Consider the following 57,671-nt stretch of genomic DNA (forward strand, 5'->3'; position numbering starts at 1 on the left):
CGCAGCGGCCTTCTTGGCCGGAGCGGCCTTCTTCGCCGGAGCTGCAGCCTTCTTGGCGGCGGCCTTCTTCACCGGGGTTGCAGCGGCCTTCTTGGCCGGAGCTTTCTTTGCAGTTGCCATGGTTTTCTCCTTGATCAAGTGGAAAAGTCACCGCTCTGTACGGACCGGTCCGCCCAGATACGGCTATTCACCGCTCGAGAGTCGCCCAGGAGGAGCGCCTCGATACGGTGAATGGGATCGCCATGCAGCCCCGCCACGTCTGGCGTGTTGATGCGGGTTTCGCTCGGTGACTGCATTGGCCAGGTCTTGATCTCGTTGCGGCCGGGACTTCAGTCCCAGCTCAATGCCCCGCCCGACTGGTACTCGATGACGCGGGTCTCGAAGAAGTTGCGTTCCTTCTTCAAGTCGATCATCTCGCTCATCCACGGGAAGGGGTTTTCTTCGTTCGGGAACAGGGCTTCGAGGCCGATCTGCACTGCACGGCGGTTGGCGATGAAGCGCAGATAGCCCTTGAACATCGAGGCGTTGAGGCCCAACACGCCGCGCGGCATGGTGTCCTCCGCATAGCGGTACTCCAGCTCGACCGCCTTCAGGAACAGCGCCTTGATCTCGGCCTTGAACTCGGCCGTCCAGAGGTGCGGGTTCTCGAGCTTGATCTGGTTGATCAGGTCGATGCCGAAGTTGCAGTGCATGGACTCGTCGCGCAGGATGTACTGGTACTGCTCGGCCGCGCCGGTCATCTTGTTCTGGCGGCCCATCGCCAGGATCTGCGTGAAGCCGACGTAGAAGAACAGGCCTTCCATCAGGCAGGCGAAGACGATGAGCGACTTCAGCAGCGTCTGGTCGGCCTCGGGCGTGCCCGTGACGAACTCGGGCTTCATGATCGCCTCGATGAAGGGGATCAGGAACTCGTCCTTGTCGCGGATCGACTTCACCTCGTTGTAGGCGTTGAAGATCTCGCTCTCGTCCAGGCCCAGGCTCTCGACGATGTACTGGTAGGCGTGCGTGTGGATGGCTTCTTCAAAAGCCTGGCGCAGCAGGAACTGGCGGGCCTCGGGCGCCGTGATGTGGCGGTAGGTGCCCAGCACGATGTTGTTGGCGGCCAGCGAGTCCGCGGTGACGAAGAAGCCGAGGTTGCGCTTGATGATGCGGCGCTCGTCTTCGGTCAGGCCGTTGGGATCCTTCCAGAGCGCGATGTCGCGGCTCATGTTCACTTCCTGCGGCATCCAGTGGTTGGCGCAGGTGGCGAGGTACTTCTCCCAGGCCCACTTGTACTTGAACGGCACCAACTGATTGACGTCGGTCTGGCCGTTGATGATGCGCTTGTCGGCGGCCTTCACGCGACGTGCCGTCGCCGGTTCGCCGGACAGTTGGGGAGCAGGAATCGAGACGCTGGCGGCTCCGTGCGCAGACGCCGATACAGGCGTCGCCGAAGGCATGACCGCGAGAGGCTTCGCGGCGTGGGTATCAGTGGACTTCAGGTCTTCGTCCCAATCCAGCATGGTGTCTTTCCTATCACTTCGAATTATCGGCAGTGCTTGTGCAAATCAACAAGAACTAGCTACAGCTATTTGCAGCGTTCGCGCAAAGTTTGTTGCGCGTGGGCATCGAAAACAGAAGGCGCCAACTTGTCTATACAAGTTGGCGCCACTGCTTCATTACTGGCACGCCTCGCAATCGGGATTGTCGATCGAGCAGAACTTCATGTCCGTCGCCGGCAGTTCGGGCTCGACCACGGCAACCGGTGCGGTGGGCGCAGCGGCCATCGCCGTGGTGCTGTTGGACACCGCATTGAGCTGGCCCGAGCGCGTGACCGTGCTCTTCTCGGCCTGCGTCGCGCTGATGGTGCGCAGGTAGTAGGTCGTCTTCAGGCCGCGCTGCCACGCGAGCTTGTAGGTCTCGTCGAGCTTCTTGCCCGAGGCACCGGCCATGTAGATGTTCAGGCTTTGCGCCTGGTCTATCCACTTCTGGCGGCGCGCGCCGGCTTCGATCAGCCACACGGTGTCGACCTCGAAGGCCGTCGCATACAGCGCCTTGATGTCCTCGGGCACACGGTCGATGCGGCGCAGCGAACCGTCGAAGTGCTTGAGGTCCATCACCATCACGTCATCCCACAGGCCCAGCGCCTTCAGGTCACGCACCAGCGATTCGTTGATGACGGTGAACTCGCCGGACAGGTTGGACTTGACCGACAGGTTGCCGAAGCACGGCTCGATGGACGCGTCCACGCCGATGATGTTGGAGATGGTGGCGGTCGGCGCGATGGCGACGCAGTTGCTGTTGCGCATGCCGTAAGTCGCGATGCGGCCACGCAGCGCGTCCCAGTCCATCGTCGTCGAGCGGTCCACGTCGACGTAGCCGCCGCGGGCCTCGGCCAGCAGGTCCAGCGAGTCGATGGGCAGGATGCCGCGGTCCCACAACGAGCCCTTGTACGACGAATAGCGGCCGCGCTCCTCGGCCAGCTCGGTCGAGGCCCAGTAGGCGTGATAGCAGACGGCCTCCATCGAGCGGTCGGCGAAGTCGACGGCGGCCTGCGACGCGTAGGGGGTGCGCAGCTGGTAGAGCGCATCCTGGAAGCCCATGATGCCGAGGCCCACCGGGCGATGGCGCAGGTTGGAGTCGCGCGCCTTCTTGACGGCGTAGTAGTTGATGTCGATGACGTTGTCGAGCATGCGCATGGCCGTGCGCACGGTCTTCTTCAGTTTGGCCTGGTCGATCTGGCCGTCCTTGATGTGCTGGGCCAGGTTGACGGAGCCGAGGTTGCAGACGGCGATCTCGCTGTCGTTGGTGTTCAGCGTGATCTCGGTGCACAGGTTGCTGGAGTGCACGACGCCGACATGCTGCTGCGGGCTGCGCACATTGCAGGCGTCCTTGAACGTGATCCAGGGATGGCCCGTCTCGAACAGCATCGACAGCATCTTGCGCCACAGGTCCTTGGCCGGCATGCGCTTGAAGAGCTTGAGCTCGCCGCGGTCGACCTTGGCCTCGTACTCGACATAGGCCTTTTCGAAGGCGGCGCCAAAGAGGTCGTGCAGGTCTGGGCAGGTCGAGGGGCTGAACAGCGTCCAGTCGCCGCCTTCGATGACGCGGCGCATGAACAGGTCGGGAATCCAGTTCGCCGTGTTCATGTCGTGGGTGCGGCGGCGGTCGTCGCCGGTGTTCTTGCGCAGGTCCAGGAACTCTTCGATGTCCAGGTGCCAGGTTTCCAGGTAGGCGCAGACGGCGCCCTTGCGCTTGCCGCCCTGGTTCACGGCCACGGCCGTGTCGTTGACGACCTTCAGGAAGGGCACGACGCCTTGCGATTTGCCGTTGGTGCCCTTGATGTGCGAGCCCAGCGCACGCACCGGCGTCCAGTCGTTGCCCAGGCCGCCGGCGAACTTGCTCAGCAGCGCGTTTTCCTTGAGCGCCTCGTAGATGCCGTCGAGGTCGTCGCTGACGGTCGTCAGGTAGCAGCTCGACAGCTGCGAGCGGCGCGTGCCGGCATTGAACAGCGTCGGCGTGCTGGACATGAAGTCGAAGCTCGACAGCACTTCATAGAACTCGATGGCGCGGGCTTCGCGGTCGATCTCGCCCAGCGCCAGGCCCATGGCCACACGCATGAAGAAGGCCTGCGGCATCTCGATGCGCTCGTCCTCGATGTGCAGGAAGTAGCGGTCGTACAGCGTCTGCAGGCCCAGGTAGTCGAATTGCAGGTCGCGCTCGGCCTTCAGCGCGGCACCCAGGCGGGCCAGGTCGTACTGGCCCAGCTTCTCGTCCAGCAGTTCGGCCTTGATGCCCTTCTTGATATAGCCGGGGAAGTACTCGGCATAGCGCTGCGTCATCTCGCCCTGCAGCACTTCGCCGCCGAGGATCTCGCGGCGGATCGTGTGCAGCAGCAGGCGCGCGGTGGCACGGCTGTAGCCGGGGTCTTTCTCGATCAGCGTGCGGGCGGCCAGGATCGCGGCCTTGTAGACCTCGTCGATGGCGACGCCGTCGTACAGGTTGCGCTGCGTTTCTGCCAGCACCGGGTCCGGCTTCACGTCGGCGCCGAGGTTCTCGCAGGCCGAGGCGATCAGCGACTTCAGCTGGCCCAGGTCCAGCGGGCGGCGCTCGCCACGGTCCACCACCATCAGCGTCGGCTCGGCGGCGCGCGTGGCCTCGCCTTGCGCGGCGCGCTCCTGTGCACGGCGCTCGCGGTACAGCACGTAGGCGCGGGCGACCTCATGGTGGCCGCTGCGCATCAGGCCCAGCTCGACCTGGTCCTGGACGTCCTCGATATGGAAGGTGCCGCCGCTCGGGCGCGAGCGCAGCAGCGCGCGCACGACGTTCTGGGTCAGCTGCTCGACCGTCTCGCGCACGCTGGCCGAGGCGGCACCGCTGGTGCCATGCACGGCCAGGAAAGCCTTCATCAACGCGACGGCGATCTTGCTCGGCTCGAACGAGACCACGGCACCGTTGCGGCGAATGATCTGGTAGGCCTGGTAGCTGGACAGCGCTGGGGCGCTGGGGGCGGCGGCGTCGGATCCGAACGCGACCGGAGAACCCGTGGACGGCGAGGCGGGAACGCCCGGGTTCGAGGCAGCTTCATGCAGCATGAGGAATCCTTTTATCGAGAAATGACGGGCCCATGCGCGGCGGCAACCCGGGGGTCGGGCCGGCGCATCGAGCGTTGCTTCAGTGGGGTATTTCGTCCCTGCCGGTCCCTTGCCAGGCCGGCATTCCGGCTGGCGCCTCGGGCGCATCGCTGCGGGCTCCAAGCCACAGCAGACAGCGAATCCAAGGGGATGGTCATGGGCATCGACTGGGTCAGCAGGATATCACGAAGGACACTATATCTATGGCTCCCAGCCCTTCCAAGCACTACCCCTAGTGTCAAACCCGAGTTCAGATTCAGCTGGAAAAAGTGCCCGCGCGCGCCTTCACCCGATCACATCGGGCTTCGTCCCGCGCAACCCGCATCAGCACTGGGCTGGCGGGCCGAAGCGTGGCGCCAGGCCGCGCCGTTGCTGGGTTTGGCATGCGGGGCCTGCATGCCGCGAGCGGCTTGCGGTGGATTCAAGCAGGGCAAATCCCGAGGTGCAACGAAACGCACACGCGCGCGGGTCGCGCCTCAAGCCGTTCGGCAAGGCGCGCCGGCCAAGCGCCTCAGCTCTCGCCCGCGGAGATCGCCAGTCGGGCCATGCGATAGCGGATCTGGCGCAGCGAGAGGCCGAGGCTGGCCGCCGCGGCCGTGCGGTTGAAGCGGTGCAGCTCGAGCGCGCGCAGCAGGATGGCACGCTCGACCTCGTCGAGGTAGCTGGCCAGGTCGCTCGGCAACTGCTCGGGCAGCGACAGGCCTTCTGCGGTCGGCACCGCGGCGACTGGCGTCTCCAGCGCGGCGAACTGCGATTCGCCGCGCCCCTCATCCAACAGCGCGTCGGGCAGACCGAGGTCGTCGGCGTCTATCCATTCACCGCCCGCCAGCGCCAGCGCGCGGTGCAACAGGTTCTCCAGCTCGCGCACGTTGCCGGGGAAGGCATAGCGTGACAGCGTCTGCAGCGCGCCGGCCGTCAGTCGCGGCGTGGGCGACACGCCCGCATCCTGTGCGATGCGGGCCAGCACGCGGTTGCTGATCAGCCCCAGGTCCTCCAGCCGCTCGCGCAGCGGCGGCACACGGATCTGGATGACGTTGAGCCGGTAGAACAAGTCCTGCCGGAAGCGCCCGCCCGCCACCTCTGCACCCAGGTCCTTGTGCGTGGCGCTCAGGATGCGCACGTTGATCGGCGTCTCCGCCGTCGCGCCGACCGGGCGCACCGAGCGCTCCTGGATGACGCGCAGCAGCTTGCTCTGCATGGCCAGCGGCAGATCGCCGATCTCGTCGAGGAACAGCGTGCCACCGTCGGCCGCCTGGAAGAAGCCCTCGCGGTCCTCGTTCGCGCCGGTGAAGGCGCCCTTGCGGTAGCCGAAGAACTCGGCCTCCAGCAGGTTCTCCGGGATGGCGCCGCAGTTGACGGCGACGAAGCGCCCCGTGGCGCGGGCGCCGTGGTCGTGGATGGCACGCGCCACCAGCTCCTTGCCCGTGCCGGATTCACCCTGCACCAGCACTGGTGCCATGCTGCGCCCGACCTTCTCGATCAGCGCGCGCACCGCGCGGATGGCCGGCGACTCGCCGACCAGCCGCAGCGCGGTGGCCGTGCCGATCGACGAGGACACCGGCGGCGCCGCCGGTTCGGGCGCCTTCGCGGGCGGCTGGCGGCCCAGCGCCGAGCCGACCACCAGGCGGAACTGGCGCAGGTCCACCGGCTTGGTCAGGTAGTCGAAGGCGCCGGCCTTCAGCGCCTCCACCGCGTTCTCGGCCGAGCCGAAGGCCGTGATGACGATGGCCTTCTCCGGCCGCGCGGCCTGCTCCAGCCAGCGCAGCACGGACAGCCCCGAGCCGTCGGGCAGCTTCATGTCGGTGATGACGGCGCTGTAGGTCGTGGCCTGCAGATGGGCCAGCGCCTCGGCGACCGAGCCGGCGCTGTCGATCTCGTAGCCCTCGCGCAGCAGTGTCAGCTCGTAGAGCGTGCGCAGGTCGGGCTCGTCGTCGACGACCAGCAGTCGGATGGCAGGGCTCATGCGGATGGCGCGGCACGCAGGCGCACGCAGAACTCGTTGGCGGCCGCCTCGGGAGCGCGGCGGTACTCGATGCGGGCGCCGTGGCGCTCGCACAGCTCACGGCAAATATAGAGGCCCAGCCCCGAGCCGCGGCTGCGCGTCGAGAAGAAGGGCTCGAAAAGATGCCGCTCCACGTCCGGGGGCACCGGTGGCCCGGCGCTGCGCACCACCAGCGCCAGCGCATCGCCGTCCCGCGCCAGCCGCACCCGCACCGAACCGGCGCCGTCGTCGGCATGGCGCAACGCGTTGTCCAGCAGGTTGACCAGCACGCGGCGCAGGTGCTCGGCATCGAACAGCCCCAGCAGCTCGGGCGCCTCGATCTGCAGCTGGAAGCGGCTGTCGGCACCGGCCGCCAGGCCATTGACGACGATCCAGTCGACGCAGATCTCGTGCACCAGCGCGCTGACGTCCAGCGTCTGCGTGTCCGGCTGCACGCCGGGCGCGACCTCGGTCACGTCGTCCACCAGGCGCTTCAGGCGCTGCACGTTGGACGCGACCATGCGCGTCAGCTCCTCGGCGCGCATGCCGGCCACGTCCTCGGCGATCAACGCGTTCGCCTGTGCAATCGCCGCCAGCGGGTTGCGGATCTCGTGCGCGATGCCGGCCGACACGCGGCCCATGGCCGCGAGCTTCTCCTGACGGGTGCGCGCCAGCAGCGCACGGTTGTCCTCGACGAACAACACGCACAGCTCCTCGCTGCCCTCGCGCTGGCGCGTGAAGCGCAGCCTCAGGCGCAGGCTGCGCGTCACGCCGCTGTCCAATGGCAAGGCCACGTCGATCTCTGCGCCCGAGCCGCTGGCATGCGCCTGCTCCAGCGCCTGCACCAGCGGTTGCCAGTCGCCGCGGCCGCGCAGCTGCCAGCTCAGCTCGCCGCCGGCCGCGCCCAGCAGCGTGCGCGCGGCCGGGTTCATCGCCCGCACGCGGCCGCGGCGATCGACGACCAGCACGCCCTCCTGCATCTCGTCGATGACCAGCCGGTTCAGCTGCTCCTGCTGGCGGGCCAGCGCCAGGCTGCCGCGCGCCGCCCTCTCCTCACGCGCCAGCCGCGCGCTCAGCTCGCCGGCCAGCAGGCTCACCGCGAACAGCCCGCCACCGACGAGGCCGGCCTGCGTCGTCTTCAAGCCCACGTCCACACCCAGCAACAGCGACCAGGCTGCGGCGAGCAGCAGCCCCAGTGTGGCCATCGCCGCCGTCGCCAGCGCCAGCCGGCGCGGGCTCAGCACGGCCGCCATCAGCACCGGCATGACGAACAGCGCGCCGTAGTTCACCCCGCTCGGGTCCAGCGCATGCAGCACGCCGAACAGCAGCAGGTCGATGCCGATCGCGCTCCACCAATGCGGGCTGCTGATGCGCGCCAGGCTGCGCGCCGTCGCGCCGCGGCGCAGCTGCGGCAGCAGCCACAGCGCGGCGGCGGCCACGGCGTAAAACGCGCTGAGCGCCATCGTCGAGGGCGCCGGGCGGGTCGACAGCAAGGCGGCGATCAGCTGCGCGCCGATCAGCGCCAGGCCCAGCGCCGCGCGGGCGGCGAGGAAGGCGCGGTACAACCGCTCGAAGGCGGCGCTGCTCTCGGCCGGCTCGGCCGGCGGGGCTTCGACGAACCAGCTGCCTTGGGACACCCTCTCAGCCCTGGCCTTCACGGGCCTCGAAGCTGTTGCGGTGGCCCGTGCTGCAAAACACCCCGCCCTTGCCGGGCAGGGCCTCGTCGGCTGGCAGGTGCATGCCGCACTCGGCGCAGCGCAGCATGGCCTGGGGTTGCGCGGGCGACGCCGGCTTGCTGCGTGCCCCCGGCTCCCGCGGCCGCGAGCGTTTCACGCCGAGGAAGAAGAAGAACGCTGCCAGCAGCAACAGCAGCAACAGGTACTTCATGCGCCGCCCCCGTTCATGCCGCGCTGCAGGATGACCTCGAGGACGAAGCGCGAGCCGGCGTACGACAGCAGCAGCAGCGCCGCGCCGGCATACAGCCAGCGGGTCGCGCGCCGGCCGCGCCAGCCGTAGATGCGCCGGCCGACGAGCAGGCCGGCCAGCACCAGCCAGCCCAGCACGGCGAGCAGGTTCTTGTGGTCCCAGCGCCAGGTCGGCGTGAACCACCAGCCCAGCAGGATGGCCAGCGACAGGACGCCCACGCCGGCGGCGACGAACTGGAAGGTCAGCCGCTCCAGCTGCAGCAGCGGCATCTGCCCTGAAATGGCGCCCGGCGCGGCCTGCTTGTGGCGCAGCCGTGATTCGGCGCGGTTCATCAGAGCCGCATGCAGCACCGCGACGCCGAACAAGCCGTAGGACGCCAGGCCCAGCACCCAGTGCAGCGGCGCCCAGGGCGATGCGGCCAACGGGCGGCTCTCGCCGGGGAAGCTCCAGGCCAGCAGCACCGCCGCCGCCGCCAGCCAGGCCAGCACGCGGCGCACGCTGTGCAGCGGCAGGAAGCGGCTTTCGATCAGATAGACCGTCAGCACCAGCCAGGTCGTCATCGACAGCGCCGGCGCGAAACCGAAGCGCGCGCCGGGCGTGACCAGGCCGAAGCCGCTGATGTCGATGAAGAGGGCGACGAACTGCGCCGTCCAGGCCAGTGCCATGGGCGGCACCGAGCGCAGCGGCGGGCGCGTGGGCGCTTGCCCCTCGTCGGGCCGGGCGCGCAGCAGCCCGACCCAGACATAGCCCAGCAGCGCCAGGCCGCTGGCGATGGCCAGCGCGACGCCAGGGCCGACGGTTCCGGCCGCGGCGGCGTCTCCCAATGGGGCGGGCGATAAACTCATGGCTGCAGTGTACTTTTGGGTGCCGCGCGTTCTGCCGGTCCAACCCTCCCCAACGATGGCTTCCAACCTCACCGACCGCCTGAGTCGCCTCGTCAAGACGATGCGCGGCCAGGCCCGCATCACCGAGAGCAACGTGCAGGACATGCTGCGCGAGGTGCGCATGGCCTTGCTAGAGGCCGACGTGGCCCTGCCCGTGGTGCGCGACTTCATCGCCCGCGTGAAGGAGAAGGCGCTCGGCCAGGAGGTGGTCGGCTCGCTGAACCCCGGCCAGGTGCTGGTCTCGGTCGTGCACAAGGAGCTCGCCGCGACGATGGGCGAAGGCGTGGCCGACATCAACCTCGCCGCCCAGCCGCCCGCCGTCATCCTGATGGCCGGCCTGCAGGGCGCCGGCAAGACGACGACGACCGCCAAGCTCACCAAGCACCTGATCGAGAAGCGCAAGAAGAAGGTGCTGACGGTCTCCGCCGACGTCTACCGCCCGGCCGCCATCGAGCAGCTGAAGACAGTGACCAAGCAGGCCGGCGGCGAGTGGTTCCCGTCCGAACCGAACCAGAAGCCGCGTGACATCGTGCTCGCCGCGCTGGACCATGCCCGGCGCCACTACTTCGACGTGCTGCTGGTCGACACCGCCGGCCGCCTGGCCATCGACGAAGCGCTGATGGCCGAGATCAAGGACCTGCACGCGGCGGTCGATCCGGTCGAGACGCTGTTCGTCGTCGACGCGATGCAGGGCCAGGATGCCGTCAACACCGCCAAGGCCTTCAAGGAGGCGCTGCCGCTGACCGGCGTCATCCTGACCAAGCTGGACGGCGACTCGCGCGGCGGCGCGGCGCTGTCGGTGCGCCAGATCACCGGTGCGCCGATCAAGTTCGCCGGGGTCTCGGAAAAGATCGACGGTCTGGAAGTCTTCGACGCCGACCGCCACGCGGGCCGCGTGCTCGGCATGGGCGACATCGTGGCCCTCGTCGAGCAGGTCACCGCCAACGTCGACATGGCCTCGGCGCAGGCCATGGCGGAGAAGCTCAAGAGCGGCAGCGGCTTCGACCTGAACGACTTCCTGCAGCAGATCGCGCAGATGAAGAAGATGGGCGGCCTCGGTGGCCTGATGGACAAGCTGCCGCAGAACATGATGGGCAACAAGCAGCCCGGCCAGGCCGATATGGACCGCGCCGAGCGCGACATGAAGCGCATGGAAGGCATCCTGCGCGCGATGAGCGCCAAGGAGCGATCGCACCCGGCCCTGCTGATGGACGGCAAGAGCAAGGCCAGCCGCAAGCGCCGCATCGCCGCGGGCGCCGGCGTGCAGATCCAGGACGTCAACCGCCTGCTGAACCAGTTCGACCAGATGCAGCAGATGATGAAGAAGATGAAGGGCGGCGGCCTGATGAAGATGATGAAGCGCATGGGCGGCATGAAGGGCTTGCCCGGCATGTGATTGGCCGGGGCAGCCCAGCAGCACAAGCAGCGCGCAGCCGATCAGGCCCAGGCCACCCCACTCCGGCCCAGCACGCCGCGGTGCGCCGGCGGCGGCTGCTTTCGAGGTCCGGGCGCGCCCGGCGTTCGAGCAACTCGGCTCGAGCGGCCTGGCGCAGGAAACACAAGCGCACACAACTGCCCCCAAGGTCGAAGGAGGGCGGCGCATGGCCAAACGGCGCGCCGGCCGCTAGGGTGTGGCGCATGCTGAACCTGCAAATCCCCCGCACCGTGGGCGCCTGGCTGAGCCGGCTCACCGGCCAGGACGCTCCCGCCCGCGCCGAGCTGACCGACACCGTGATGCGCTGGCCGCCCACTCCCGCGCGCGTGCTGGCGAGCGCGGAGCGCCATGCCCACAAATGCCTCGCCCACGCGCTGGCGCTGGAGCACCCCAGGGGCTACCTGCTCGCACACGTGCCGCTGCACAAGCTGGTGCGCGTGCCGCGCCACAACTCGTACCGGGAGTGGCTGTCGCGCACCGGGCTGCTGACCGTCGACTTCGCGCTGTGCGACGAGCACGGCGTGGTGCGGTCGGTGGTGCTGATGCCGCTCAACGACGACCCACTGCGCCAGGCGCGCAAGCGCGACCGCCTGCTGCGCGTGCTGGGCGCCACCGACCTGGCCGTCACGTCGTGGGACCGCGCCTGGCAGACCGACGACGGCGAACGGCTGCGCAGCGCCCTTTTTCCGAAGCCACGGGGTGCCGGCTATTTCGCCGACACGCCGCACGCAGCTCATTGAGCGACCCGGCGGCGCGGGCGCGCCAGGTCACTCCAGCAGTGCCCGTGCGAACTCGCGCGCGCTGAAGGTCTCGAGGTCTTCCAGCTTTTCGCCCACGCCGATGAAGTAGACCGGCACCGGCCGCTCGCGCGCGATGGCCGCGAGCACGCCGCCCTTGGCGGTGCCGTCGAGCTTGGTGACGATCAGGCCGGTCAAGCCCAGCGCTTCGTCGAAGGCCTTGACCTGGTTCAGCGCGTTCTGGCCGGTGTTGCCGTCCACCACCAGCAGCACCTCGTGCGGCGCATCGGCTTGCGCCTTGGTGATGACGCGCTTGATCTTCTTCAGTTCCTCCATCAGGTGGACCTGTGTCGGCAGGCGGCCGGCGGTGTCGGCGATGACGACATCGGCGCCGCGCGCGCGGCCGGCGTTGACCGCATCGAACGACACAGCCGCGGGGTCGCCGCCCTCCTGGCTGATGATCTCGACCTTAGCGCGATCGGCCCAGACGCCCAGTTGCTCGCGCGCCGCGGCGCGGAAGGTGTCGGCCGCGGCCAGCAGCACCTTCTGGTCAGCCTCGGCGAGATGGCGGGTCAGCTTGCCGATGCTGGTCGTCTTGCCGGCGCCGTTGACGCCCACGACCATCATGACGGTGGGCGTGTAACGGCCCACTTCCAGGCCCTTCTCCAGCGGCTTGAGCAGTTCGCTGAGCGCGTCGATCAACAGCCCGCGCACGGCCTGCGGGTCGCTGGCCTTGGCGTCCTTGACGCGGCGCTTCAGGTCATCGAGCAGGAACTGCGTGGCCTTGACGCCGGCATCGGCCATCAGCAGCGCCTCTTCCAGTTCCTCGTAGAGGTGGTCGTCGATCTGCGTGCCGGTGAAGACGCCGGCGATGCTGCTGCCGGTCTTGCGCAAGCCGGCGTGCAGGCGCTCCAGCCAGCTCTGGCGCGGGGCGGCGGCCGGCTCCGGGGCGGGCGCCGGTGGCGGCGGGGCGATGACGGCCGGCGTCGGCGCAGGCGGCCTGGGCGCCGCGGGCTGCTGTGCGACCGGCGTGGCCACCGGGGCGGCGACCGGTGCGGGCCTCACCACGGGTTGTGGTTCGGGCGCAGGGGGCGGAGGGGGCGGCGAACTGGCCGGCTTGGTGACCCAGCCCTCGGGCAGCAGGATGGGTGCGTCGTCGGACGCCGGGGCCGGCGCCGTCTTCTTGAAGAAACTGAACATGGCCGCCATTCTCGCCGGCCCTCGCGGCGGGCGCTTTCTCGCACGCGCTTGATTTTTTGGGGCGGCGAACGGGGGGACACTGATTCAGGCTCCCCGCACTCCCGGTCGCTCCATGCACGCTGCTCTGCCGTTCGTCCCGCCGTCCCGGTCCGCCCTCTGGCTCGCGTCGCTGCTGGCGTGCACCGCCGTCCAGGCCCAGGACCTCCCCGGCCAGCAGGCGCCCACCGCCGTCAGCGCGCCCGCCAAGGCGCTGGCGCCGGCGGCGAAGAGCGAGCGCACCTTCCTGATGTCGGCCTTCATGGCCACGTCGCAGAACACGCTGAGCCTGTTCAGCTCGCCGGACGGCATCAATTTCACGTCGCTGGGCTCGGAGGTCTACACACCGGCCCAGACGCTGCTGCGCGACCCGTCCATCATCCGCGCCGCCGATGGGCTGTACTACGTCGCCTACACCACCGACTGGAACGGCTCGACCTTCGGCATCGCGAAGTCGGCCGACCTGAAGAAGTGGACGCACGTGGCCGACGTGCCGCTGACGCTGCCCGGCGCCGGCCCAAAGGTCACCAACGTCTGGGCGCCGGAATGGTTCCGCGACCGCGACGGCAGCCTGAAGCTAGTCGTGAGCCTGTCCAGGGGCGGCACCCAGGGCCCGTTCGCGGCCTACTCGGTGAAGGCGCTCGACGGCAGCTTCACGAAGTTCGCCGACCCGGTGCCCATGCAGGGGCTGGAGAACAACTACATCGACACCTTCGTCATCCAGCATGACGGCCGGTTTGTGGCGTTCACGAAGAACGAGACGACCAAGTTCATCGAGCTGGCCACCGCGCCGTCGCTGGACGGCCCCTGGACGCTGCAGAAGACCGGCGACTGGGCCGGCTGGGGCGGCCCGTCGGAGGGCCAGGCCCTCGTCCCCATCAAGTCGAGCGACGGCCGCCCTGGCTGGCGCATCTACTTCGATGACTACATGACGAAGCGCTACTGGTACTCCGACAGCTTCGACGGGCTGCAGACCTGGACGCCGAAGAAGGAGCTGGGCGGCGTGTCGGGCACGGTGCGTCACTTCACCGTCATTGCCGAGGAGACCGCGCAGCTGGAGCGCGTGACGGCCCCCAAGGCCAAGCCCAAATCGATAGCCTGGGACCGCCACTCGCTCATCATCGACGGCCGTCGCGAGATGATCTTCGCGGGCGAGTTCCACCCCTTCCGCCTGCCCTCGCCCAGCCTCTGGCGCGACGTGCTGCAGAAGATGAAGGCGTCGGGACTGAACACCGTGTCGTTCTACTTCAGCTGGGGCTACCACTCGGCCAAGCCGGGCCACTACGACTTCACCGGCGTGCGCAACATCGAGCGCGCCATCCAGATGGCCGAAGAGGAAGGCCTGTACGTCATCGCGCGCATGGGCCCGTACGTGAACGCCGAGCTGACGGCCGGCGGCTTCCCCGGCTGGCTGCTGCGCCAGCGCGCCGAGGCGCGCACCGACGCGGCCGAGTACCAGGCAGCGGCGGACGAGTGGATGACGCAGGTCAACGCCATCCTGGCCCGCCACCAGGCCACCAACGGCGGTGGCAACGTCATCGCCTACCAGCTGGAAAACGAGCTGTTCGCGGTGAATCCCAAGAACATCCGCCACATGCAGCGCCTCGCGGACAAGGCGCGTGCCGACGGCATCACCGTGCCGCTGTTCCACAACGCCGCTTCGCGCCTGCCGGACTGGACGCCGAAGAACTCGACCGCGCCCTTTGCCAACCCGGGACCGACCGATCTCTACGCGTTCGACGGCTATCCCGGCGGTGTTTGCGGCGTCGATGCCCAGCCCGGCACGCCGGCCGTCGCGCCGGACTGGGGCATCTACGGGAAGAACTTTCCCAAGGTCGGCTCGCTGGCGTCGCCCAACACGCCCGGCTTCGTCGCCGAGATCGGCGCCGGCTGGTTCGACTACTGGGGCAGCAACGGCACCTACGAGTGCACGGCCCAGCGCCAGGGCCCGGGCTACCAGCGCGTGTTCTACGGCAGCAGCCTCATCAACTCGCTGACCATCCACTCCATCTACATGGCGTTTGGCGGCACCAGCTGGGGCTGGCAGCCGGGGCCCATCGTCTACACCAGCTACGACTACGGCGCGCCGATCAGCGAAGCCCGCGTCATGCGCGACAAGGCGCTGGTGCTCAAGCAGATGGGCGGCTTCGTGCAGGCGGCCACGCCCGTGCTGGCGCAGATGGACAAGGGCGAGGTGCTCGAGAGCGGCAATGCCAAGGTCAGGCTCTATCACAACGTCAACAAGGCGCTGGGCAGCCACGTGCTGCTCGCCCAGCACAACCATCTGTCGGGCAGCGAGGCATTCGGCTTCAAGCTGCAGACGCGCGACGGCACGTACCAGATTCCGCAGGCCGGCAAGCTGACGTTGACGGGCCAGGACGCGAAGATGCTGCTGGCCAGCTACGCGCTGGAGCGCCAGCACCTGGTCTACAGCACCAGCGAACTGCAGGCGCAGTTGCAGCAGGGTGCGCGCGACGTGGTCCTGCTCTACGGCCGCAACGGCGACGACGGCGAGACCGTGCTGCGCTATGCGACCAAGCCGACGGTGAAGTTCCTGCGCGGCCAGGCCCAGGTGAACTGGGACGCGAAGCACGGCGACCTGCGGCTGAACTATGCCCACCAAGGCCTGATCGAAGTGCTGATCAGCGGCGGCGGCCGCGCGCCGCTGTTGCTGCTGCTGGCCGACGAGAAGACCGGCTGGGAGTTCTGGCGCCTGCAGGCCGGCGACCAGCCGGCGTTGGTGCGCAGCCCGGCGCTCGTCCGCACGGCGGTCGTCAACGGCAAGACGCTGCAACTGACCGGCGACACCACCGCGCCCAGCACGCTGCGAGCCTGGGCACCGGACGGGATCACGTCGCTGAGCTTCAACGGCCGGCCCGTCGCCAGCAGCGCCCAGGACTTCAGCCTCGTGGCACGCGCCACGCTGGCCGGCCCCGATGCCGTCAAGCTGCCCGACCTGATGCAGGGCACGTGGACGCGCCGCTTCGACTCGCTGGAAGCCGACCCCCGGTTCGACGACAGCGCCTGGCGCAAGGCCGACGCGGGCGCCTCGGCCGCCAACGTCTACACCGCGCCCGACAAGGGCCAGCCGGTGCTGGCGATGAGCGACTATGGCTTTCACCACGGCGACGTCTGGTACCGCGGCCGCTTCACGACGACGGCAGCCACCAAGCCGCTGCAGCTCGAACTCTTCTTCGGCGGCGGCGGCGCTGGTCAGATCCAGGTCTGGCTGGACGGCAAGTTCCTCGGCCAGCAGGAGCACGACACCGGCCGCCCCTTCCCCGAGACGACCGACACCTTCAAGCAGTTGCTGCAAGGCTTGCCCGCAGGCGAGCATGTGCTGGCCGTCGTCGTGCGCAACAACTCGCACAACTGGGACCTGTTCGCCGACGACGCGCACAAGGAGGCGCGCGGCCTGATCGCCGCGTCCATCACGCCCAAGGGCGGCCCGCGCTTCGGCACGCCCATCGCCTGGAAGATCCAGGGCAACAAGGGCGGCGAGGACATCGCCGACCTCGTGCGTGGCCCGATGAACAGCGGCGGCCTGCACGGTGAGCGCATGGGCTGGCACCTGCCCGCCGATCCCGCCAAGCCCCAGGCCGGCTGGGACGCGACGACCGTGGGCGCCGCCCCACCCGCGCCCGGCACGTACTGGCTGCGCACGAACTTCAAGCTGGACCTGCCGCGAGGCCATGACGTGCAGCTGGGCCTGGCTTTCGGCGACACGACCAAGCCGCGCTCCGAGGTGGAGAACCGCGCGCTGATCTTCGTCAACGGCTGGAACATGGGCCAGTTCATCGCCCACATCGGCCCGCAGCGCGTCTTTGTGCTGCCACCGGGCATCCTGAACCCGAACGGCGAGAACACGCTGACACTGGCCGTCACCACCGACGGCGCCGCCGCCAACGCGCTGGAAGCCGTGCGCCTGGTGCCGCTGGCCGTCGCCCGCGGCGGCGTGCCGCTGGAGCCGGTGCCGCAACCTCGCAACCTGCAGCGCTGAATGCCAAAGAGAGACACCCATGTCCAACCAGATCCTCAAGCCCGTCGACTCTTCCAAGATCCATCCGCTGCTGGCCCACCACACGGCCCACCTCGGCGCGGACCGCGACGACATCCGTGGCGCCATAGCCCGTCTCATCGATAACCTGATCAACATCGAGGACAAGGCCGGCAAGTTCCTGCTGCGCCTGGACGACGGCCGCGTGCTGGACACCAAGGGCTGGAACGGCTTCGAGTGGACGCACGGCGTGGGCCTGTACGGCGTCTACAAGGTCTGGGAGCTGACCGGCGACCCCAAGGCCTGGGACATCATGGCCCACTGGTTCGAGGCGCGCTTTGCGGAAGGCATGCCCAGCCGCAACATCAACACGGTGGCGCCCTTCCTGACGCTGGCCTATTTGTTCGACCGCACCGGCGACCGCCGCTACCTGCCCTACATCGACCGCTGGGCCGAGTGGGTCTACCACGACCTGCCGCGCACCGAGGAGGGCGGCTTCCAGCACATCGTCTACAACAGCGTGAACCACCAGCAGCTGTGGGACGACACGTTGATGATGTCGGTGCTGCCGCTGGCCAAGTTCGGGCTGTTGCTGGGACGCCCGCATTACGTGGAAGAGGCCAAGCGGCAGTTCCTGGTTCACATCAAGTACCTGGCCGATCGCAAGACGGGCCTGTGGTTCCACGGCTGGACGTTCGAAGGGCGGCACAACTTCGCCAACGCGCTGTGGGCGCGAGGGAACTCGTGGGTCACCATCGTCATCCCCGAGTTCATCGAGCTGTTGAACCTGCCCGAGGGTGATGCGTTCCGCCAGTTCCTGGTGTCGACGCTGGAGGCGCAGGTGAAGGCGCTGGCCCAGTTCCAGTCGCCGTCGGGGCTGTGGCCGACGCTGCTGGACGACCCGACTTCGTATGACGAGGCGGCGGCTTCGGCGGGCTTTGCGTACGGCATCCTGAAGGCGGTGCGCAAGGGCTATATCTCTCGGGATTACGAAGCGTTTGGCGTGAAGGCGGCACTGGCGGTGCGCAAGCACATCAACGACGCCGGGGAGTTGACGCAGGTGAGCTTCGGCACGCCGGTGTTCAACACGCTGCAGGAATACAAGGACATTCCGCTGACGTCGATGCCGTTTGGGCAGGCGATGGCGTTGTTGGCGATGGGCGAGTTGTTGGTTCGCTTCATCTGATCGCCATGCGGTACGGCGGGTTAATGGCCAGGCCCGGCCGGGATTTAGCGAAACCTTCGGTTTTCGTCCCGGCGGCCGACTCACTTTCTTGGGCGCCCAAGAAAGTAAGCAAAGAAACCGCCCCCGTTCCGTCGCCCCTTCGCTTCGCTGCGGGGTCCCCTGCGATGCTCGGAACCCGGAGCCCCGCGGGCTTGAAGTCCGAGCACCGCAGGGCAGCCCGCTGCGCAGCGAAGGGCCGGGCGGTTCGGGGGCGACTTTTTGCCTTCTTTTTGGTCGCTCAAAAAGAAGGTCGCCCGCCTGGGCGACGTCCCGGCATGGGCCTCCCCACAAAGCAAGTGTTTCCAAGACACGCGCGCTTCGAGCAAGAGACATGAATCCCCCTCGCAACCTCCACCCCGCCGCCAAAGAACCCACCTGGATCAACTACTGGGGCTGGGGCAGCGGCGACATGCTCGGTGCCGGTGCGCAAGCCGTCATCACCGGCTGGCTGTTCTATTTCTTCACCACCTTCTGCGGCCTCTCCGCCGTCGATGCAGGCCTGATCCTCGGCCTCCCCAGATTGCTGGAAGCCATCACCTGCCCCCTCATCGGCTACGTTTCCGACAACCTGCGCCACACCTGGGTCGGCCGCAAGATCGGCCGGCGCAAGCTGTTCCTGCTGATCACCATCCCGCTGCTGCCCAGCTTCGCGCTGATCTTCCGCACTGGCCACACCTTCACCTACTACCTGCTCGCCTTCATCTTCTTCGAGCTGCTGTACACGATGTTTCTCATCCCCTGGGAAACGCTGGCGGCGGAGATGACCAAGGACTACAAGGCCAAGGCCAAGTTCGCAGGCGCGCGCATGATCGTCGCGCAAAGCTCGGCCATCCTCGCCTCCTACCTGCCCACGCTGCTCATCAGCCAGTTCGGCGGCAAGGACTCGCCGGACACCTTCTTCTGGATGGCCGCCATCTTCGGCTGCATCTTCTCGGTGGTCGTCACCATCGTCGTGCTGACCACCTGGGAGCGCCCCTATGGCACGCGCGAACAGGCCGTCATGTCGCAGACCTACGGCGGCTTCAACCTGAAGGCAGCGCTGCTCATCCCCGTCAAGATGTTCCGCGACCTGTTCTCCACGCTGAAGATCCGCGCCTTCCGCCAGCACCTGTCCATCTACCTGGGCGGCTACCTGTCGCAGGACATCTTCAACAGCGCCTTCGCCTTCTTCGTCGCGACCGTGCTGATGGGCGCCACGCTCGTCATCTCGCAGCTGATGACGGTCATGTATGTGGCCCAGCTGATCTCGGTGATGGTGGCCATCCAGATCGTCATCCGCACCGGGCCCGTGCTGGCGTACCGGCTGGCCGGCTCGCTGTTCGCTGCCGCGTTGCTGCTGTACCTGGGCTTCTACCTGGCGCGGCCCGAGGGCTTCGCCGAGAGCTTCAACGCGCTGGGCACCAACCTCTTCGGCGCGCTGAACCCGGCCAGTCCCGGCTTCTCGCTCAGCCTGGTGTTCTGGATCTTCGTGCCCATCGTGCTGGCGGGCCTGGGCCGCGGCACGCTGAACTTCGTGCCCTGGTCGGTCTACAACTACCTGCCCGACGTCGACGAGGCCGTCACCGGCCAGCGCCGCGAGGGCATCTTCGCCGGCGTCATGACGCTGGTGCGCAAGCTGGCCCAGAGCGCGGCCATCATGGCCAGCGGCTGGATCATCGACCTGGGCGGCTACGTCAAGACCAAGCCCGGCGAGGTCGTCGTGCAGACCCCCGAGGCCATCCAGACCGTCACGCTGCTGATGGTCGGCGGCCCGCTGCTGATGCTGCTGCTGGGCGCGCTGGCCTCGTGGAAGTTCCGCCTCAATGCCAGCACGCATGCGGTGCTGGTGCACGAGGTCGAGCGCCTGCGCAACGGCGCCACCGAAGCCGAGAGCGACGAGAACCGCCGCATCGTCGAAGACCTGACCGGCTGGCCTTACGACCGCCTGTGGGGCCGCGGCAGCGGTCACGCCGACTCCTCGCTGCAACCCCTGCAAGCCCGCCCATGACCGACTTCAGCCGCCGACACTTCTTCAAGACCGCCACGTTGCCGATCGGCGGCCTGGCAGGCCTGGCAACCACCGCCGGCGCTGCACCGGCGCCCACGCCGGCCGCCGCCACCGTCGCCGTTCCTGACGACCTGCTGGCGCTGCGCTGGCTGGACGGCGCCGCGCCCGCGCCGCCGCTGGGCGCCACGCTGGGCCTGCCCTGGCCGCGTGGCCAGCACAAGAAGGACCAGCCCTTCCATGCGCTGGACGCCAAGGGCAGCCCGCTGCCGCTGCAGACCTGGCCGCTCGCCTACTGGCCCGACGGCTCGCTGAAGTGGACGGCGCATGCGCTGCCGGCCGGCGTGGACGCGGGCGCCCAGCCCAGCATCCGCCCCGGCAAGGGCACGGCCACCAGCGGCGCACGCGTCGCGGTGCGCGAGGCGGGGGACTTCGTCGAGGTCGACACCGGCGTCATCCGCGCCCGGCTGCCCCGCCAGGGCGCCCAGCTCATCCACAGCATCCTGCGCGATGGCCGCGAGGTGCTGGGCAGCTGCACCCTCGTCGCGCAGACCGACGACAAGCCCGATGCCGAGCAGGGACCGGTCACGCAGGCGGCCTTCCAAAGCCGCATCGCCAAGCTCACCGTCGAGCAGGCCGGCCCGGTGCGCGCCGTCGTCAAGGTCGACGGCCAGCACCGCAGCGCGGCCGGCCGCGAGTGGCTGCCGTTCTCGGTGCGCTTCTATTTCTACGCGGGCGCCGAGTCGCTGCGCGTGATGCACAGCTTCGTCTTCGACGGCGACGACCAGGGGGACTTCCTGCGCGGCATCGGCCTGCGCTTCGACGTGCCGCTGCGCGATGCGCTCTACGACCGCCACGTCCGCTTTGCCGGCGAGGCGGGCGGGCTGTGGGCCGAGGGCGTGCGCAACCTCACCGGCCTGCGCCGCGAGCCCGGCGCCGCCGTGCGCGAGGCGCAGCTGGCCGGCCGCGCCACGCCGCCGCTGGCGCAGTGGGGCGCGCAGGTGCGCAAGCTGCAGCACCGCATCCCCGCCTGGGGCGACTACACGCTGAGCCAGCTCAGCGCCGACGGCTTCCAGATCAAGAAGCGCACCAAGGCCGGCCACGGCTGGATACCGGCGGCCTTCGGCAAGCGCGCGCCGGGCAGCGGCTACATCGGCGGCGCAACCGGCGGCGTCGCCTTCGGCCTGCGCGACTTCTGGCAGCGCCACCCCACGCAGTTGGACATCCGCAACGCGCACACCGACGCCGCGCAGGTCACGCTGTGGATGCACGCGCCCGAGGCGCCGGCCATGGACCTGCGCTTCTATCACGATGGCCTGGGCATGGAGACGCACGAACAGGAGCTCGAAGGCCTGGAGATCACCTACGAGGACTACGAGAAGGGCTTCGGCACGCCGGTGGGCATCGCGCGCAGCAGCGAGATCACGCTGTGGGCGCTGGCCGCCACGCCCAGCCGCGAGCGCCTCGTGCAGATGGCCGCCGCGGTGCAGACGCCGCCGCAGCTTGCCGCCCATCCGGCGCGTTATCTGCAGGCCGGCGTGTTCGGCAAGCTGTGGAGCCTGCCCGACCGCAGCACGCCCACGCGCGTGCAGATCGAGGACAGGCTGGACTTCCTGTTCGACTTCTACAAGAAGGAGGTCGAGCAGCGCCACTGGTACGGCTTCTGGGACTACGGCGACATCCGCCACACCTACGACAGCGACCGCCACGAATGGCGCTACGACGTCGGCGGCTACGCCTGGGACAACTCGGAGCTGTCGCCCGACCTGTGGCTCTGGTACGCCTACCTGCGCAGCGGCCGGGCCGACATCTTCCGCTTCGCCGAGGCCATGGTGCGCCACACCAGCGAGGTCGACATCTACCACGCCGGCCGCTTCCAGGGCCTGGGCACGCGGCACAACGTGCAGCACTGGGGCTGCAGCGCCAAGCAGGCGCGCATCTCCACGTCGGCCTACCGGCGCTTCTACTACTACCTGACCGCCGACGAGCGCGTCGGCGACGTGATGCGCGAGGTGCTGAACGCCGACGAGAAGATGGACGCGGTCGACCCGGTGCGCAAGATCGCCGGCCGCGTGGACAAGGGACCGTGGCCCGCGCGCATCGGCTTCGGCACCGACTGGGGCTCCGTCGTCGCCAACGTGCTGACCGAGTGGGAGCGCACTGGCGACAAGCGCTGGCGCGACAAGCTGCTGCGCGGCATGAAGGGCATCGCCGCCATGCCGCACGGCTTCTTCACCGGCAGCGGCGGCTACGAGCCCACCGGGCCCAACGAAGGCGCCTTCCACAACGTCAGCGGCGACAAGCTCAGCGCCAGCCATTTGAGCGCCGTCTTCGGCGCCGTCGAGATGATGGCCGAGCTGGTGGAGCTGATCGACGAGCCGGCCTTCAAGCAGGCCTGGCTGCAGTACTGCGAGCTGTACAACGCGCCGAAGGACCAGCAGGCCAAGGCGCTGGGTGCGCCGCACGGCGGCGGCACGGTGCTCAGCGTCGGCCATTCGCGCCTGAGCGCCTATGCCGCCAGGCAGAAGCAGGACAAGGCGCTGGCGCAGCGCGCCTGGCGCGAGTTCCTGGCAGACGACCCGCGCGGCGTCAAGACGCTGAAGACCACCCGCATCGCCGGCCCGCTGGCGCTGAACCCGGTGGACGAGGCGCCCTGGATCAGCACCAACGACACGGCGCAATGGGGGCTGGCGGCGATCCAGAACCTCGCGCTCATCGGCGATCAACTGACCGACTGACATGAACATGCGGCTTTTGCTTTCCACGCTTCTCGCTTTGCCGCTGTGCCTCGGTGGCTGCGCCTCGCAGCCACCGGCTGCGGACGCACTGCGCCTGGACCTCGCCGGCACGCCCGAGCCGACCTACAGCCGCGAGCGCGGCAACGGCTTCGAGCCAGGCGCGCCGCGCAACGCGGCCGGCCAGCCGAGCTTCTTCACGGTGGACGTGCCGGCCGAGGGCAACTACCGCGTCACAGTGACGCTGGGCGGGGCCAAGGCCAGCGACACGACGATCAAGAGCGAGTTGCGCCGCCTGATGCTGGACGCCGTGCCGGTGCCGGCGGGCGGCACCGCGACGCGCAGCTTCATCGTCAACGTGCGCACGGCCCGCATCGCCGCAGTGCCCGGCGCGACCCCACCCATCGAAGCCGGCGTCGTCAAGCTCAAGGAGCCGCGCGAGAGCAAGGACGAGATCTGGGCCTGGGACCAGCGCATCACGCTGGAGATCAACGGCGCGCAACCCGCGCTGCGCAGCCTCGTCATCGAACCGGTGAAGGTGCCCACCGTCTTCCTGCTCGGCGACTCCACCGTGGCCGACCAGTCCCGCGAGCCGTACAGCAGTTGGGGCCAGATGCTGACGGCGCTGTTCAAGCCCACCGTCGCGGTGGCCAACCACGCGCAGTCCGGCGAGACCTTCCGCGACTCGCTGGCGCGCCGGCGCATCGACAAGATCCTGTCGGTCATGCAGCCGGGCGACACGGTGCTGCTGCAGTTCGGCCACAACGACCAGAAGCAGCAGAAGGACGGCAGCGGCAATGCCGAGACCTACAAGGCCGAGCTGCGCACGCATGCCGAGCGCATCCTGGCCCGCGGCGGCGTGCCGGTTGTCGTGTCGTCGATGGAGCGCCGCAACTTCGACCCACAGGGCCGTTTCAAGCCCAGCCTGACCGAGTACGCCGACGCCGCGCGCGCGGTGGCCAGGGACATGAAGCTGGCCTTCATCGACCTCAACGCGATGAGCCAGCAGTTCTACGCGGCGCTGGGCCCCGAGCGCTCGCAGGCGGCCCACCCGATGAACAACGGCAAGCTCGACAACACCCACCACAACAACTACGGCGCCATGCAGTTGGCGCGTTTGGTGGCGCTGGGCCTGCGGGAAGCCCGCGTGCCGGTGGCGGCGCAGCTGCGCGATGATCTGGGCACCATAGACCCGGGCAAGCCGCAGCCGCCGGAGCAGTTCCGCGTGGCACCGAGCCCGGGCTTCACCCAACAACGACCGCTCGGCGACTGATGAAGTCTCACCTGCTTGCCCTGGCGCTGGCCTGCGCCACGCTGACCCACGCGCCCGCCACCGTTGCAGCGCCGCCCAAGGCCGCCGAGGCCATCACCGCGCAAGGCTTCTCGCCCGAGCGCCTCAAGCGCCTGGACGCCGCCATCGAGGAACAGATCGCCGGCAAGCAGCTCGCCGGCGGCGTGATGGCCGTGCTGCGCGATGGCAAGCCGGTGGTTTTCAAGGCCTATGGCCAGCGCGACATCGAGAACGCCCGGCCGATGCGCACGGACACGATCTTCCGCATCGCGTCCATGACCAAGGCGCTGACGTCGGTCGCGGCCATGATCCTTTACGAAGAAGGCCGCTTCCTGTTGAAGGAGCCGGTCTCGCGCTACCTGCCGGCCTTCGCCAACCTGCAGGTCGCCTTGCCCCAAGGCGGCACCGAGAAGGCGCGCCGGCCGCTGACCATCCACGACCTGCTGACGCACACGGCCGGCATGAGTTACGGCCCCGGCCCGGCCAAGGCCGCCTATGACGCGGCCGGCATGAAGGACTGGTACCTCGTCGGCCACGACGAGACGCTGGCCGCATGGACCGACCGCCTCGCCGCGCTGCCGCTGCAGGGCCAGCCGGGCGAGGCTTTCACCTACGGCTATGCGACCGACGTGCTGGGCCGCCTCGTCGAGGTCGTGTCCGGCCAGCCGCTGGACCGCTTCATCAAGGAGCGCATCACCGACCCGCTGCGCATGCCGGACACCAGCTTCTTCCTGCCCGCAGACAAGCTTGATCGCCTGGCGAATGTCTACGGCCTGGAGGGCGGGCAGCTCAAGCTCATGGAAACCAGCGCGCGCAGCGACTTCGTCAACGGCCCGCGCAAGCTGCTCTCAGGCGGCGCAGGCATGCTGTCCACCGCGGGCGACTACACCCGCTTCCTGCAGATGCTGCTCAACAAGGGCGAGCTGGACGGCGTGCGCATCCTGGCGCCCAAGACGGTGGCGCTGATGACGGCCGACCACCTCGGCACCAGGTCCGGCGGTGACGCCGATGGCTTCGGTCTGGGCTTCTGGGTCAACGTGCGCACGGGCGGCTTCAGGGAGCTGGGCAGCGAGGGTGCCTTCGGCTGGGGCAGCGCCTATTTCCCGCAGTACACGGTGGACCCGAAGGAGCGGCTGGTCATCCTGCTGATGACGCAGCTGCGCCCGGCCGGCAACTCCACCCTCAACCTGCGCGTGCGCAACCTGACCTACCAGGCGCTGCTGCGCTGACCTGCGATGGGGTGGGCCGTCACCACCACATGACGGCCGTCTCGCCCGCCGCAGCTGCGTAGTACATGCGCACGCGCAGCACATAGCTGCGCCCGCGTTGCAGCCTGAGCTTGAGCTGGGCGTTGCGGTCCTCGCCGCTGTCGTCGTCGCCGCCGCGGAACTTCAGGTCACCGGCGCTGTCCTCGAACAGCGCGAGCAGCGTGTCCGCCTCGCCGAAGGTCGCGATCTGGTAGCTGCGCGTGCGCGGCGGCTTGATGCGCAGGTCGATCTGCTGCCCGGCCGCAATCTGCAGCCGGTGCGACTCCGCCAGCACCAGCTCGCTGAATTCATCCACCGGCGGCTGGGCCGGGTAGATCTTGCGCACCTGCGCGATGTCGCGCGCGGACAGGCCGCCGGCCGGCTGCAGCGGCTCCACGCGGTACATCTCGGGCTGCTGGATCAGGCCGGGGCCGAAGGGATAGTGCATCACCGAGTCCGGGTCCCAGGACGTGCCCTCCACGGTGGACTCGTCCAGCTTGCGCAGGATGTTGAAGTGGGTCTTCTGGCGCGACCAGCGGTTGGGCGGCGCCGCCAGTGCGGCGTACACCTTCTCCTCGTCCCAGACGATGCCCGAGAAGGGGTTCTGGTGCTCGTGGTTGAAGCCCAGCGCATGGCCGATCTCGTGGATGGCGGTGTCCAGGTCGCGGGTCACGTCCCAGCCGATGTTCATCGTGCGTTCGCCCGCCGCGACGTCCAGCAGCGCCCGCCCGACGTAGGACCAGCTGCCGTCACCGGCCATGAAGCCGATGCGCACCATCGCCTGCTCGGGGCTGGCCACCTCGCGAAAGCGCAGGCCCAGCCCGAGCTTGGCCCAGGCATCGAAGGCCTTGCGCACCGCCTGCTTCTGCTCCGCCGGGCCGGCCCAGGGCACGAAGCGGCTGCTGCCGTCGGACAGCGTTACCGTCTGGCCGTCACTGGGTCGGTCGTAGAAGTAGTACGTCAGCTCGGTGCCGTTCAGCCACTTGTCGCGCAGCGTGTTGATGGCCGCGGCGCGTTCGCCGAACACCTGTGGGCCGGCTGCCGGCGGCAGGCCGGGGCGCACGTTGCAATAGTGGAAGGCGTAGCGCAGCGGCTGGGCCGCGTCATCGGCGGCGGCACGGCGCGTGCTGCTGGACATGGTGGCCATGGAAACCTCCGAAGCGGGTGGCGACCTTTCAGCTTAGGCAGTGGCCGCGCCGCCTGCTCCGCCAACTTGGGGGCAACCCTGGGCCGGCATCCCCCCGATGCAGGATGAAGCGAAACGCTCAACCGGTTGAGTACACGCGGCGAGCGCCCCTGCCTAGAGTCCGCTCCGGCAGACGGGCAAGCCCGTCGACCGTGAACAACGACACAAAACCAGGAGACTTCATGAACACGACAAGCTCGCGCCCGCCCTGGGCGCGCTGGCTCGCTGCAGGCCTGCTCGCGACGCTGGCACCGGCCGCCATGGCCGCCTTCAGCATCACGACCGTCCACGACAACAACAACGCGGCGCGGCCGCAGTACGTCATCGACACCGATGGCGGGTTGGTGTTCAAGGTGCGCGGCTGGGACAGCAGCAGCACCACGGCCATCGGCGACTTGTCCAGCATGGTCTACAAGGGCGTGGAGTACGCCGACCCCTCGCGCGGCACCCAGCTCAACTCCGGGGCCGACTGGCTCTACAACGGCGTCGGCGCCGTCGGCCTGAAGGTCGAGGCCGTAAGCGCGAACGGCACCGCGACGCCGGCCTCCACGGTCAACGGCGGCGTGGTCAATGCGACGGACTACATCCGCGTCACGATCACCAGCACCAGCACCAAGGGCGGCGTGCTGACGCACTACTACGTCGTCAAGCGCGGTGAGTCCAACATCCACATGGGCACGCACTTCACCGAGCAGCCCGACGTGCACGGCCTGGTGCGCTTCATCGCCCGCATTCCCGTCGCCAAGCTGCCCAACGGCGGCCCGGCCCATGCGGCCGGCGGCCTGGTCACCTACAACGGCGAGAGCTTCTGGGCCGAGGACCTGCGCGGCACCAGCGGCGCCATCGAAGCCAGCGACGTGTTCGGCTTCCCGAGCACCGACGCGCGCTACGGCCAGACGCGCTCCAAGCACTACGCCAACCGCCGCCTGAAGGACTGGGAATTCGTCGGCGGCAGCGGCCCGGGCGTGGGCATCTGGTTCTGGCGCGACAACAACGAAGGCGGCTCCAGCGGCCCGTTCTACCGCAGCCTGCTGCAGCAGATCACCAGCACGAACAACGAGCTGACCTACATCGTCAACTACGGCGAGGCGCAGACGGAGCCCTTCCGGCTGAACGTGCTGAACACGTACACGATGATCTTCAACGACGGCAGCGTGCCCACGGCAAGGCCCGACACCAGCTGGTACGGCCAGGTGGGCCTGGTGGGCTACGTGCCGCCGGTGGGCCGTGGCTCGGTCAGCGGCGCCGGCCTGACGGGCCGCATCGCGGGCATTCCCTACACGGTGGGTTTCGCCAATGCGCAGGCGCAGTACTGGGCCGACGCCGATCCCGTGGACGGGCACTTCACGGCCAGCGGCATGCTGCCCGGCGACTACACGATGACCATCTACAAGGGCGAACTCGCCGTGCAGACGGGCTCGGTGACGGTGACCGCCAACGCCAGCTACGCGATGAACCCCGTGGCCATCACGGCCGACCCGGAAGCCACGCCCGCCCTGTGGCGCATCGGCCGCTGGGACGGCACGCCGCGGGAGTTCATCAACGGCGACAAGCTGACCTTCATGCACCCGTCCGATGTGCGCATGGCGTCGTGGAACGTCGCGCCCTTCGTCGTCGGCCAGTCCAACCCCGCGACGCAATGGCCGGCCTACCAGTGGAAGGACGTGAACAACGGCCTGCAGGTCCGCTTCACGCTGCGCCGCGGCCAGAACGCCGCGCCGCTGCGGCTGCGCATCGGCACCACCGCCGACTTCGCCGGCGCCCGCCCGCAGGTCACGGTCAACAGCTGGAGCTCTGCCATCCCGGCCGCACCGCCAAAGGTCTCGCGCAACCTGACCGTGGGCACCTACCGCGGCTTCAACCGCACGTACACCTTCGACATCCCGGCCTCGCAACTGGTTGTGGGCACCAACGTGCTGACCATCAACACCGTCAGCGGCACCGCCGGCGCCGGCTTCCTGAGCCCGGCACTGTCTTTCGACGCCATCGACCTCGTGCCCACGAACTGAGCAAGCCCATGAAGAACCAACTTATTCCCCTGCTGGCCGCGCTGCTCGCAGCACCCGCCATTGCCGGCGTCGTGCAGACCACCGGCACTGGCAGCGCCACGCCGGGCGCGACCCACCTGACCTACGCCGCCGATTTCGAGGCCAACACCGGCCTCGACAACCCGTGGTCGGAAGGCGGCCTGCTGTTCACCCACACCGGGCTGGCCAACGACAACGGCGGCTGCGGCTATGCCGGCGAGTTCTGCGTGGACCTGGCCGGCGGCCAGCTTTACAGCGAGGCCTTCTCGGGCAACTACTTCGCCACCGCCGGCAGCAATGCCTACCTGTCCATCCGCAGCACCGGTGCCGCGCTGCACGGCATCGAGTTCGCGGTGGACTCGGGCTACGCCAGCATCTACGTGATGTGGCAGACCTGGCTGAACGGCGCACTGACCGGCAGCGGCAAGGCCTCGCTGGGCGCGGCCGGGGTCGGCGACGTGCTCGGGTTGAGGGACCTGGCCGGCTTCACGGAAGTGCGCGTGTTCGCGTTCGACAGCGCGAGCGACAACAGCGGCTACAGCGTGCCGGCGATCGACAGCGTGCGCGCGTTCACGGTGCCGGAACCGGGGTCGCTGGCATTGGCGGCGGCTGGGTTAGGCATGGCCGGCTTGCGCCGCCGGCGCGTGGTCTAAGCCACTACCGCTGCATTCCATCAGCGGTGCCGGGAGTTCGCCCCGGCACCCCACGCACGCGTCAAGCCGCTCCAGCCGCGGCCCGCCAAGCGTCCCGGTACGCGCGCCATCCCGGCGGAGCCCAAGCCGTCACAGGCAAGGCGCCAGCTTCAGGCTCCCGCCCCCACGCATCCAGCAGCCAAGCACCACAGGTCGTGCCACTGCTGTCATCCGACACCGTCACCTCGCGCCCTTCCGCCAGCCCGGCCAGCAGCGGCCCGAACCAGGGGTTGGCCGTGAACGCGCCTTCCACGACGACGCGCCCGGCGGCGCCCAGCGCGCCCAGGCAGTGGTCGGTCATCAGCACGACATAGAGCGTCGCCAGTGCGGCGCGTTCCGCATCCGTCTGCGGCAGTTCCCCGTCCACACGCCCGACCCGCCCCGCAAACGGCCCACCGGTCTCGGCAAAGCACGGCAATGCCATCGTCTGCCGGGCGATCAGCCGCTCGACATCCGCCGCCGTGAACGCCGCCGGTCGCTCGCCAGCCAGCGCACCGAACTCCCGCCCGCCCATGAAGCGGATGCAGGGCACGGCGTCGCCGAAGACATTGCAGTTGGCCAGCATGTCCTGCGCCTCGGCCAACGGCTTCGTCGCCGAACCGAGAGCCGCGGCGATGACCCACGTCCCGGTGGACAACACCGTGCAGGGCCCGCTCGACTGCAGCGTCAGCAGGTGGCGCAGCAGCGAGGCATTGCTGTCGTGGATGCCGCAGACGATCTCGCAACCTGCGGCCAGGCCGGTGTCCGCCGCCAGTTCGGGCCGCAGCGTGCCGAGGCGCGCCCAGGCATCGCGGCGCGGCGGAAAAAGCTTCTGCCAACCGTGCCGCTCGACGAGGGAGGACCACCCACCCTCTCCAGGCCGCCACAGGTCCGTGTGGCAGCCCAGCGAAGTGACCTCGCTGGCCGCCACGCCGCACAGGCGCCAGGCCCAGTACTGCGGATACATCAGCACATGCCTGGCCCGCGCAAACTCCGCCGGGAAGCGAGCCTGCAGCCAGTCCAGCTGCCGGCCCAGGTTCAAGCCGGCGGGCAACTGGGGCGAGCCGCTCTCGTCGAACGCCGGGCGCAGCGCCTCATAACGCGCCGCGTCGGTGGCGTCACCCGGCACATGCTCATAGTCGGGCACCGGCAGCACGAGGCCGGCATCGTCGACCAAGGCGGCCGTCGCGCCATGCGTGACCGGCACGATGGCGCGGATATCCGCCAGCGCCGCGAGCTCGCGCAGCTGGCCCAGCAGCCAGCTCCACAGGCGCTCGGTATCGTGGTGCGGATAGGGCCCGTCGCGGCGCACGGTGTTGGGCGTGCGCACCTCCGCCAGCGTCTTGCCGGCGGCGTCGATCAGCGTGAGCTTGGCGTTGGTCTTGCCGATGTCGAGGACGACGGTGCCTGTTGTCCCAGCGCTCAAGAGACCAGCCCCGCATGCCGGTGGTAGGCGCCGGCCTCCAGCACGGCCGCATAGTCATGCGAACTCAAGGCCGAAGCCTCCACCACACGAGGGTCCACGGCTTCGGGCTCCACGGTGATGACGCGCACGCCGTAGTGCTCCAGCAGCTGCACCGCGCTGTCGGAGGCGCCGGTGTCGGTGATGACCGTGGACACGCGGTTCAACCCGCACAGCACCAGGCCGGCCTTGCGCTGGAATTTGGAGCTGTCCACCAGCACGACCAGTTCCTCGGCCTGGCCGATCAGGCGCTTCTCGGCCTGGATCAGCAGCGGGTCGGCTTCCATCAGGCCCAGGATGGAGAGGCCGTAGACGCCCATGAACATCTTGGCGGCGTAGTGGTGCTGGGCGACGTCGTTCTCGAACGGGCTCAGGATGACGTTCTGCTCGCGGTAGACCTTGCCACCGGGCAGGATGATCTCGTTGTCGCTGGTGACGAGCAGGCGCTCGGCCATCAGGAATGAATTGGTGAGAATCTTCAGCTGTTTCTCGACGAGAAACTCCGCCATCATGAACGTGGTGGTGCCACCGTTGATGATGATGGTTTCGCCGTTATTGCACATCGAGGTCGCATAACGGGCGATGGCACGCTTGGCGGCAGTATTTTGCTGCGCGTTGTTTTGAAAAGTCTCGCTCGACAGCGTGTATGACTTTTTCTTTTGCTCCAGCCTTTGGGCGCCACCGCGGGTGCGTGTGAGCTGGTTTTTGGCGGCCAGCCAGGAAATATCCCGCCGCACCGTCGCGGCCGAGGCCGACAACCATTCCATCAATTGCTGCACGCTGGCGTGCTCGCGCTCGTCCAGCAGTTTGAGCAGACGCTTGTGGCGCTTGTGATTGATCATGAGGGTCCTTTGTCGGGCGCCCCGTGATGGGTGGCGACCGTTGTCTCGTCGTTATGTCGCCCAGCCTCTGCGGGCGGACGTCGCTTGGCTTGGCAGCTTGGCGAAGGCCCACCGCCTGGATCACTGCCGGTGAGCGTAGGCACCGGCCGCCGGAACCGTGCCCGCTCACGCTCAGATCCGCTCAAAGCATGGGTGAAACGCTGTTCCAAGTGCAGATTACGTCAATCGCATGACAGGGTCAATCAACAAACGCTCACGGCCGTGAGCGTTTCGTGAGCGGCGGCACGCCGGCTCGCGCTTTCGCTCATCCTTTTGATTTCCTGCTCGGGCGTCGCGCAGGGCGCGGTGTTTCGTTCCACACTGCGGCCCGTTTCCACGATGGACCGCCCGCCACTGGCCGGCTCCGGACCGCGCGCCGCGGTCCTGGCCATGAGCGACGGACTGATTACAGGCAAGCCGATGACTGCAAATTCCCAAACCTCCGCACAAACCCCGATCGTCTCCAAATGGGACGACGCCGTGGCGGCCAAGTTGAGCGAGCCTGAACTGCTGCTCTATCGCTCCAATCTCCTCGGCTCCGACCTGCGCGTGACGAATTTCGGTGGCGGCAATACCTCGGCCAAGGTCATGATGCGCGACCACCTGACCGGCGATGATGTCGAGGTGCTGTGGGTCAAGGGTTCGGGCGGCGACCTGGGCTCCATCAAGCTGGATGGTTTCTCCACGCTCTACATGGACAAGCTGAATGCGCTGAAGAAGCGTTATCGCGGCCTGGAACATGAAGACGAGATGGTGGATTACCTGCCGCACTGCACGTTCAACCTGAACCCGCGTGCCGCGAGTATCGATACCCCCCTGCACGCCTATATCCCCAAGAAGCATGTCGACCACATGCATCCGGACGCGATCATCGCGATTGCCGCCTGCGCCGACAGCAAGCGCCTGACCGAGGTGATCTTCGGCGGCCAGCTCGGCTGGTTGCCCTGGCAGCGCCCCGGCTACGACCTCGGCCTGAAGCTCGAAGCGCTCGCCACGTCGCAGCCCAACCTGAAGGGCATCATCCTGGAAGGCCACGGCCTGTTCACCTGGGGTGACACGGCCAAGAGCTGCTACGAGATCACGCTGGAGATGATCCGCCTGGCCGAGCAGTGGCTGGCCGAGAACATCAAGCAGCCGGTGTTCGGCGGCGTCAAGACCGTCACCCTGCCCGCCGAGGAGCGCGCGGCGCTGGCCGCCAGGCTGATGCCCGCGCTGCGTGGCCGCATCAGCGCCGGTGAGCGCAAGCTGGGCGACTTCAACGACAGCGCCGCGGTGCTGGAGTTCGTCGGCAGCAACGACCTGGCCGCGCTGGCCGCGCTCGGCACGTCCTGCCCCGACCACTTCCTGCGCACCAAGATCCGCCCGCTGGTGCTGGACTTCGACCCGAGCAAGCCCGACGTTGACGCGCTGCTGGCCGGCCTGGACAAGGCGCTGGAGGCCTACCGCGCCGACTACGTGGCCTACTACGAGCGCTGCAAGCGCGCCAACAGCCCGGCCGTGCGTGATGCCAACCCCATCATTTACCTGATCCCCGGCGTCGGCATGCTGTCTTTCGCCAAGGACAAGGCCACGGCCCGCATCGCCGGCGAGTTCTACATCAACGCCATCAACGTGATGCGCGGCGCGAACGGCGTCGACAAGTACGTCGGCCTGCCCGAGCAGGAAGCCTTCGACATCGAGTACTGGCTGCTCGAAGAAGCCAAGCTGCAGCGCATGCCCAAGCCCAAGAGCCTGGCCGGCCGCGTGGCCCTGGTCACCGGCGGCGCCGGCGGCATCGGCCAGGCGGTGGCCCGCCAGCTGCTGCAGGAGGGCGCCTGCGTCATGCTGACCGACATCGACGCCGAGGCGCTGGAAGAAGCCAAGGGCAACCTGCTGAAGGTCGCCGGCAAGGACAACATCGCCACGGTGCAGGGCAACATCACGTCCGAGACCGAGGTGGAGGCCGTGCTGACGGCCACCGCGCTGCGCTTCGGCGGCCTGGACATCCTCGTCTCCAACGCCGGCATCGCCTCGGCCGCGCCGCTGGAAGACACGACGCTGGAGATCTGGCAGCGCAACCAGGACATCCTGGTGACCGGCTACTTCCTCGTTGGCCGTGGCGCCTTCCGCCTGATGAAGCAGCAGAAGATCGGCGGCAGCATGGTGTTCGTCGCCAGCAAGAACGGCCTCGTCGCCTCCGCCGGCGCGTCGGCTTACTGCACCGCCAAGGCGGCCGAGATCCACCTGGCCCGCTGCATCGCGCTCGAAGGCGCGGCCATCGGCGTGCGCGTCAACGTCGTCAACCCCGACGCCGTCATCCGCGGCTCGCGCATCTGGGACGGCAAGTGGAAGGAAGAGCGCGCTGCGTCCAACAAGATCGACAGCGACAACATCGAAGAGTTCTACCGCCAGCGCAGCATGCTCAAGCTCAGTGTGCTGCCCGAGGACATCGCCGAGGCGGTGTACTTCATGGCCAGCGACAAGTCCGGCAAGAGCACGGGTAACGTCCTCAATGTGGACGCCGGCAACGCCGCGGCATTCACGCGCTGAAGGAGACAAGCATGACCAAGCACATCATCGACGCGGCCCAAGTCGAGCAACACAACGCCAGCCAGCGCGCCGCGCTGCAGGCCGACTACGACGCGCTGGGCGGCATGCTGTCCCGCCGCGGCGTGGACATCGAGGCGCTCACCGCCAAGGCCCAGACCTTCGCCGTGGCCGTGCCGAGCTGGGGCGTGGGCACCGGCGGCACGCGGTTCGCGCGCTTCCCCGGCAAGGGCGAGCCGCGTGACGTGACGGAGAAGCTGGAAGACTGCGCCGTCATCAATCAGCTCACGCGCGCCACGCCCGCCGTGTCGCTGCACTTCCCGTGGGACAAGCCGACCGACCCCAAGGCCCTGCGCCAGCAGGCCGACGAGCTGGGCCTGGGCTTTGACGCTGTCAACTCCAACACCTTCCAGGACCAAGCCGGCCAGGCCCAGACCTACAAGTACGGCAGCCTGACCGCGCAGAGCAAGGCGGCTCGCGAGCAGGCCGTGGCGCACAACATCGACTGCATCGAGCTGGGCAAGACGCTGGGCTCCAAGGGCCTGACGGTGTGGGTGGGCGACGGTTCCAACTTCCCCGGCCAGCACAACCTGCGCGGCGCGCTGGAGCGCTACATCGACTCTGCCCGCGGCATCTACGCCGCGCTGCCGGCGGACTGGCTGATGTACATCGAGCACAAGCTGTTCGAGCCGGCGTTCTACTGCAGCGTCATCGCCGACTGGGGCACCAGCTTCGCCGTCGCGCAGACCCTGGGCGAGAAGGCCAAGTGCCTGGTGGACCTGGGCCACCACGCGCCCAACACCAACATCGAGATGATCGTGGCGCGCCTGGCGCAGTTCGGCAAGCTCGGCGGCTTCCACTTCAACGACAGCAAGTACGGCGACGACGATCTGGACTCGGGCTCCATCGATCCCTTCCAGCTGTTCCTCGTCTTCAACGAGCTGGCGGACGCCACGCTGCGCGACTCGGCATTCAGCCCGGCCTACATGCTGGACCAGTCGCACAACGTGACCGATCCCATCGAAAGCCTGATGAGCAGCGCAGTGGAGGTGCAGCGCGCCTTCGTGCAGGCCGCGCTGGTGGACCGCGCGGCGCTGGCCGGCTTCCAGGAAGCCAACGACGCGCTGCAATCCGCGCAGGCGCTGAAGAAGGCCTTCCGCACCGACGTCAGCCCCATCCTCGCGATGGCCCGCCTGCGTTCAGGCGGCGCGATCGACCCGGTGGCGGCCTACCGCGCCAGCGGCTACCGCGAGCAGGTCGCGGTGAAGCGCCCGCCCAGGGCAGGAGCCTCGGGTAGCGGCATCGTCTAAGGTGGACGCCAAGGCCTTCGGTGCACGCGGTGACGGCATCACGCTCGACACGCGGGCACTGCAGGCCGCCATCGATGCGGCGGCCTTGGCAGGCGCGGAGTTACGCCTGGGCGCCGGCGTCTACCTGACTGGCGCTCTCTTCCTGAAGAGCGGCATGACGCTGCGCCTGGAGCGCGGCGCCACGCTGCTGGGCTCGCGCGACCTGGCCCACTATCCGCTGCTGCCCACGCGCGTCGCCGGCATCGAGATGCGCTGGCCGGCGGCGCTGGTCAACATCTACGGCGAGCAGGACGTGAACCTGGTCGGCGAGGGCTGCATCGACGGCGACGGCCAGGTGTTCTGGGACAGCTACTGGGCGCTGCGCGCCCGCTACGAGCCGCGCGGCCTGCGCTGGGCGTCGGACTACGACTGCCAGCGACCGCGGCTCATCCAGGTGTTCGAATCCGCCCGCGTCCACGTCGGCGGCGGCCTGCTGCTGCGCCGCTCGGGCTTCTGGACGCTGCACCTCTGCTACTCGGAGGACGTCACCGTCGACGGCGTCACCATCCGCAACAACGACGAGGCGCGCGGCCCGTCGACGGACGGCATCGACATCGACTCCTCGCGCCGCGTGACCATCCGCCACGCCGACATCGCCGTCAACGACGACGCGCTGTGCCTGAAGGCCGGCCGCGACGCCGACGGCCTGCGCGTGGCCCGGCCTTGCGAGGACATCACCATCAGCGACTGCATCGTGCGCGAGGGCGCCGCGGGCCTGACCTTCGGCAGCGAGACCTCGGGCGGCTTCCGGCGCATCACGGCGGAGCGCGTCGCCGTGCATGCGCCGGTGCCCGTCGGGCTGCTTTTCAAGTCCGCCCCCACACGCGGTGGCTTCATCGACGGCGTGTCCATCAGCGACCTGAGCCTGCACGCCGTGGCCGTCGTGATGCGCGCGACGATGAACTGGAACCCGGCCTACAGCCGTGCCGAGATTCCCGAGGCCGAACTGACCCTTGCACCGCCGCACTGGAAGGCCCTGGCCGCGCCGGTGCCGCCCGAGCTGGGCCGCACGCAGGTGGCCGGCGTGCACATCCAGCGCCTGCACGCCCGCGGCGCCGACGTGGCCTTCGAGGTGGACGCCGATGCGCAGGCGCCGCTGCGCCACTTCCGCTTCATCGGCCTGGACATCGAAGCCCAACGGGGCGGCCACGTGCTGGACGTGCTGGGCTGGCGCTTCGACGCCGACTGCCGGTTGCGGCTCGGCACGCCGATCGCCGTGCACGCGGACAGCGCGCTGGCAGGCCTGCCCGCCGGGCACTGGTGCGTGGACCCATCACTGCGCCGTCGCGACGTGTCGGCCCTGCCCATGGCCGAGCAAGACGTTCAATGAAGACCAGGAGACGAGACGATGAGCGACGAGATTCGCGCCTTCAAGATGCAGCTCAAACCCGGCGTGGTGGCGGAGTACAGGAAACGCCACGACGAGCTGTGGCCCGAGCTCGCCGAGGCGCTGCGCGGCGCCGGCATCTTTGATTACTCCATCTTCCTGGACGAGAGCACGCTGACCCTGTTCGCCGTGCTCAAGCTCAAGCCGGGCTACCCCATAGCCGAGCTGCCGTTGCAACCCGTCATGCGGCGCTGGTGGGACTACATGGCCCCGCTGATGGAGGTCGAAGCTGACAACAAGCCGCGCCAATGGCACCTGCCCTCCGTCTTCCACTTTGCGGGCTGATCCTCAGCATCCCGCTGACAGCAGCGGCATGGTGCGAGTACCCCAAGAAGCTGGAGCAGGTCGCCGCTGACGACTTCCGCGCCGGCCTGGCCCGTTGGCGTCTGGAAGCCGAGGATGCGCGCGCCGTCGTCGCCGCCGAGAACGGCGTGCTCGACATCGCCACGCCCGCCGGCCTGAGCCTGTGGTGGCGCGAGCCGCTGTCGGGCGACTACGCCATCCGCTTCACTGCCATCGCCCTGCCCGCGCCCGCGAGTGCCGGGGCGCTTGCCGGCCGCATTTCCGACCTCAACATGTTCTGGAATGCGCTCGAAGCCGACGGCAGCGAGCCCTACCCGCGCAATGGCAAGTTCGCCGGCTACGACACGCTGCCAACCTACTACGTCGGCTTCGGCGCCAACGCCAACACGACGACGCGGCTGCGCCACTACACAGGCAGTGAACGCCGCCTGCTAACCGGCTTTGCAGACGGATCCATCGCCGAGCCCGGCGAGCGCCCGATGACGGCGCAGACCCGGCTGCATGCGGGCAAACCGCTCAGCGTCGAGATTGTTTCGCGCCAACCCACGGCGAGCGACCCCGTGCACCTGCGCTGGCGCGCCAACAGCAACGAACTCTTTACACGCGCCGACGCCAATCCGCGGCTGCAAGGCCACTTCGCACTGCGCACGACGGCCAGTCGATTGCAGATCCGAGACTTCCAGATCCTTCAATGCCAATGAAAACGCTGCTCGCCGCTCTCGCCCTCGCCGCCGCAACCGCCCAGGCGGCCGAGCCCGTGAAGATCGACATCCAGGCAGACAAGCCCGGTCCTGTCATTGCCCGCCAGATCTACGGCCAGTTCGCCGAGCACCTGGGCGCCGGGATCTACGAGGGCCTGTGGGTCGGCACGGACAGCAAGATCCCCAACGTGCGCGGCTGGCGCAGTGACGTGGTGAACGCGCTGAAGGCCATCAAGGTGCCGGTGCTGCGCTGGCCCGGCGGCTGCTTCGCGGACGAATACCACTGGCGCGACGGCATCGGCCCGCAGGCCCAGCGCCCGCCGCGCGTGAACACCAGTTGGGGCGGTGTCATCGAGCCCAACGCGGTCGGCACGCATGAATTCATGGACCTGGCCGAGCAACTCGGCACCGAGGTCTACATCAACGCCAACCTCGGCTCCGGCACCGTGCAGGAGATGGCCCAGTGGCTGGAGTACCTGACGGCCGAGGGCGACAGCGCCCTGGCCCGCGAGCGCCGCGCCAATGGCCGCGACAAGCCCTGGAAGATCCATTACTGGGGCATAGGCAACGAGAGCTGGGGCTGCGGCGGCAACATGAAGCCGAGCTACTACGCGGACCAGTACAAGCAGTGGGCCACCTTTGCCAAGGCGCCGCGCGGCAACCGGCCCAAGCTCGTCGCCAGCGGCGGCCAGGAGCTGGAGTTGCACTGGACCGAGACGCTCAGCGCCGAGGTCAAGCAGATGAGCGCCATCACCCACCACCAGTACTCGCTGCCCACGCGCGACTGGAAGAAGAAGGGCGCGGCCACGGCCTTCCCCGAGTCCGAATGGATCTCGACGCTGGCGGTGCCGCAGACCATAGACGGCTACCTCGCCAAGCACCGCGAGATCCTGGACCGCAACGACCCGGCCAAGAAGTTCGCCATCTACTTCGACGAATGGGGCAGCTGGTACGACCCCGAGCCCGGCACCGACCCCGGCTTCCTGGTGCAGCGCAACACCCTGCGCGACGCGGTGCTGGCGGCCCTGCACTTCCATGTCTTCCACCGCCACGCCGAGCGCGTGAAGATGGCCAACATCGCGCAGATGGTGAACGTGCTGCAGGCCGTGGTCCTCACCGACAAGGAGCGCATGGTGCTGACGCCGACGTATCACGCGTTCGCGATGCACCTGCCCTTCATGGACGCGACCTCGCTGCCCGTGCAACTGAGCGGTGTGCCGACCTATGCGCTGGGCAAGTACAGCATCCCGGCCATCAGCGCCAGCGCGGCCAAGGGCGCGGACGGCAAGCTGCTGCTGAGCCTCACCAACACGAATCCAAACCAGGACCTGCCGCTGCAGCTTGCCGTGGGCGGCAAGGGCGTGCGCGCCGTGACCGGCCAGCTGCTAACCGCCGCGACGATGGACGCAGAGAACCGTTTCAAATCACCCGACCGCGTCAGGCCGCAGCCCTTCAAGGCGCAGGCCAAGGATGGCGCCCTGAGTCTCACATTGCCTGCCAAGTCCGTGCTCGTACTGGAACTGCAACCATGATCCGCCGTCTCCTCTGCCTGCTCGCCCTCATCGCCGCGCCCGCGCTCGCCGCCGACGCGCTGCGTCCGCCGCTGCTGCTGACGGCTGCCCGCGCCAATGTGCAGGACCTGTCCGGCCGCTGGACCTATTCCAAGGACCTGTACCGCACCGGCTTCACCGACATCAACGGCTGGGTCGCCAAGTCGCGCATGCAGCGCTACCGCGACGTGGACGTCGCCGCCGAGGAGAGCAAGCCCGGCCCGGCCTTCTTCGAGTTCGACCTCGACCGCGGCCCGGCCATGGACATCCCCGGCGCATGGAACTCGGCCACGCCCGAACTGCGTTACTTCGACGGACTGATCTGGTTCCAGCGCCGCTTCGATGCGCCCATGAAGACCGGACAACGCAGCTTCCTGCGCTTCGAGGCCGTCAACTACCGCGCCTACGTCTACCTGAACGGCAAGGAAGTCGGCCGGCACGAAGGCGGCTTCACGCCCTTCGTCGTCGAGGTGACCGAGACGCTGCGCGCGCAAGGCAACCGCCTCGTCGTCGGCGTGGACTCCAAGCACGATGCCGACAGCGTCCCGGGCGAGATCACCGACTGGGACCTCTACGGCGGCATCACGCGGCCCGTGAAGCTCATCCAGACGCCCGCCACCTTCATCGACGACGCGACGCTGCGCCTGAACGACGCCGGCCGGCTCGTGGGCAGCCTGCAGCTCAACGGCCCGCAGGCCGCCAATCGCGCGGTGAACCTGCGCATCGCCGGCCTGAACCTCACGCTGCCGGCCCGCACCGATGCCAACGGTGAAGCGCGCTTCGACGTCGCCGCGCCGGCCGGCCTCAAGCGCTGGTCGCCCGACGCGCCGACGCTCTACGACGTGGAATTCGATGCGGGCGACGACAAGGTACGCGACCGCATCGGCTTCCGCACGATCGCCGTGCGCGGCAGCGAGATCCTGCTCAACGGCCAGCCCATCTTCCTGAAGGGCATCTGCATCCACGAGGAAGAGATAGGCCCCAACCCCGCCCGCCGCATCGATGACGCCGCCGCGCGCCGGCTGCTCGGCGAGGTGAAGAACGGCCTGCACGGCAACTACGTGCGCCTGTCGCACTACCCGCACAACGAGGCCATGCTGCGCGCGGCTGACGAGATCGGCCTGCTGGTGTGGAGCGAGATCCCCGTCTACTGGACCGTGAACTGGGACAACCCGGCCACGCTGGGCCTGGCCCGCCGCATGCAAGCCGAGACCATCTACCGCGACCGCAACCGCGCGTCTGTCGTGCTGTGGAGCATCGGCAACGAGACGCCCGTGGCCGACAACCGCACGCGCTTCCACACCGCGCTGGCCGAAACCGTGCGCGCGCTGGACCCCAGCCGCCTCATCAGCGCGGCGCTGCTGGTGGAGCGCAAAGGCGACACGATCCACATCGCCGACCCGCTGCTGAAGGAACTCGACGTCATCGCCGTGAACACCTACGCGGGCTGGTACGGCGATGACACGCTGGAGGCTGTCGGCAAGCTGCGCTGGGAGGTGCCGGCGGACAAGCCGCTGCTGTTCTCAGAGTTCGGCGCCGACGCGCAGGTGGGCTTCCGGGACGCAACGCTGCGCCGCAAGTTCTCCGAGGACTACCAGGCCGACTACTACCGCGCCACGCTCGCCATGGCCGCCAAGGTGCCGACGCTGCGTGGCCTGTCGCCCTGGGTGCTCAAGGACTTCCGCTCGCCGCGGCGTGAGCACCCGGTCTTCCAGAACGGCTGGAACCGGAAGGGGCTGATCTCGGAGACGGGGCAGCGGAAGCTGGCGTTCGAGGTGGTGGCCGAGCATTACAAGGCGCGGGCGAAGTGAGGCCGGTGCTGGCGGCCGCTGCCAGGGGTGGCGTGCTTCGAAGCGGTGAGTTGCTGCCTAGGCGCCGCACTCGCCATCACCGCACCGGTCATCGAGCATGACGCCGCAACGCATTGCCACCTTCCTGGCAATCCTCACCCTCGCCCTATCGGCCCACGCCGCCCGGGAAACCTACAACTTCAACCCTGCCTGGCGCCTCCACATCGGCGACGCCTCCGGCGCCGAAGCCCGCGCTTTCGACGACGCCGCCTGGAAACCCGTCACCCTCCCTCGCGCCTGGAACGAAGACGACGCCTTCGCCAAGGACATCGTCGACCACCGCACCGGCATCGCCTGGTACCGCAAGCACTTCACGCTGCCCAAGGACGTCGGCCAGCGCAAGGTCTTCATCGAGTTCGAAGGCGCACGACAAGCCGCGGAGGTGTGGGTCAACGGCCAACGCATCGGCCTGCACGAGAACGGCATCACCGCCTTCGGCTTCGACCTCAGCCGGGCCGTCAAGCCCGGCGACAACCTCATCGCCGTGCGCACCGACAACCGCTGGGACTACCGCGAGCAGGCCACCGGCCAGCGCTACCAGTGGGCCGACCGCAACTTCAACGCCAACTACGGCGGCCTGCCCAAGAACCTGCGCCTGCATGTCACCGACAAGCTCTACCAGACGCTGCCGCTGTTCTCCAACCTCGGCACCACCGGCGTCTACGTGCACGCGTCCGATTTCGACATCCAGGCCGGGCGCGCGACCGTCACCGCCGAGGCGCAGGTGCGCAACGAGCATGACCAGCCGCGCCGCTTCGGCTATGCCGTGACGCTGCGTGACCGCGGCGGCAAGGTGGTCGCCGCCTTCAAGGCGCCCCTGCAAACCGTCGCAGCCGGCGCCACCACCACCGTCGCCGCCCGCGCACCCGTGAAAGGCCTGCAGTTCTGGAGCTGGGGCCACGGCGCGCTGTACGACGTGCAGACGACGCTGACCGTCGACGGCAAACCGATCGACACCGTCAACACACGCACCGGCTTCCGCCAGACCGAATTCGCGAACGGCATGGTCAAGCTCAACGGCCGCGTCATCCAGCTCAAGGGCTATGCCCAACGCACGTCCAACGAATGGCCGGCCATCGGCCTTTCCGTGCCGCCCTGGCTCAGCGACTACGGCAACGGCCAGATGCTGGCGAGCAATGCCAACTTCGTGCGCTGGATGCACACGGCGCCGTGGAAGCAGGACGTCGAGTCGCTGGACCGCATCGGCCTCATGCAGGCCATGCCGGCGGGCGACTCCGAGGCCGACGTGACCGGCCGGCGCTGGGAGCAGCGCATGGAGGCGATGCGCGACGCGATCGTCTACTTCCGCAACAACCCGAGCATCGTGATGTATGAGGCGGGCAACCGCGGGGTCAGCGCCGAGCACATGGCGGAGGTGCGTGCGCTGCGCGACCGCTTCGACCCGCACGGCGGCCGCGCGGCAGGCAGCCGCGAGATGCTGTCCCGGGCGCTGCAGGGCGTGGCGGAGTATGGCGGCGAGATGCTCTACATCAACAAGAGCGCGCGGCGGCCGATGTGGGCCATGGAGTACTCCCGCGACGAAGGTGCCCGCAAGTTCTGGGACGAACTCTCGCCGCCCTTCCACAAGAACGGCGACGGCCCGCCGCACAAGGGTGAGCCCGCCCCAAGCTACAACCACAACCAGGACTCCCACGCGCTGGAGAACGTGCGCCGCTGGGTGGACTACTGGCGCGAGCGCCCCGGCACCGGCACGCGCGTGTCGTCGGGCGGCGTCAACATCATCTTCAGCGACAGCAACACCCACCACCGTGGCGCCGAGAACTACCGCCGCAGCGGCGAGGTGGACGCGATGCGCATCCCCAAGGACGGCTTCTTCGCGCACCAGGTGGTGTGGGACGGATGGGTCGATGTCGAGCACCCCCGCGCGCATCTGCTTGGCCACTGGAACTACGCGACCGGCACGATCAAGACCATCACCGTCATCTCCAGCGCCGCGCGCGTGCTGCTGACGCTGAACGGCAAGCCGCTGGGCGCCGTGGACGCGAGCGAGCCCTTCGTCTTCCGCTTCGAGAACGTGCGCTTCGAGCCCGGTGAACTGCGCGCCATCGGCCTGGACAAGGACGGCCGCCAGGTCTGCGAGGACGTCCGCGTCACCGCCGGCGCACCGGCTGCGCTGAAGCTGACGGCACAGACGCATCCGCAGCGCCTGCAGGCCGATGGCGCCGACCTGGCGTTGGTGCAGGTCGAGGTGGTCGACGCGCAGGGCCGCCGCAACCCCATCGCGCTGGACACCGTGAAGTTCACGCTCGACGGCCCGGCCGAATGGCGCGGCGGCATCGCGCAGGGGCCGGGCAACTTCGTGCTGGCGCGCGAGCTGCCGGTGGAAGGCGGCGTCAATCGCGTGCTGGTGCGCAGCACCACCGAGGCGGGCACCATCAGGTTGCGCGCCGAGGCGCAAGGCCTCGCCCCCGCCATGCTCGAGCTGCGCTCGCAACGCGTCGAGATTGTCGGCGGCCTGAGCAAGCGCTTCCCCGCAGACGGCGTGCCCCCGCAATCCGCGCGGGGCGCGACACCCGCCACGCCGGCCTTCACCGTCGGCCGCATCGCCGTGCCCGTGGCCAGCGCCGAGGCCGCCAGCGGCGACGCGGCCAAGGCCTTTGACGACGACGAGAGCACGTCATGGACGAGCGCGTCCGGCCAGGGCGCCATCCGCTTCCACCTGGCCGAGGCGGCGACGCTCAGCGAGCTCACGCTCAAGCTCGGTGGCTGGCGCGAGCGCCAGTACCCGCTGCGCATCAGCGTCGATGGCATGCCCGTCTACCAAGGCCTGACGCCGCGCAGCCTCGGCTACGTGACACTGCCGCTGAAGGCCCACCACGGCCAGGTCGTCAGCATCGAGCTGACCGGCGACGCCCAGGGTGGCGCCGACGCTGCCAACACCGAGGTGGCCAACCAGAAGATCGTCGACACCGGCGCCAGCCGCCTGGGCCGCGGCGTATTGGCTATCGTCGAGGCCGAGTTCTATCGACTGCCCTGAACCATGTCCCCATCCCCTACCCTCCGTCGCCGCCTCGCCCTTGCCGCCACTGCCGCCACGCTGTTGGCACCCGCACTGCCTGCCTCGGCGCAGCCAGCGGCCGCCGCCGCCCCGGCGCCCCTGCCATGGCCCAACCCGCTCATTGCCCAGCGCGCCGACCCGCAGGTCCTGCGCCACGGCGAGTGGTACTACCTGATGGCCACCGTGCCCGAGTACGACCGGCTGGAGCTGCGCCGCGCACGCTCCATCGCCGGCCTGGCCACCGCCGAGCCCAAGGTCGTCTGGCGCCAGCATGCGCAGGGGCCGATGAGCAAGCACATCTGGGCGCCCGAACTGGCCTTCCTGGACGGCCGCTGGTACATCCACTTCAGCGCCGGCGAGGCCAAGGAGCCGTGGAAGATCCGCCTGTGGACGCTGGAGAACGCGTCGCCCGACCCGCTGCAGGGCGAGTGGACCGAGCGCGGGCAGATCCAGACGCAGTGGGACACGTTCACGCTGGACGCCACCGTCTTCGAGCACCGCGGCAAGCGCTACATGGCCTGGGCGCAGAACGACCCGGCGAGCAGGAACCACAGCACCAACATCTACCTGTCGCGCATGAAGAGCCCGACCGAGCTCGAAGGCCCGCAGGTGCGGCTGAGCCAGCCCGAGTACGCCTGGGAGCAGGTGCGCCACATGGTCAACGAGGCACCCGCGGTGCTCGTGCATGGCGGGCGCGTGTTCATGACCTACTCGGCCGCCGGCACCGGTGCCGAGTACTGCCTGGGCCTGCTGTGGGCCGACGAGAACGCCGACCTGATGGACGTGAAGAGCTGGCGCAAGTCGCCCGGGCCGGTCTTCAGCACCAGCCCCGAGAACAGCCAGTACGGCCCCGGCCACAACAGCTTCGTCGTGGAGCCGGACGGCACGGTGCTGAACGTCTTCCATGCGCGCAACTACCGCGACATCGTCGGCGACCCGCTGAAGGACACCGGCCGCGCCACACGCGTGCAGCCGCTGCGCTTCACGACCGACGGCATGCCGGACTTCGGGCTTCCCTTGCGCGAGACCGTGAAGCCATGAGCGTCATCGCGTTGTCCGCAGGCGAGCCCAATGTCTTCGACGGCGACGCACCCGACCGCATCTGCCGCCGCCCCACCCGCGCCGAGCTGCACCCCCATCCGTCGCCCACACCCGCCCGCGGCCGGGCGCTCGTCTACGCCGGCGGCGGCTACCTGCAGCTGATGCATGACAAGGAAGGCGTCGAGGTCGCGCAGTGGCTGAACACGCTGGGGCTGGACGCCTACGTGCTCGTGCACCGCCTGCCCGGCCAGGACGGCCACCCTTTCGACATCGCGCTGCAGGACGGCGTGGCAGCACTCGACCACCTCGCCGCACTGCCGCCGCTGCCCCTGCTGCACGTCGGCCTGTCCTCCGGCGGCCACCTGGCCGGCGTGATGGCCTGCCGACGGAAATCGGCCGGCGCCGTCATCGCCTACGCGCCGCTGAACGCCAACCACCGCGACCACAAGTTCCCGCCCGCCAAGCCCGACTTCGCCCCACCCGAAAAGCAGGCCTTCTACGACGCCTGGCCCATCGGCATCGCGAGCCAGCCGCACGGCCTGCCGAAGTGCCCGGTGTTTCTCGCCTATGCGCTGCACGACCCCATCGTGCCGGTCCAGCATGCGCTCAACCTCATCGTCGCGGCGCAACAGCACGGGCTGGACGTGGAGGCGCATGTCTTCCCGCAGGCCGAGCATGGGTTTGCGCTGCGCGGGCTGGACGGCACGCACGACCAATGGCCGGCGCTGGCGGCGCGGTGGATGGCCTCGAAGCTGACCGGCTGAGACATTCGCTACGCTCGCGGCACTGGAACAACGGGCCACGCATGCTGCAAGAGATCAACAACTGGGGCGACTACCGGAACAAGGTGCGCGAATTCGATGCCGTCATGGAGCACGCCAAGGCCGTCGCCTCGGCGCTTTTCGGGCAGGCCGCGCCGGCGGCGCACATCCGCTACGGCGAGCAGATCTTCATGACGCTGCTGACGCACTGCATCTCGCTGCGCAACCTGGCGGGTGACGCCAACCAGCGCATGCCCGCCGACCTGTGGGGCGTGCCGCCCATGAGCGCCGTGGCGCGCTGCGTCGTGGAAGCCCACGATGCCTTCGAGTACGTGGCGGGGCACGATGTGGGCACCGCAGAGCGCGCCTTCCGCCTGTTGCTGTGGGAACTGCATGACCAGACCCGCCACCTGAAGATGTCCGCCGAAGCGGCCCCCGGCGATGCGCGCGCCGCGGCCTTGCGCGCGGATGTGCAACATCGGCAAAGCGAACTCGAAGGGCACGAGTACCTGCGGAACCTGCCACCCGAGTTGCAGGCCGAGTTGCGCCGCCGCCTGGCCCGTGGAGAGCCGCCGGCCTTCCACCTCAGCCAGCGCCAGCGCTGCGCGATGAGCGGCGTGGACGCCGACTGGCACAGCGCCGTCACCGGCCAGCTCGCGCAATACGTGCACACGCTGCCGTCCACCGTGCGCCAGCTGGCATCGTTCAAGGTGGAAACGCCCGAGGCGCTTCGCGTGGTGGCGATGCCGCTTTTGTTCTCGCTGCCCTTCCTGGTCCGCACCACCCAGGCCGTGGTGAAGCTCATGCAGGGGAAGGTGCCGGAGCCCCCCAGCCGCACGGCCCGCACCATGGCGCTGTGGCGCGGCGTGGCCCAGCCGAAGAGGCCGAGCCCTTGATGAATGTGCCTGCGACACGGGCTGCCGCGCACCCGTTGAAGTCCCTGCTCCTGTGGGCCGCCTGCCTGCCGGCGGTGGCCTGGGGACAGGAAGCTTCGCCCGTGCCGTCACCCGCGCCGCAGGCCACCGGCGTCAGCCCCGACACCCAGCTCGCCATCCGCTTCGACAGCCCGCCCACGCTGGGCAGCTCCGGGCTGATCCGTATCCATGACGCCGACGATGGCCGCGTGGTCGACACGCTGGACCTGGCCATCTCCGCATCACCCAACCGCCGCATGGCACCGGCCGAGGCCACGGCCGACGCAGCGAAGAACGCCTACCAGTCCACCCGCATCGCGGGCCGCGACTGGCATTTCCGGCCCGTCATCGTGCGCGGCAACGTGGCCACGATCTATCCGCACCATGGCGTGCTGGCCTACGGCCGCCGCTACCGCGTGACGGTGGACGGCGGCGTGCTGCAGCCGGCTGCCATCGCGTGGACCTTCGCCACGCGCAAGGCGCCGCCCGCGGCAGACAGCCCACGCCTGGTCGTCGCGGCCGACGGCAGCGGCGACTTCGCGACCGTGCAGGGTGCCGTCGACTTCGTGCCCGGCAAGCCGGCGAAGCGCGTGACGATCTTCATCCGCAACGGCTTCTACGAGGAGATCGTGTCGCTGGCGGGGAAGCGCAACCTGACGATCCGCGGCGAGAGCCGCAACAAGGTGCAGGTGGGCTATGCCAACAACAGCGCCTTCAACCCCGGCGGGCGGGCGCGCTGGGCGTTCTCCATCGTCGATGGCGAGGACATCCAGCTGTCGAGCTTCACGATCAGCAACCACGCCGTCGGCCAGGCCGAGGCGCTGATGACGCGCGGCGAGCGCATCGTGCTGAGCGACATGACTCTCAACGGCAGCGGCGACGCGTTGACTACCTACGGCACGCTGTACGTGCAGGACAGCAAGCTCACCGGCCATGGCGACACCATCCTGGGCTACGCGGCGGCCTACTTCCTGCGCACCGAGCTGCAATCCATCGGCCCCTTCAGCTGGACGCGCACGCCGGCCGGCCAGCATGGCAACGTGTTCGTCGACTGCAGCTTCATCGCCAGCGACGCGCCGCTGCCCTGGGCAGCCTCGGCCCCGGTGGCCAACCCCGCTGCGGTGTTCGCGCGCCTGCCGCGCAACAACTCGGCCACGCGCACCGCCGACAACTTCCCGCATGCGGAGATGGTGCTGATCAACACGCGCACGCAAGGCATCCCGCCCGAAGGCTGGGGGCCGGTGGAAGAGGCGCCGGGCTTCGACAGCTCGCAGGTGCGGTTCTGGGAATTCAACACGACGGACCTGCAGGGCAAGCCCGTCGACGTGAGCAGGCGCCATCCGGTTTCGCGCCAGCTGACGATGGAGAAGGACGCCGCGCTGATTGCCGACTACAAGCGGCCGGAGTTCGTGCTGGGCGGCTGGAAGCCGGTGGTGGAGTGAGGCGATGAGACTGTGGCGAGCGCTGGCGTTGCTGCTGGCCCTGTGCGGCGCGGCTGCGCAGGCGACCGGGCGGGCGACCGAGCAGTGGGGCATCCATGAGATCGAGCTGAAAGGCCCGGCGGACGGCAACCCCTTCGTCGACGTGCAACTCGGCGCCCGCTTCAGCGACGGCGCCCAGACCGTCGAGGTCGACGGCTTCTACGACGGCGACGGCGTCTACCGTGTGCGCTTCATGCCCCCGCGACCGGGCCGCTGGACGTGGGTGACGCACAGCAACCGCTGGCCGCTGACGAACAAGCAGGGCGAGTTCACCGCCACGCCGCCCAAGCCCGGCAACCACGGCCCGGTCGGCGTGCGGCACGGCCACCACTTCGGCCATGCGGACGGCACGCCGTACAAGCCGGTCGGCACCACGATGTACAGCTGGGCGCACCGCGGCCCGGCGCTCGAAGAGCAGACGCTGCAGACGCTGGCCGCAGCGCCCTTCAACAAGGTGCGCATGCTGGTGTTCCCGCAGACCGCGGGCACCGACAGGCATCCGCCGCCGTTGTGGCCTTGTGAAGCGTCCTCGGGCACGCCGCCGCGCAAATGGGACTGCGCGCGCTTCAACCCCGCCTTCTTCCGCCACCTGGAGCAGCGCGTGGGCCAGCTGCGCGATCTCGGCATCGAGGCCGACCTGATCCTGCACCACCCCTACGACGACAAGCGCGAATGGGGCTTCGACAGCATGACCCGCGAGCAGGACGACCGCTATGCCCGCTATCTCGTCGCGCGGCTGGCGGCCTACCGCAACGTCTGGTGGTCGCTGGCCAACGAGTTCGACTTCATCCGCACCAAGACGGATGCGGACTGGGGACACCTCGGCCAGCTGCTGCAGCGCATCGACCCCTACAACCACCTGCGCTCCATCCACAACGGCAAGCGCATCTACAACCAGGCCGAGGGCTGGATCACCCACGTCAGCATGCAGCACGGCATGGCGGCGGCCGAAGCCAGCCGGGCGGTGCTGTTCCGCGAGGCCTGGCGCAAGCCGGTCGTCTTCGACGAGCTGAAGTACGAGGGCCGCCACGACCGCCGCTGGGCGCAGCTGACGGGCCAGCAGATGGTGCAGGCCTTCTGGGCCGTGACCATCGCCGGCAGCTACGGCGGGCACAGCGAGTTCATCCCCGATCCGGCCGACGGCACGATCTGGCTGGCGCAGGGCAAGGCGCTGCGCGGCCAAAGCCCGCCACGGATCGCGTTCCTCAAGCAGATCCTGGACACCGCGCCGGCCGAGGGCATCGACCCCATCGACACCTTCGAGGACGTCTTCGTCGCCGGCCAGCCCGGGCGCTACTACCTCGTCTACTTCGGCCAGCAGGCGCCGGCTGAATGGCTGCCCAGGCTCTACCTGACCGGCCTGCGCGACGGCCAGCGCTTCAAGGCCGAGGTCATCGACACCTGGGCCATGACGATCACGCCGGTGAAGGAGTCGCTGCAGTTCAGTCCGCAGGGCCGCTACGACTTCGTCGCCAAGAACCCGATCAAGCTGCCCGGCAAGCCCGGCATCGCGCTGCGGCTGACGGCGCTGGACGCGCCCGCCGCCCCCGGCGCCAAGCCTGCCGTTGACGACTGAACGAGCGACACCGATGAGAACGACCACCGCCCTCGCCACCGCGCTGCTGCTCGCCGCCTGCGGCACGCCGCCCGCTCCCGCGGGTGCGAAGGCCCCGCCGGCCTTTCCCGGCGCCGAGGGCGAAGGCGCCATCTCGATCGGCGGGCGGGGCGGCCGGGCGATCTACGTGACGACATTGGCCGACCACGGCCCGGGTTCGCTGCGCGACGCCATAGAGGCCGACGGCCCGCGCACCGTTGTCTTCGCGGTGTCCGGCACCATCGCGCTCGCCAAACCGCTGCACGTGAAGAACGGCCGCATCACCATCGCGGGCCAGACGGCGCCCGGCGACGGCATCACGCTGCGCAACCATCCGCTGTTGATCGACGCCGACGACGTGGTGGTGCGCTTCATCCGCTCACGCCTGGGCGACGAGGCGGGCGCCGACGACGACGCCATCAGCGTCGGCTCGGGCCAGCGCATCATCCTGGACCATGTGTCGGCGAGCTGGTCCACCGACGAGGCTCTGTCCGTTTCGGTCGCGCGCGCCGACCTGGGCCGGCCGGCCTACCAGCACGTCACGGTGCAATGGAGCGTCATCGCCGAGTCCCTCAACTGCAACGCGCCCAAGAAGGGCGCCTGCCACGGCTTCGGCAGCCTGTTGCGCGGCGCGCACGGCACGCGGTTGTCCATGCACCACAACCTGTGGGTCCACCACCAGGACCGCATGCCGCGCCCAGGCAACTACCTCGCGCAGGACAAGGACCGCACCGGTGGCTTCTACGACATCCGCGCCAACGTCTTCTACAACTGGGGCACCGAGCGCGCCGGCTACAACCTCGACCGCAACGGCGAACGCGCCAGCTACAACTTCGTCGGCAACGTCTACCTGCGCGGCCCCGACTCCAAGGGCGCGTTCGCGTTCGAGGAAAGCAACCCCGGCGCGCGCGCCTTCTTCGCCGGCAACACGATGGACGGGCGGTTGCCCGCCGACCCGTGGGCGCTGGTGCGCGCCCATGCGCAGCATCTGCCCGGCGGGCTGCCCGACGGCTACAAGCTGGCAGCGCCGCTGCCGTTCGCGCACGTCGGCGTGGACGCGCCCGACAAGACACTGGAACACGTGCTGGCCGGCGTCGGCGCGTCCCTCGCGCGCGACGCGGTGGACCAGCGCCACATCGCCGACGTGCGACAGCGCCGCGGCAAGCTCATCAACAGCCAGAGCGAAGTGGGCGGCTGGCCGGTGCTGCAATCCAAGCCCGCACCGCTGGACAGCGATGGGGACGGCATGCCGGATGCGTGGGAGACAGGACAGGGCCTGAACCCGCGCGACGCGTCGGATGCCGCGCGCGTCGATCCAGCCACCGGCTACACCCAGCTGGAGCGCTATCTGAACGGCCTGGTGGCTCACCTGCCCGGCACCATGGCCGCCGCGCGCCGTCCGGATCTGGCCTTCGTGAAGCAGGAGCCCTATCGCGATCACGCAGAAAGCGGCGCTGCTCAGGTGTGCGGGTAGTCAGCCCCTTAGTGGATCGTCAAGATCAAGAGGCTCAACCGCCCTCGCCCGGCGGCGCGTACGGCTCGATGACCTGCTGCTCCGTCAGGACGGTGACGGGTCAGACGTCCCGCCCATGGCTCTGGCCGGAGCGGCATTCGGCAGTGGCTTCAGTCCGACCCTCACGAGGACAGCACGGGCGCGAGCCGCTCGGCCGACCGCGCTAACTACTTTGTCACGCCTGCAGCGGTGCCAGGTGTTGCCCGCCGGGGAAAATCACCCACGCCTTCGTTCGTCCGCTCCACCTTGCGGATCGTGCCGTCGTCATTGAAGTGCAGGTACTCGGCCGCCACATGCCGCTGCTTCCTCGCGCAGGCCGCGCCGGGCACGTCCAGCCAGCGGTGATAGAACAGCACCCACTGCCCCTTGAACTGCACGATGGAGTGGTGGTTGTTGGCGTTGTTCTCCTGCTCCATGATGACGCCGCGGTAGGTCCACGGGCCCTTGGGCGAGGTGGCCGTGTAGTAGGTCAGGATGCGGTTGTGCTCGGGCATCGTGAAGTAGTACAGGCCGTTGCGCTTGAACACCCACGGCCCCTCCATCGGTGGCTCGTAGCCGCCCATGTCCATCTTCTGCAGCTCGCCCTTGAGGCTGCGCATGTCGTCGGCCATTTCGGCCACGAGGTAGTTGACGCCCGACGTGCGGCTGTAGAGGTAGGCGCGGCCGCCGCTCTCCTCATCGTCGACGAACAGCACCGGATCATTGGCATAGGGCTTGCGCCACAGCGGCGCGCCGATCATGTCCTTGAAAGGGCCGGCGGGGTTGTCGCTCTCGGCGATGCCTATGCCCATCCACTTGGTGCTGTTCTTGGGGTTCTGCCGGTCCTTGATGCCGGTGCCGGCGGGGAAGACGAGGTAGTACTTGCCGTTCCTGTAGGCCGCGTCGGGGGCCCAGGCGTAGTCGTCGGCCCACTTCAAGTCCTTCACCGACAGCACCGCGCCGTGGTTGGTCCAGTGGACGAGGTCGGTCGACGAGAAGGCATACCAATCCTTCATGTGGAAGTCGGCCTGGCATTCCTCGTCGTGCGAGGTGTAGAGCCACATCTTGCCGTCAGGCCAGACGTGGCCGGAGGGGTCGGCGGTGCGCAGGTCCTTGCCGAGGGCCAGCGGGTTCTGCGCCTGCGCCGACGTGGCGAGCAGCGCCGCAAGCGCCACAGACACAAGACGTTGCATCGCACAGTTCCTTTTCATGGGCGGCACGCGCCGGGCTGCAGGTCGGCGCCGTCGAACATCAGGTCAGCCTGGCCGGCCTTGACCTGCAGGCGCAACGGGCCGGCGCTGCCGGTCAACGTGAGCGAAGCCGTGATGCGGTTGGCCAGCACGCCCTGGGCCCAGGCGGCGTCCTGCGTGCCACGAGGCCAGCGCAGCGGGTGGACGTGGCCGTCGACGAGGACCTCGGCCTGCCAGGCCTCGCCGGCCGCCAGCGTGTAGGTGGGCAGCACGTGGACGCGCAGGCACGCGGCATCGGTCCCGGGCGACTCCAGCGTCAGCGTCGCGCCGGCCCGCTGCGCTGCCAGCACGCCGTCGCCCCGGCCGAGGCCGGGCACGCGACGCCAGCCGTCGGCGGCGCCGACGCGCAGCAGCGGTGCGATCGGCTCGATGAGGGGCAGCGGCGCCAGGTCGGCCGCCGCATTCGTCAGGTCGCGCAGTGCATCGGGCGCGCTGCCGCCCAGCCCCGCCGCGGGCAGCAGCGGCGCCTGCTGGCGGTAGCTGGTCCACAGGCCGTCCGCGGGTTCCTCGGCCAGGATGCCGGCCCAGCGGCCGCTGTTGTAGCGGGCGGTCAAGGCCTTCAGGCGCTGGTCTGCGCGCACGGCCTGCGCGGCGAGGGCGCGCGCGCCGGCCGGGTCACGCTCCATGGTCGCCGCGTAGCGCTCCAGCGCGAAGAAGCGCTCGTTGGCCAGCGCCGAGGCGCGCAGCGGGTATTCGACGAGCTGGAAGAAGCCATCGCGCTGCGCCGCGGCGATGCGCGGGCGCAGCGTGTCGAGGCTGTGCAGCAGCATGGCGAAGCGGGTCAGGCGCTCGTGGATAGCGGCCGGCGCCATGCCGCTGCGGCGCACGCGTTCGCCGGGAAGGTGGAACTGCAGATGCTCGGGCCGCCGTTCGAAGTTGACGCGGTAGTAGCCGTCCCAGATCTCGGCAATTTCGGCAACGCCGAACAGCCGCCGGGCCAGTTCACGCAGGTAGCCGCCCTGTCCCTGCGCGCGCACGGCCGCCGGGTTCCAGGCCAGGTCGAACCAATGGCTGAGGTTGACCTCGTGCGGCTTGATGTCGCCCGCGTTGGCCACCCACAGCCGCTGCACGCCGGCATCGAAGGCGCGGCCCATCTCCTCGGCGACAAGGGCTGGAGGGGTTGTGGACAGCCACAGGTAGGACAGCGGCGCACCGAGATAGCTCAGGTGGTAGTACACGCCCGAGCCGCCCGAACGCCTTGATTGAGCGGCATCCGGGAACTGCCGGATGTAGCCGAAGTTGTCGTCGGGCCAGACCAGCGTCACGTCGTCCGGCAGCGCCAGGCCGGGCAGTAGCGGCAGCACTTCCTTGTAGGGCACGAAGATTTGCGGCAGCGTCGCCGGGTCGCCGACATGCTTAGCCAGCAGCTCGCGCTGGTCGGCCAGCAGCCTGTTCAGCAGCGCCTGCTTCTCGGCCACCGTGCCGCCGCCCTGCATGCCGCTGTCGTGGATGCCGCGCATGCCCAGCGTGTAGAGGTTGTCGTAGCGGCCATTGGCTTTCAGCCGCTCGGCCCAATAGTCGCGCACCGGCTCGGCGTGGGTGGCGTAGTTGTACTGCTCGTGCGGCGCCTTCCACTCGGCGACGTTGTTGCGCAGCAGCGGCTCGGCGTGGGACGAGCCCATGACGATGCCGTAGCGCTGTGCCAGCCCGGCATGGCGCGCGTTGGCATTGAAGGCGCCCGACACCTGGTGCATGGCCGGCCACAGCGTGTTGCCCTTCAGCCGCAGCAGCAGGCGGAAGACTTGCTCGTAGGTGCGCGGGCCGATGTTGCGGGCCTCGGGCTCGAAGGTGTGGGCGGCCCAGGGCTGCAGGCCCCAGTCTTCGTCGTTGATGAAGAGGCCGCGGTACTTCACGGCAGGGCCGTCGTGCAGCGGAGCGTCGAGGCTGACATGCAGCGGCCCGCGCTGGAGCGGCGCCACGTCGGCCCACCAGTGCCAGGGCGACACACCGAGCGCCTGGCTCAGCGTGTAGGCGCCGTAAGCCGTGCCGCGGCGGTCCGCGCCCGCAACGACGAGGGCCTGCCTCACGCCCGGCGCCGGGTCGCGCAGCAGCGCGATCTGGAAGCACTCCCAGCAGCCCTTGAGCCGGCTCAGGTCGAGGCCGGCGGCATCGATGGCCGGATGCCTGCCGGCCGTGCCGATCCAGACCTGCACGGCGCCCTTGTTGCCCACACTGGCGCGCAAGCCCAGCCGCTTCAGGTCGTCGGCGAGGTCCTGGGCGACGAAGGCTTCGAGCGGATCGGCGTCCGGCGCCGCGACGATGACGGCGCCATCGAGCGGCATGCTGCCCGGCGTGGCTTTCGTTGCCACCTGGAGCCCGGCTTGCGCGGCGCCAGCCAGACCGATCCACAGACCCAGCAGCAGGGCGCGCATCACCGCGCCCTGAACGCAGGCCGCAGGTCGGGCGGCGGCGCGTTGCGGTCCAGCGTCAGCCACCCGTCCTTCACTTGCAGCTCCGCCACCTGGATGACGGTGCGCTGGTGCCAGCGGTCATCCGTCTTCGCCTCGGGCTCGCCGCTCTGGTGCGTGAAGTAGAAGAGATAGGCGCGGCCGTCGACCACGTTGACGCCGGGATGCTGGCCCTGGGCGCGGTCGGTGGGATGCTGACCCGTGCCGGCCAGCAGCCGCGTGGGCTGCTCTTCCCAGTTCAGCGCATCGTCGGAGCGCAGCACCAGCAGGCCCTTCCACAGGTCGGCCACCAGCCACCATTTGCCGGCGAACTGGAAGACCGTCGGGCCTTCACCGGGCAGGCTCGTCACTTGACCGCGCACGGCCCAGGTCTTCATGTCGGGGCTGTCGGCCACCTTGAGCTTGCTGCCGGCCTGCTCGTCCTTGAACCACATCCGCCAGCCGCCTTGCGGCGCGCGGATGACGGACGCGTCGATGACCTTGGGCGAACCCAGGTCCACACGGCCGGCGCATTGCCAGGTGCGCAGGTCGGCGCTGGTCAGGTGCTCGATGCGGCGCTCGCCGGTCCAGCTCTTGTGCACGCCGGGCACGATGGTGAGCCAAAGGTGGTAGACGCCATCGAAGTCCTGGATCTCGGGCGCCCACAGCGTGGTGCCGGTGCATTCGGCCGGGAACTTCGCCTCGCCCGACGCACGCCAGTGGTTGCCGTCGTCCGTCGTCGCGATGCCAATGGGCGTGGCGTGCACCCAGCTCACGTCCTTGGGGTCGTCCAGCCGCAGCGTCGCGCGGCGGTTCGTGTAGAACATCTCCCAGCGCTTCAGGCCGCGGTTGAAGACGACGGACACGTCGGCGGCGCCGTCCAGCACCGGGTCGCGGTACAGCGGGCGCGGCGCGGGCTCGGGGGCGGTGGCACAACCGACGAGCGCAGCGAGCAGCGCGAGCGAGGCGACGAGCTTCATGGCGTGACCTTGATGGGCAGGTAGCGCGGCGCCTTCATGGCCGCCCCCAGGTGGAAGCTGGTGTGCGGGGGCTGGTTGTAGCCGGCATTCTGAGCGGCGACCTGCACGCGGTACTGCGGATCGTGCATCAGCGTCACCAGCCGGTGCTCGGTCGGCATGGCCGTGGAGAACACCAGCAGCGCGGTGCTGTCCTCGTTGCGCCAGACCACCTCCTCGCGCCAGTCGCCGAACAGGTCGGCCGACAACACCGGGTTGCCCTTGGTGCCGTTGTTGGACGCGGCGCCGAAGGTCTTGCCGTTCAGCAGGTTCTCGAACTTGAAGGCGGCGGGGTTCCACTTGTCGATGGCGACGTGGTCCAGCGATTCGCGCAGCAGGTCGCCGTCCCACCAGATGGCGAAGTTCATGCGGTTGGGGTGCTGCTCGCTGATGGGCTTGCCACCCGCACTCATCAGGCCGCCGACGGAGCCCCAGCATTCGGCGCCAGGGTAGGCCGGGTCGATGTCAAAGCAGACGCCGCGGCCCACGTCGGCGTTCTTGCCCGACATGCTCCACAAGATCTTGCCGGTGGCCGCGTCGTGCATCTCCAGGCCTTGCTCGCCGTAGCAGCGCGGGCTCTCGTGCACCATGAAGACCTGCTGGCCGTCGCGCGCGGGGTCGAAGGCGCTGACGTGCAGCGCGTCGCCATGGCACAGGCCGGTGCTGTAGAGCGTCTTGCCGGTGCCGGACAGGGTGGCGGCGCCGTAGATGATGTCGTCCAGACCATCGCCATTCACGTCCGCGACCGAGAACCAGTGCGCGCCCTGCCCCGCCAGCGGCCTGCTCGCTGCATCGCTGTCGCTGTCGAAGATCCAGCGCTGCGTCAGCTTGCCGTCACGCCAGTCCCAGGCGGCGATGACGGCACGCGTGTAGTAGCCGCGCGAGAACACGGCGCTGGGCCGCTGGCCGTCGAGGTAGGCGACACCGGCCAGGAAGCGGTCGACGCGGTTGCCGTAGCCGTCGCCCCAGGCGTTCACGTCCCCGCGGGGCGGCGTGTAGTCGGCCGTCGCCATGGCCGCGCCGGTCCGGCCGTTGAAGACGGTCAGGAACTCCGGGCCGGCGAGCACGTAGCCCGCCTCGTTGCGGTAATCGGCCTTGGCGTCGCCGATCACCTTGCCCTGCCCGTCGACCGTGCCGTCGGCCGTCTTCATCATCACCTCGGCCTTGCCATCGCCGTCGAGGTCGTAGGCCACGATGTGGGTGTAGTGCGCGCCGGCGCGGATGTTGCGCCCGAGGTCGATGCGCCACAGCCGCGTGCCGTCCAGTTTGTAGGCGTCCACCAGCGTGTTGCCGGTGTGACCCTTCTGCGAGTTGTCCTTGGCGTTGGTGGGCTGCCACTTGACGACCAGCTCGTACTGGCCGTCGCCGTCCAGGTCCGCCGGCGCGCCGTCGTTCATCTGGTAGGTGTAGGCCACGCCATCGGGCGTGGTGCCGCCCTCGGGCTTTTGCAGCGGCACGCGCAGGTAGGGCTGAGGCCACGGCGCCGTACCGGCGGGCGCGGCCTGCTCCCGGCCGTCCAGCACCGCCCGCAC

38 protein-coding genes (1 of these 38 running past the window's edge) are annotated in these 57,671 nt (G+C 69.0%); 24 read left to right on the forward strand and 14 right to left on the reverse strand.

Annotated features, from left to right (window positions below; translation table 11 throughout):
* Window positions 1-329: 329 nt before the first annotated feature.
* The 6 genes from ASD35_RS07100 to ASD35_RS07125 form a co-directional block, all read right to left on the reverse strand.
* Complete coding sequence (locus ASD35_RS07100) at window positions 330-1,502, reverse strand: ribonucleotide-diphosphate reductase subunit beta (RefSeq protein ID WP_056874169.1); 1,173 nt, start codon at window positions 1,500-1,502, stop codon at window positions 330-332.
* A gap of 156 nt (window positions 1,503-1,658) precedes the next feature.
* Window positions 1,659-4,574 (reverse strand): ribonucleoside-diphosphate reductase subunit alpha, encoded by a 2,916-nt coding sequence (locus tag ASD35_RS07105; RefSeq protein WP_056874170.1) that lies wholly within the window; start codon window positions 4,572-4,574, stop codon window positions 1,659-1,661.
* A gap of 550 nt (window positions 4,575-5,124) precedes the next feature.
* Window positions 5,125-6,576, reverse strand: a complete 1,452-nt coding sequence (locus tag ASD35_RS07110) for a sigma-54 dependent transcriptional regulator (RefSeq protein WP_056874171.1) — start codon at window positions 6,574-6,576, stop codon at window positions 5,125-5,127.
* Entirely contained in the window at window positions 6,573-8,231 is a 1,659-nt protein-coding gene (locus ASD35_RS07115; protein WP_157275417.1) for a PAS domain-containing sensor histidine kinase, read from the reverse strand. Before ASD35_RS07115 ends, ASD35_RS07110 begins: the two co-directional genes overlap by 4 nt.
* Window positions 8,232-8,235: 4 nt before the next feature.
* Window positions 8,236-8,481, reverse strand: coding sequence for a PP0621 family protein (locus ASD35_RS07120; RefSeq protein WP_056874173.1), 246 nt, complete (start codon window positions 8,479-8,481; stop codon window positions 8,236-8,238).
* Window positions 8,478-9,365: an inner membrane protein YpjD gene (locus tag ASD35_RS07125; RefSeq protein ID WP_082579966.1), complete on the reverse strand. Its 888-nt coding sequence runs from the start codon at window positions 9,363-9,365 to the stop codon at window positions 8,478-8,480. The genes ASD35_RS07120 and ASD35_RS07125 overlap by 4 nt, the downstream gene beginning before the upstream one ends.
* 55 nt (window positions 9,366-9,420) lie before the next feature.
* Here ASD35_RS07125 and ffh point away from each other — a divergent pair, with 55 nt between their 5' ends.
* Together ffh and ASD35_RS07135 are read left to right on the forward strand one after the other, a co-directional pair.
* Window positions 9,421-10,800, forward strand: a complete 1,380-nt coding sequence (ffh, locus tag ASD35_RS07130; protein ID WP_056874174.1) for a signal recognition particle protein — start codon at window positions 9,421-9,423, stop codon at window positions 10,798-10,800.
* Window positions 10,801-11,042: 242 nt separating this feature from the next.
* On the forward strand, window positions 11,043-11,579 hold the full coding sequence (locus ASD35_RS07135) for a hypothetical protein (protein WP_056874175.1): 537 nt from the start codon (window positions 11,043-11,045) through the stop codon (window positions 11,577-11,579).
* Window positions 11,580-11,606: 27 nt separating this feature from the next.
* Here the strand turns inward: ASD35_RS07135 and ftsY are convergent, their stop codons facing one another.
* On the reverse strand, window positions 11,607-12,776 hold the full coding sequence (ftsY, locus tag ASD35_RS07140) for a signal recognition particle-docking protein FtsY (RefSeq protein ID WP_056874176.1): 1,170 nt from the start codon (window positions 12,774-12,776) through the stop codon (window positions 11,607-11,609).
* 112 nt (window positions 12,777-12,888) lie between these two features.
* On the opposite strand from ftsY, the gene ASD35_RS07145 reads away from it, so the two are divergent.
* The 6 genes from ASD35_RS07145 to ASD35_RS07170 all read left to right on the forward strand — a co-directional run bounded on the left by ASD35_RS07145 (window position 12,889) and on the right by ASD35_RS07170 (window position 25,273).
* A complete protein-coding gene (locus ASD35_RS07145; RefSeq protein ID WP_082579967.1) occupies window positions 12,889-16,812 on the forward strand; it encodes a beta-galactosidase in 3,924 nt (1,307 codons plus the stop codon).
* A gap of 19 nt (window positions 16,813-16,831) precedes the next feature.
* A complete protein-coding gene (locus ASD35_RS07150) occupies window positions 16,832-17,995 on the forward strand; it encodes a glycoside hydrolase family 105 protein (RefSeq protein ID WP_082579968.1) in 1,164 nt (387 codons plus the stop codon).
* Window positions 17,996-18,365: 370 nt separating this feature from the next.
* Window positions 18,366-20,021, forward strand: coding sequence for an MFS transporter (locus tag ASD35_RS07155; RefSeq protein WP_056874177.1), 1,656 nt, complete (start codon window positions 18,366-18,368; stop codon window positions 20,019-20,021).
* On the forward strand, window positions 20,018-22,756 hold the full coding sequence (locus tag ASD35_RS07160; protein ID WP_056874178.1) for a hypothetical protein: 2,739 nt from the start codon (window positions 20,018-20,020) through the stop codon (window positions 22,754-22,756). Before ASD35_RS07155 ends, ASD35_RS07160 begins: the two co-directional genes overlap by 4 nt.
* Before the next feature lies 1 nt (window position 22,757).
* On the forward strand, window positions 22,758-24,026 hold the full coding sequence (locus ASD35_RS07165; RefSeq protein WP_235538260.1) for a rhamnogalacturonan acetylesterase: 1,269 nt from the start codon (window positions 22,758-22,760) through the stop codon (window positions 24,024-24,026).
* A complete protein-coding gene (locus ASD35_RS07170; RefSeq protein WP_056874180.1) occupies window positions 24,026-25,273 on the forward strand; it encodes a serine hydrolase in 1,248 nt (415 codons plus the stop codon). The genes ASD35_RS07165 and ASD35_RS07170 overlap by 1 nt, the downstream gene beginning before the upstream one ends.
* A 19-nt stretch (window positions 25,274-25,292) precedes the next feature.
* Here ASD35_RS07170 and ASD35_RS07175 read toward each other — a convergent pair whose 3' ends face one another.
* Complete coding sequence (locus ASD35_RS07175) at window positions 25,293-26,438, reverse strand: M12 family metallopeptidase (protein ID WP_056874181.1); 1,146 nt, start codon at window positions 26,436-26,438, stop codon at window positions 25,293-25,295.
* Between the two features lie 221 nt (window positions 26,439-26,659).
* Between ASD35_RS07175 and ASD35_RS07180 the strand changes: the two genes are divergently transcribed.
* Both ASD35_RS07180 and ASD35_RS07185 read left to right on the forward strand, forming a co-directional pair.
* A complete protein-coding gene (locus tag ASD35_RS07180; protein WP_056874182.1) occupies window positions 26,660-28,486 on the forward strand; it encodes a rhamnogalacturonan lyase B N-terminal domain-containing protein in 1,827 nt (608 codons plus the stop codon).
* An 8-nt stretch (window positions 28,487-28,494) separates the two neighbouring features.
* On the forward strand, window positions 28,495-29,157 hold the full coding sequence (locus ASD35_RS07185; protein WP_056874183.1) for a PEP-CTERM sorting domain-containing protein: 663 nt from the start codon (window positions 28,495-28,497) through the stop codon (window positions 29,155-29,157).
* Window positions 29,158-29,218: 61 nt separating this feature from the next.
* Here the strand turns inward: ASD35_RS07185 and ASD35_RS07190 are convergent, their stop codons facing one another.
* Together ASD35_RS07190 and ASD35_RS07195 are read right to left on the reverse strand one after the other, a co-directional pair.
* Window positions 29,219-30,601 (reverse strand): FGGY-family carbohydrate kinase, encoded by a 1,383-nt coding sequence (locus ASD35_RS07190; protein ID WP_056874184.1) that lies wholly within the window; start codon window positions 30,599-30,601, stop codon window positions 29,219-29,221.
* Window positions 30,598-31,479, reverse strand: coding sequence for a DeoR/GlpR family DNA-binding transcription regulator (locus ASD35_RS07195; RefSeq protein WP_056874185.1), 882 nt, complete (start codon window positions 31,477-31,479; stop codon window positions 30,598-30,600). The genes ASD35_RS07190 and ASD35_RS07195 overlap by 4 nt, the downstream gene beginning before the upstream one ends.
* Before the next feature lie 459 nt (window positions 31,480-31,938).
* Here ASD35_RS07195 and ASD35_RS07200 point away from each other — a divergent pair, with 459 nt between their 5' ends.
* The 14 genes from ASD35_RS07200 to ASD35_RS07265 all read left to right on the forward strand — a co-directional run bounded on the left by ASD35_RS07200 (window position 31,939) and on the right by ASD35_RS07265 (window position 51,468).
* Window positions 31,939-34,047, forward strand: coding sequence for a bifunctional rhamnulose-1-phosphate aldolase/short-chain dehydrogenase (locus tag ASD35_RS07200; protein WP_056874629.1), 2,109 nt, complete (start codon window positions 31,939-31,941; stop codon window positions 34,045-34,047).
* Between the two features lie 11 nt (window positions 34,048-34,058).
* Window positions 34,059-35,354, forward strand: a complete 1,296-nt coding sequence (gene rhaI / locus ASD35_RS07205; protein ID WP_056874186.1) for an L-rhamnose catabolism isomerase — start codon at window positions 34,059-34,061, stop codon at window positions 35,352-35,354.
* 1 nt (window position 35,355) lies between these two features.
* Complete coding sequence (locus ASD35_RS07210) at window positions 35,356-36,723, forward strand: glycoside hydrolase family 28 protein (RefSeq protein WP_056874187.1); 1,368 nt, start codon at window positions 35,356-35,358, stop codon at window positions 36,721-36,723.
* An 18-nt stretch (window positions 36,724-36,741) separates the two neighbouring features.
* Entirely contained in the window at window positions 36,742-37,065 is a 324-nt protein-coding gene (locus tag ASD35_RS07215; RefSeq protein WP_056874188.1) for an L-rhamnose mutarotase, read from the forward strand.
* Window positions 37,029-37,784: a DUF6250 domain-containing protein gene (locus ASD35_RS07220; RefSeq protein ID WP_056874189.1), complete on the forward strand. Its 756-nt coding sequence runs from the start codon at window positions 37,029-37,031 to the stop codon at window positions 37,782-37,784. The genes ASD35_RS07215 and ASD35_RS07220 overlap by 37 nt, the downstream gene beginning before the upstream one ends.
* A complete protein-coding gene (locus ASD35_RS07225) occupies window positions 37,781-39,316 on the forward strand; it encodes an alpha-N-arabinofuranosidase (RefSeq protein ID WP_235538261.1) in 1,536 nt (511 codons plus the stop codon). The genes ASD35_RS07220 and ASD35_RS07225 overlap by 4 nt, the downstream gene beginning before the upstream one ends.
* Window positions 39,313-41,145 (forward strand): glycoside hydrolase family 2 protein, encoded by a 1,833-nt coding sequence (locus ASD35_RS07230; RefSeq protein ID WP_056874191.1) that lies wholly within the window; start codon window positions 39,313-39,315, stop codon window positions 41,143-41,145. Before ASD35_RS07225 ends, ASD35_RS07230 begins: the two co-directional genes overlap by 4 nt.
* 97 nt (window positions 41,146-41,242) lie before the next feature.
* The gene (locus ASD35_RS07235; RefSeq protein ID WP_056874192.1) at window positions 41,243-44,182 is read left to right on the forward strand and encodes a sugar-binding domain-containing protein; all 2,940 of its coding nucleotides are present in this window, start codon (window positions 41,243-41,245) and stop codon (window positions 44,180-44,182) included.
* 3 nt (window positions 44,183-44,185) lie between these two features.
* The gene (locus tag ASD35_RS07240; RefSeq protein WP_056874193.1) at window positions 44,186-45,244 is read left to right on the forward strand and encodes a family 43 glycosylhydrolase; all 1,059 of its coding nucleotides are present in this window, start codon (window positions 44,186-44,188) and stop codon (window positions 45,242-45,244) included.
* Entirely contained in the window at window positions 45,241-46,008 is a 768-nt protein-coding gene (locus ASD35_RS07245) for an alpha/beta hydrolase (RefSeq protein WP_056874194.1), read from the forward strand. Before ASD35_RS07240 ends, ASD35_RS07245 begins: the two co-directional genes overlap by 4 nt.
* Before the next feature lie 41 nt (window positions 46,009-46,049).
* Window positions 46,050-46,901, forward strand: coding sequence for a hypothetical protein (locus tag ASD35_RS07250; protein ID WP_056874195.1), 852 nt, complete (start codon window positions 46,050-46,052; stop codon window positions 46,899-46,901).
* A gap of 35 nt (window positions 46,902-46,936) precedes the next feature.
* Entirely contained in the window at window positions 46,937-48,361 is a 1,425-nt protein-coding gene (locus ASD35_RS07255) for a pectinesterase family protein (protein ID WP_056874196.1), read from the forward strand.
* A gap of 4 nt (window positions 48,362-48,365) precedes the next feature.
* Complete coding sequence (locus ASD35_RS07260; RefSeq protein ID WP_056874197.1) at window positions 48,366-49,976, forward strand: DUF5060 domain-containing protein; 1,611 nt, start codon at window positions 48,366-48,368, stop codon at window positions 49,974-49,976.
* 13 nt (window positions 49,977-49,989) lie between these two features.
* A complete protein-coding gene (locus tag ASD35_RS07265; protein ID WP_082579970.1) occupies window positions 49,990-51,468 on the forward strand; it encodes a polysaccharide lyase family 1 protein in 1,479 nt (492 codons plus the stop codon).
* A 206-nt stretch (window positions 51,469-51,674) separates the two neighbouring features.
* Here the strand turns inward: ASD35_RS07265 and ASD35_RS07270 are convergent, their stop codons facing one another.
* The 4 genes in view from ASD35_RS07270 to ASD35_RS07285 are tightly spaced (at most 14 nt apart) and all read right to left on the reverse strand, a layout consistent with a single transcriptional unit that may run on beyond the window.
* On the reverse strand, window positions 51,675-52,679 hold the full coding sequence (locus ASD35_RS07270) for a family 43 glycosylhydrolase (protein ID WP_056874198.1): 1,005 nt from the start codon (window positions 52,677-52,679) through the stop codon (window positions 51,675-51,677).
* 14 nt (window positions 52,680-52,693) lie between these two features.
* Complete coding sequence (locus ASD35_RS07275; RefSeq protein ID WP_056874199.1) at window positions 52,694-55,108, reverse strand: glycosyl hydrolase 115 family protein; 2,415 nt, start codon at window positions 55,106-55,108, stop codon at window positions 52,694-52,696.
* Window positions 55,108-56,103: a glycoside hydrolase family 43 gene (locus ASD35_RS07280; RefSeq protein ID WP_056874200.1), complete on the reverse strand. Its 996-nt coding sequence runs from the start codon at window positions 56,101-56,103 to the stop codon at window positions 55,108-55,110. Before ASD35_RS07280 ends, ASD35_RS07275 begins: the two co-directional genes overlap by 1 nt.
* Window positions 56,100-57,671, reverse strand: the 3' portion of a protein-coding gene (locus ASD35_RS07285) for a rhamnogalacturonan lyase (protein WP_056874201.1). 279 nt of this gene lie beyond the right edge of the window; 1,572 of the gene's 1,851 nt are visible here — the last part of the coding sequence; the start codon falls outside the window, past its right edge; the stop codon is at window positions 56,100-56,102. The genes ASD35_RS07280 and ASD35_RS07285 overlap by 4 nt, the downstream gene beginning before the upstream one ends.

The sequence above is a fragment of the Pelomonas sp. Root1444 genome (assembly GCF_001426885.1).
Taxonomy (GTDB): Bacteria; Pseudomonadota; Gammaproteobacteria; order Burkholderiales; family Burkholderiaceae_C; genus Pelomonas.

Excerpts from the sequence above, each read along its gene's own strand:
- ASD35_RS07100 (WP_056874169.1), bottom strand. The coding sequence starts at position 1,502 with ATGCTGGATTGGGACGAAGACCTGAAGTCCACTGATACCCACGCCGCG.
- ASD35_RS07105 (WP_056874170.1), bottom strand. The coding sequence starts at position 4,574 with ATGCTGCATGAAGCTGCCTCGAACCCGGGCGTTCCCGCCTCGCCGTCC.
- ASD35_RS07110 (WP_056874171.1), bottom strand. The coding sequence starts at position 6,576 with ATGAGCCCTGCCATCCGACTGCTGGTCGTCGACGACGAGCCCGACCTG.
- ASD35_RS07120 (WP_056874173.1), bottom strand. The coding sequence starts at position 8,481 with ATGAAGTACCTGTTGCTGCTGTTGCTGCTGGCAGCGTTCTTCTTCTTC.
- ASD35_RS07125 (WP_082579966.1), bottom strand. The coding sequence starts at position 9,365 with ATGAGTTTATCGCCCGCCCCATTGGGAGACGCCGCCGCGGCCGGAACC.
- ffh (WP_056874174.1), top strand. The coding sequence starts at position 9,421 with ATGGCTTCCAACCTCACCGACCGCCTGAGTCGCCTCGTCAAGACGATG.
- ASD35_RS07135 (WP_056874175.1), top strand. The coding sequence starts at position 11,043 with ATGCTGAACCTGCAAATCCCCCGCACCGTGGGCGCCTGGCTGAGCCGG.
- ftsY (WP_056874176.1), bottom strand. The coding sequence starts at position 12,776 with ATGTTCAGTTTCTTCAAGAAGACGGCGCCGGCCCCGGCGTCCGACGAC.
- ASD35_RS07145 (WP_082579967.1), top strand. The coding sequence starts at position 12,889 with ATGCACGCTGCTCTGCCGTTCGTCCCGCCGTCCCGGTCCGCCCTCTGG.
- ASD35_RS07150 (WP_082579968.1), top strand. The coding sequence starts at position 16,832 with ATGTCCAACCAGATCCTCAAGCCCGTCGACTCTTCCAAGATCCATCCG.
- ASD35_RS07155 (WP_056874177.1), top strand. The coding sequence starts at position 18,366 with ATGAATCCCCCTCGCAACCTCCACCCCGCCGCCAAAGAACCCACCTGG.
- ASD35_RS07160 (WP_056874178.1), top strand. The coding sequence starts at position 20,018 with ATGACCGACTTCAGCCGCCGACACTTCTTCAAGACCGCCACGTTGCCG.
- ASD35_RS07165 (WP_235538260.1), top strand. The coding sequence starts at position 22,758 with ATGAACATGCGGCTTTTGCTTTCCACGCTTCTCGCTTTGCCGCTGTGC.
- ASD35_RS07170 (WP_056874180.1), top strand. The coding sequence starts at position 24,026 with ATGAAGTCTCACCTGCTTGCCCTGGCGCTGGCCTGCGCCACGCTGACC.
- ASD35_RS07175 (WP_056874181.1), bottom strand. The coding sequence starts at position 26,438 with ATGGCCACCATGTCCAGCAGCACGCGCCGTGCCGCCGCCGATGACGCG.
- ASD35_RS07180 (WP_056874182.1), top strand. The coding sequence starts at position 26,660 with ATGAACACGACAAGCTCGCGCCCGCCCTGGGCGCGCTGGCTCGCTGCA.
- ASD35_RS07185 (WP_056874183.1), top strand. The coding sequence starts at position 28,495 with ATGAAGAACCAACTTATTCCCCTGCTGGCCGCGCTGCTCGCAGCACCC.
- ASD35_RS07195 (WP_056874185.1), bottom strand. The coding sequence starts at position 31,479 with ATGATCAATCACAAGCGCCACAAGCGTCTGCTCAAACTGCTGGACGAG.
- ASD35_RS07200 (WP_056874629.1), top strand. The coding sequence starts at position 31,939 with ATGACTGCAAATTCCCAAACCTCCGCACAAACCCCGATCGTCTCCAAA.
- rhaI (WP_056874186.1), top strand. The coding sequence starts at position 34,059 with ATGACCAAGCACATCATCGACGCGGCCCAAGTCGAGCAACACAACGCC.
- ASD35_RS07215 (WP_056874188.1), top strand. The coding sequence starts at position 36,742 with ATGAGCGACGAGATTCGCGCCTTCAAGATGCAGCTCAAACCCGGCGTG.
- ASD35_RS07220 (WP_056874189.1), top strand. The coding sequence starts at position 37,029 with ATGGCACCTGCCCTCCGTCTTCCACTTTGCGGGCTGATCCTCAGCATC.
- ASD35_RS07225 (WP_235538261.1), top strand. The coding sequence starts at position 37,781 with ATGAAAACGCTGCTCGCCGCTCTCGCCCTCGCCGCCGCAACCGCCCAG.
- ASD35_RS07230 (WP_056874191.1), top strand. The coding sequence starts at position 39,313 with ATGATCCGCCGTCTCCTCTGCCTGCTCGCCCTCATCGCCGCGCCCGCG.
- ASD35_RS07235 (WP_056874192.1), top strand. The coding sequence starts at position 41,243 with ATGACGCCGCAACGCATTGCCACCTTCCTGGCAATCCTCACCCTCGCC.
- ASD35_RS07240 (WP_056874193.1), top strand. The coding sequence starts at position 44,186 with ATGTCCCCATCCCCTACCCTCCGTCGCCGCCTCGCCCTTGCCGCCACT.
- ASD35_RS07245 (WP_056874194.1), top strand. The coding sequence starts at position 45,241 with ATGAGCGTCATCGCGTTGTCCGCAGGCGAGCCCAATGTCTTCGACGGC.
- ASD35_RS07250 (WP_056874195.1), top strand. The coding sequence starts at position 46,050 with ATGCTGCAAGAGATCAACAACTGGGGCGACTACCGGAACAAGGTGCGC.
- ASD35_RS07260 (WP_056874197.1), top strand. The coding sequence starts at position 48,366 with ATGAGACTGTGGCGAGCGCTGGCGTTGCTGCTGGCCCTGTGCGGCGCG.
- ASD35_RS07265 (WP_082579970.1), top strand. The coding sequence starts at position 49,990 with ATGAGAACGACCACCGCCCTCGCCACCGCGCTGCTGCTCGCCGCCTGC.
- ASD35_RS07270 (WP_056874198.1), bottom strand. The coding sequence starts at position 52,679 with ATGCAACGTCTTGTGTCTGTGGCGCTTGCGGCGCTGCTCGCCACGTCG.
- ASD35_RS07275 (WP_056874199.1), bottom strand. The coding sequence starts at position 55,108 with ATGCGCGCCCTGCTGCTGGGTCTGTGGATCGGTCTGGCTGGCGCCGCG.
- ASD35_RS07280 (WP_056874200.1), bottom strand. The coding sequence starts at position 56,103 with ATGAAGCTCGTCGCCTCGCTCGCGCTGCTCGCTGCGCTCGTCGGTTGT.